Source organism: Providencia sp. UF-224 (assembly GCF_058245955.1).
The window spans coordinates 1-57,671 of sequence record NZ_JBSICC010000018.1 but is presented as its reverse complement, the minus strand read 5'-3'; the positions used below and the strand labels follow the sequence as shown (position 1 = coordinate 57,671).

56 protein-coding genes and 3 tRNA genes (1 of these 59 running past the window's edge) are annotated in these 57,671 nt (G+C 42.0%); 37 read left to right on the top strand and 22 right to left on the bottom strand.

The features are described 5' to 3' along the window. Nucleotides 1–109, bottom strand: the start of a protein-coding gene (argA, locus tag AC4IFO_RS16145) for an amino-acid N-acetyltransferase (protein WP_490735858.1). The gene continues 1,235 nt to the left of window position 1, outside the view; 109 of the gene's 1,344 nt are visible here — the first part of the coding sequence; it begins with the start codon at nucleotides 107–109; the stop codon falls past the left edge of the window. Nucleotides 110–356: 247 nt separating this feature from the next. On the opposite strand from argA, the gene amiC reads away from it, so the two are divergent. Next, nucleotides 357–1,607 (top strand): N-acetylmuramoyl-L-alanine amidase AmiC, encoded by a 1,251-nt coding sequence (gene amiC, locus AC4IFO_RS16140; RefSeq protein WP_490735856.1) that lies wholly within the window; start codon nucleotides 357–359, stop codon nucleotides 1,605–1,607. A 119-nt stretch (nucleotides 1,608–1,726) separates the two neighbouring features. Here amiC and AC4IFO_RS16135 read toward each other — a convergent pair. The 3 genes from AC4IFO_RS16135 to AC4IFO_RS16125 form a co-directional block, all read right to left on the bottom strand. After that, nucleotides 1,727–1,803 (bottom strand) — tRNA-Met (locus tag AC4IFO_RS16135). A gap of 19 nt (nucleotides 1,804–1,822) precedes the next feature. Then, nucleotides 1,823–1,899, bottom strand: a tRNA-Met gene (locus AC4IFO_RS16130). Nucleotides 1,900–1,955: 56 nt separating this feature from the next. Beyond that, nucleotides 1,956–2,032 (bottom strand) — tRNA-Met (locus AC4IFO_RS16125). Between the two features lie 248 nt (nucleotides 2,033–2,280). Here AC4IFO_RS16125 and mltA point away from each other — a divergent pair. After that, on the top strand, nucleotides 2,281–3,405 hold the full coding sequence (mltA, locus tag AC4IFO_RS16120) for a murein transglycosylase A (protein ID WP_490735901.1): 1,125 nt from the start codon (nucleotides 2,281–2,283) through the stop codon (nucleotides 3,403–3,405). Between the two features lie 29 nt (nucleotides 3,406–3,434). Further along, nucleotides 3,435–4,253, top strand: a complete 819-nt coding sequence (gene tcdA / locus AC4IFO_RS16115) for a tRNA cyclic N6-threonylcarbamoyladenosine(37) synthase TcdA (RefSeq protein ID WP_490735854.1) — start codon at nucleotides 3,435–3,437, stop codon at nucleotides 4,251–4,253. A 40-nt stretch (nucleotides 4,254–4,293) separates the two neighbouring features. Here the strand turns inward: tcdA and csdE are convergent, their stop codons facing one another. Both csdE and csdA read right to left on the bottom strand, forming a co-directional pair. Next, complete coding sequence (gene csdE, locus AC4IFO_RS16110; RefSeq protein WP_490735852.1) at nucleotides 4,294–4,752, bottom strand: cysteine desulfurase sulfur acceptor subunit CsdE; 459 nt, start codon at nucleotides 4,750–4,752, stop codon at nucleotides 4,294–4,296. A 29-nt stretch (nucleotides 4,753–4,781) separates the two neighbouring features. Then, a complete protein-coding gene (csdA, locus tag AC4IFO_RS16105) occupies nucleotides 4,782–5,987 on the bottom strand; it encodes a cysteine desulfurase CsdA (RefSeq protein ID WP_490735850.1) in 1,206 nt (401 codons plus the stop codon). Between the two features lie 697 nt (nucleotides 5,988–6,684). Between csdA and AC4IFO_RS16100 the strand changes: the two genes are divergently transcribed. The 3 genes from AC4IFO_RS16100 to rlmM are packed head-to-tail and all read left to right on the top strand — an operon-like array spanning nucleotide 6,685 to nucleotide 9,145. Continuing rightward, the gene (locus AC4IFO_RS16100; RefSeq protein WP_490735848.1) at nucleotides 6,685–7,626 is read left to right on the top strand and encodes a transcriptional regulator GcvA; all 942 of its coding nucleotides are present in this window, start codon (nucleotides 6,685–6,687) and stop codon (nucleotides 7,624–7,626) included. Nucleotides 7,627–7,653: 27 nt separating this feature from the next. Next, nucleotides 7,654–8,049: a DUF423 domain-containing protein gene (locus tag AC4IFO_RS16095; RefSeq protein ID WP_206083735.1), complete on the top strand. Its 396-nt coding sequence runs from the start codon at nucleotides 7,654–7,656 to the stop codon at nucleotides 8,047–8,049. Further along, nucleotides 8,042–9,145 (top strand): 23S rRNA (cytidine(2498)-2'-O)-methyltransferase RlmM, encoded by a 1,104-nt coding sequence (gene rlmM, locus AC4IFO_RS16090; RefSeq protein WP_219244403.1) that lies wholly within the window; start codon nucleotides 8,042–8,044, stop codon nucleotides 9,143–9,145. Before AC4IFO_RS16095 ends, rlmM begins: the two co-directional genes overlap by 8 nt. Nucleotides 9,146–9,200: 55 nt before the next feature. Here rlmM and xni read toward each other — a convergent pair whose 3' ends face one another. From xni to queF, 3 genes are all read right to left on the bottom strand, one after another. Then, nucleotides 9,201–9,956 (bottom strand): flap endonuclease Xni, encoded by a 756-nt coding sequence (gene xni, locus AC4IFO_RS16085; RefSeq protein WP_490735846.1) that lies wholly within the window; start codon nucleotides 9,954–9,956, stop codon nucleotides 9,201–9,203. 18 nt (nucleotides 9,957–9,974) lie between these two features. After that, nucleotides 9,975–11,342, bottom strand: a complete 1,368-nt coding sequence (ppnN, locus tag AC4IFO_RS16080) for a nucleotide 5'-monophosphate nucleosidase PpnN (RefSeq protein ID WP_353244429.1) — start codon at nucleotides 11,340–11,342, stop codon at nucleotides 9,975–9,977. 106 nt (nucleotides 11,343–11,448) lie between these two features. Next, nucleotides 11,449–12,294 (bottom strand): NADPH-dependent 7-cyano-7-deazaguanine reductase QueF, encoded by an 846-nt coding sequence (gene queF, locus AC4IFO_RS16075; protein ID WP_490735843.1) that lies wholly within the window; start codon nucleotides 12,292–12,294, stop codon nucleotides 11,449–11,451. 143 nt (nucleotides 12,295–12,437) lie between these two features. On the opposite strand from queF, the gene syd reads away from it, so the two are divergent. Further along, nucleotides 12,438–12,998, top strand: a complete 561-nt coding sequence (syd, locus tag AC4IFO_RS16070) for a SecY-interacting protein (RefSeq protein WP_490735841.1) — start codon at nucleotides 12,438–12,440, stop codon at nucleotides 12,996–12,998. A gap of 421 nt (nucleotides 12,999–13,419) precedes the next feature. On the opposite strand, the gene AC4IFO_RS16065 is transcribed toward syd, so the two are convergent. Continuing rightward, complete coding sequence (locus AC4IFO_RS16065; RefSeq protein ID WP_490735839.1) at nucleotides 13,420–14,313, bottom strand: DUF535 family protein; 894 nt, start codon at nucleotides 14,311–14,313, stop codon at nucleotides 13,420–13,422. A gap of 238 nt (nucleotides 14,314–14,551) precedes the next feature. Between AC4IFO_RS16065 and AC4IFO_RS16060 the strand changes: the two genes are divergently transcribed. From AC4IFO_RS16060 to AC4IFO_RS16050, 3 genes are read left to right on the top strand one after another with little or no spacing between them, the layout of a single operon-like run. Then, entirely contained in the window at nucleotides 14,552–14,887 is a 336-nt protein-coding gene (locus AC4IFO_RS16060) for a YqcC family protein (RefSeq protein ID WP_490735837.1), read from the top strand. Continuing rightward, nucleotides 14,887–15,645 carry a tRNA pseudouridine(65) synthase TruC gene (gene truC / locus AC4IFO_RS16055; protein WP_490735836.1) on the top strand — a complete coding sequence of 253 codons (759 nt, stop codon included), beginning with the start codon at nucleotides 14,887–14,889 and terminating at the stop codon, nucleotides 15,643–15,645. Before AC4IFO_RS16060 ends, truC begins: the two co-directional genes overlap by 1 nt. Nucleotides 15,646–15,667: 22 nt before the next feature. Beyond that, the gene (locus AC4IFO_RS16050; RefSeq protein WP_490735834.1) at nucleotides 15,668–16,120 is read left to right on the top strand and encodes a flavodoxin; all 453 of its coding nucleotides are present in this window, start codon (nucleotides 15,668–15,670) and stop codon (nucleotides 16,118–16,120) included. Nucleotides 16,121–16,197: 77 nt separating this feature from the next. Here the strand turns inward: AC4IFO_RS16050 and AC4IFO_RS16045 are convergent, their stop codons facing one another. The 5 genes from AC4IFO_RS16045 to map all read right to left on the bottom strand — a co-directional run bounded on the left by AC4IFO_RS16045 (nucleotide 16,198) and on the right by map (nucleotide 21,423). After that, nucleotides 16,198–16,578: a DUF3461 family protein gene (locus AC4IFO_RS16045; protein WP_047755916.1), complete on the bottom strand. Its 381-nt coding sequence runs from the start codon at nucleotides 16,576–16,578 to the stop codon at nucleotides 16,198–16,200. Between the two features lie 171 nt (nucleotides 16,579–16,749). Next, entirely contained in the window at nucleotides 16,750–16,902 is a 153-nt protein-coding gene (locus AC4IFO_RS16040) for a hypothetical protein (RefSeq protein ID WP_490735832.1), read from the bottom strand. A gap of 88 nt (nucleotides 16,903–16,990) precedes the next feature. Continuing rightward, nucleotides 16,991–17,818 (bottom strand): 2,3,4,5-tetrahydropyridine-2,6-dicarboxylate N-succinyltransferase, encoded by an 828-nt coding sequence (gene dapD / locus AC4IFO_RS16035; RefSeq protein ID WP_490735830.1) that lies wholly within the window; start codon nucleotides 17,816–17,818, stop codon nucleotides 16,991–16,993. Nucleotides 17,819–17,880: 62 nt separating this feature from the next. Further along, nucleotides 17,881–20,517 (bottom strand): bifunctional uridylyltransferase/uridylyl-removing protein GlnD, encoded by a 2,637-nt coding sequence (glnD, locus tag AC4IFO_RS16030; protein ID WP_490735828.1) that lies wholly within the window; start codon nucleotides 20,515–20,517, stop codon nucleotides 17,881–17,883. A gap of 108 nt (nucleotides 20,518–20,625) precedes the next feature. Beyond that, the gene (gene map, locus AC4IFO_RS16025) at nucleotides 20,626–21,423 is read right to left on the bottom strand and encodes a type I methionyl aminopeptidase (protein ID WP_353244420.1); all 798 of its coding nucleotides are present in this window, start codon (nucleotides 21,421–21,423) and stop codon (nucleotides 20,626–20,628) included. 660 nt (nucleotides 21,424–22,083) lie between these two features. Between map and rpsB the strand changes: the two genes are divergently transcribed. The 19 genes from rpsB to tilS all read left to right on the top strand — a co-directional run bounded on the left by rpsB (nucleotide 22,084) and on the right by tilS (nucleotide 44,024). Beyond that, nucleotides 22,084–22,809 carry a 30S ribosomal protein S2 gene (gene rpsB, locus AC4IFO_RS16020; protein ID WP_219244390.1) on the top strand — a complete coding sequence of 242 codons (726 nt, stop codon included), beginning with the start codon at nucleotides 22,084–22,086 and terminating at the stop codon, nucleotides 22,807–22,809. Between the two features lie 143 nt (nucleotides 22,810–22,952). Beyond that, entirely contained in the window at nucleotides 22,953–23,804 is an 852-nt protein-coding gene (gene tsf, locus AC4IFO_RS16015; protein ID WP_490735826.1) for a translation elongation factor Ts, read from the top strand. Between the two features lie 215 nt (nucleotides 23,805–24,019). Beyond that, nucleotides 24,020–24,748, top strand: coding sequence for a UMP kinase (gene pyrH / locus AC4IFO_RS16010; RefSeq protein ID WP_206083748.1), 729 nt, complete (start codon nucleotides 24,020–24,022; stop codon nucleotides 24,746–24,748). A 108-nt stretch (nucleotides 24,749–24,856) separates the two neighbouring features. Beyond that, complete coding sequence (gene frr / locus AC4IFO_RS16005; protein ID WP_490735824.1) at nucleotides 24,857–25,414, top strand: ribosome recycling factor; 558 nt, start codon at nucleotides 24,857–24,859, stop codon at nucleotides 25,412–25,414. Between the two features lie 146 nt (nucleotides 25,415–25,560). Then, the gene (gene ispC / locus AC4IFO_RS16000) at nucleotides 25,561–26,754 is read left to right on the top strand and encodes a 1-deoxy-D-xylulose-5-phosphate reductoisomerase (RefSeq protein WP_490735822.1); all 1,194 of its coding nucleotides are present in this window, start codon (nucleotides 25,561–25,563) and stop codon (nucleotides 26,752–26,754) included. 186 nt (nucleotides 26,755–26,940) lie between these two features. Further along, nucleotides 26,941–27,693, top strand: coding sequence for a polyprenyl diphosphate synthase (gene uppS / locus AC4IFO_RS15995; RefSeq protein WP_490735820.1), 753 nt, complete (start codon nucleotides 26,941–26,943; stop codon nucleotides 27,691–27,693). Between the two features lie 12 nt (nucleotides 27,694–27,705). Next, entirely contained in the window at nucleotides 27,706–28,566 is an 861-nt protein-coding gene (gene cdsA / locus AC4IFO_RS15990; RefSeq protein ID WP_490735818.1) for a phosphatidate cytidylyltransferase, read from the top strand. 8 nt (nucleotides 28,567–28,574) lie between these two features. Beyond that, on the top strand, nucleotides 28,575–29,927 hold the full coding sequence (gene rseP / locus AC4IFO_RS15985; protein WP_490735816.1) for a sigma E protease regulator RseP: 1,353 nt from the start codon (nucleotides 28,575–28,577) through the stop codon (nucleotides 29,925–29,927). Nucleotides 29,928–29,968: 41 nt separating this feature from the next. Next, a complete protein-coding gene (gene bamA, locus AC4IFO_RS15980; protein WP_490735814.1) occupies nucleotides 29,969–32,389 on the top strand; it encodes an outer membrane protein assembly factor BamA in 2,421 nt (806 codons plus the stop codon). An 89-nt stretch (nucleotides 32,390–32,478) separates the two neighbouring features. Next, nucleotides 32,479–32,973 (top strand): molecular chaperone Skp, encoded by a 495-nt coding sequence (skp, locus tag AC4IFO_RS15975; RefSeq protein ID WP_206083755.1) that lies wholly within the window; start codon nucleotides 32,479–32,481, stop codon nucleotides 32,971–32,973. Nucleotides 32,974–32,976: 3 nt separating this feature from the next. Next, nucleotides 32,977–34,014, top strand: coding sequence for a UDP-3-O-(3-hydroxymyristoyl)glucosamine N-acyltransferase (gene lpxD, locus AC4IFO_RS15970; protein ID WP_490735812.1), 1,038 nt, complete (start codon nucleotides 32,977–32,979; stop codon nucleotides 34,012–34,014). A 129-nt stretch (nucleotides 34,015–34,143) separates the two neighbouring features. Beyond that, nucleotides 34,144–34,596, top strand: a complete 453-nt coding sequence (gene fabZ / locus AC4IFO_RS15965; RefSeq protein WP_219244380.1) for a 3-hydroxyacyl-ACP dehydratase FabZ — start codon at nucleotides 34,144–34,146, stop codon at nucleotides 34,594–34,596. Between the two features lies 1 nt (nucleotide 34,597). Then, the gene (gene lpxA / locus AC4IFO_RS15960) at nucleotides 34,598–35,395 is read left to right on the top strand and encodes an acyl-ACP--UDP-N-acetylglucosamine O-acyltransferase (protein ID WP_490735809.1); all 798 of its coding nucleotides are present in this window, start codon (nucleotides 34,598–34,600) and stop codon (nucleotides 35,393–35,395) included. A 53-nt stretch (nucleotides 35,396–35,448) separates the two neighbouring features. Further along, on the top strand, nucleotides 35,449–36,600 hold the full coding sequence (gene lpxB / locus AC4IFO_RS15955; protein ID WP_490735807.1) for a lipid-A-disaccharide synthase: 1,152 nt from the start codon (nucleotides 35,449–35,451) through the stop codon (nucleotides 36,598–36,600). After that, nucleotides 36,600–37,193 carry a ribonuclease HII gene (rnhB, locus tag AC4IFO_RS15950; RefSeq protein WP_490735805.1) on the top strand — a complete coding sequence of 198 codons (594 nt, stop codon included), beginning with the start codon at nucleotides 36,600–36,602 and terminating at the stop codon, nucleotides 37,191–37,193. Before lpxB ends, rnhB begins: the two co-directional genes overlap by 1 nt. A gap of 11 nt (nucleotides 37,194–37,204) precedes the next feature. Beyond that, nucleotides 37,205–40,687 (top strand): DNA polymerase III subunit alpha, encoded by a 3,483-nt coding sequence (gene dnaE, locus AC4IFO_RS15945; protein ID WP_490735803.1) that lies wholly within the window; start codon nucleotides 37,205–37,207, stop codon nucleotides 40,685–40,687. 12 nt (nucleotides 40,688–40,699) lie between these two features. After that, the gene (gene accA, locus AC4IFO_RS15940) at nucleotides 40,700–41,659 is read left to right on the top strand and encodes an acetyl-CoA carboxylase carboxyl transferase subunit alpha (protein WP_219244375.1); all 960 of its coding nucleotides are present in this window, start codon (nucleotides 40,700–40,702) and stop codon (nucleotides 41,657–41,659) included. A gap of 110 nt (nucleotides 41,660–41,769) precedes the next feature. Next, complete coding sequence (locus AC4IFO_RS15935) at nucleotides 41,770–42,654, top strand: DMT family transporter (RefSeq protein WP_490735800.1); 885 nt, start codon at nucleotides 41,770–41,772, stop codon at nucleotides 42,652–42,654. Between the two features lie 17 nt (nucleotides 42,655–42,671). Beyond that, a complete protein-coding gene (tilS, locus tag AC4IFO_RS15930) occupies nucleotides 42,672–44,024 on the top strand; it encodes a tRNA lysidine(34) synthetase TilS (protein ID WP_490735798.1) in 1,353 nt (450 codons plus the stop codon). Between the two features lie 62 nt (nucleotides 44,025–44,086). On the opposite strand, the gene rof is transcribed toward tilS, so the two are convergent. Next, nucleotides 44,087–44,350, bottom strand: coding sequence for a Rho-binding antiterminator (rof, locus tag AC4IFO_RS15925; protein WP_490735796.1), 264 nt, complete (start codon nucleotides 44,348–44,350; stop codon nucleotides 44,087–44,089). Nucleotides 44,351–44,623: 273 nt separating this feature from the next. Between rof and nlpE the strand changes: the two genes are divergently transcribed. From nlpE to chbG, 7 genes are all read left to right on the top strand, one after another. After that, nucleotides 44,624–45,280: an envelope stress response activation lipoprotein NlpE gene (gene nlpE, locus AC4IFO_RS15920; RefSeq protein WP_490735794.1), complete on the top strand. Its 657-nt coding sequence runs from the start codon at nucleotides 44,624–44,626 to the stop codon at nucleotides 45,278–45,280. 373 nt (nucleotides 45,281–45,653) lie between these two features. After that, a complete protein-coding gene (locus tag AC4IFO_RS15915; RefSeq protein ID WP_206083764.1) occupies nucleotides 45,654–45,974 on the top strand; it encodes a PTS sugar transporter subunit IIB in 321 nt (106 codons plus the stop codon). A gap of 108 nt (nucleotides 45,975–46,082) precedes the next feature. Continuing rightward, nucleotides 46,083–47,444, top strand: a complete 1,362-nt coding sequence (chbC, locus tag AC4IFO_RS15910) for a PTS N,N'-diacetylchitobiose transporter subunit IIC (protein ID WP_219244371.1) — start codon at nucleotides 46,083–46,085, stop codon at nucleotides 47,442–47,444. Between the two features lie 44 nt (nucleotides 47,445–47,488). Continuing rightward, on the top strand, nucleotides 47,489–47,833 hold the full coding sequence (gene chbA / locus AC4IFO_RS15905; RefSeq protein ID WP_490735792.1) for a PTS N,N'-diacetylchitobiose transporter subunit IIA: 345 nt from the start codon (nucleotides 47,489–47,491) through the stop codon (nucleotides 47,831–47,833). A gap of 9 nt (nucleotides 47,834–47,842) precedes the next feature. Further along, complete coding sequence (gene chbR / locus AC4IFO_RS15900; protein WP_490735790.1) at nucleotides 47,843–48,709, top strand: transcriptional regulator ChbR; 867 nt, start codon at nucleotides 47,843–47,845, stop codon at nucleotides 48,707–48,709. Nucleotides 48,710–48,830: 121 nt separating this feature from the next. Continuing rightward, the gene (locus AC4IFO_RS15895; RefSeq protein ID WP_490735788.1) at nucleotides 48,831–50,183 is read left to right on the top strand and encodes a 6-phospho-beta-glucosidase; all 1,353 of its coding nucleotides are present in this window, start codon (nucleotides 48,831–48,833) and stop codon (nucleotides 50,181–50,183) included. 35 nt (nucleotides 50,184–50,218) lie between these two features. Beyond that, nucleotides 50,219–50,974, top strand: a complete 756-nt coding sequence (chbG, locus tag AC4IFO_RS15890; RefSeq protein ID WP_490735786.1) for a chitin disaccharide deacetylase — start codon at nucleotides 50,219–50,221, stop codon at nucleotides 50,972–50,974. Between the two features lie 63 nt (nucleotides 50,975–51,037). Here the strand turns inward: chbG and proS are convergent, their stop codons facing one another. From proS to metN, 6 genes are all read right to left on the bottom strand, one after another. After that, nucleotides 51,038–52,756 (bottom strand): proline--tRNA ligase, encoded by a 1,719-nt coding sequence (gene proS / locus AC4IFO_RS15885; RefSeq protein WP_490735784.1) that lies wholly within the window; start codon nucleotides 52,754–52,756, stop codon nucleotides 51,038–51,040. 99 nt (nucleotides 52,757–52,855) lie between these two features. Beyond that, nucleotides 52,856–53,575, bottom strand: a complete 720-nt coding sequence (gene tsaA / locus AC4IFO_RS15880) for a tRNA (N6-threonylcarbamoyladenosine(37)-N6)-methyltransferase TrmO (protein ID WP_490735782.1) — start codon at nucleotides 53,573–53,575, stop codon at nucleotides 52,856–52,858. A 7-nt stretch (nucleotides 53,576–53,582) separates the two neighbouring features. Further along, nucleotides 53,583–53,987 carry an Rcs stress response system protein RcsF gene (gene rcsF, locus AC4IFO_RS15875; protein ID WP_490735780.1) on the bottom strand — a complete coding sequence of 135 codons (405 nt, stop codon included), beginning with the start codon at nucleotides 53,985–53,987 and terminating at the stop codon, nucleotides 53,583–53,585. A gap of 125 nt (nucleotides 53,988–54,112) precedes the next feature. Beyond that, nucleotides 54,113–54,934, bottom strand: coding sequence for a MetQ/NlpA family lipoprotein (locus tag AC4IFO_RS15870; RefSeq protein ID WP_219244363.1), 822 nt, complete (start codon nucleotides 54,932–54,934; stop codon nucleotides 54,113–54,115). Nucleotides 54,935–54,994: 60 nt separating this feature from the next. Further along, complete coding sequence (gene metI / locus AC4IFO_RS15865) at nucleotides 54,995–55,648, bottom strand: methionine ABC transporter permease MetI (RefSeq protein ID WP_206083774.1); 654 nt, start codon at nucleotides 55,646–55,648, stop codon at nucleotides 54,995–54,997. Further along, nucleotides 55,641–56,672, bottom strand: coding sequence for a methionine ABC transporter ATP-binding protein MetN (gene metN / locus AC4IFO_RS15860; RefSeq protein WP_219244362.1), 1,032 nt, complete (start codon nucleotides 56,670–56,672; stop codon nucleotides 55,641–55,643). The genes metI and metN overlap by 8 nt, the downstream gene beginning before the upstream one ends. A 170-nt stretch (nucleotides 56,673–56,842) precedes the next feature. Here metN and gmhB point away from each other — a divergent pair, with 170 nt between their 5' ends. Next, nucleotides 56,843–57,409 (top strand): D-glycero-beta-D-manno-heptose 1,7-bisphosphate 7-phosphatase, encoded by a 567-nt coding sequence (gmhB, locus tag AC4IFO_RS15855; protein WP_490735777.1) that lies wholly within the window; start codon nucleotides 56,843–56,845, stop codon nucleotides 57,407–57,409. Nucleotides 57,410–57,671 lie beyond the last annotated feature (262 nt).

Sequence of the window (57,671 nt, the reverse complement as noted above, 5' to 3'; positions counted from 1 at the left end):
CAATCGCTTCACCACCAAGCATAATAATGAAATTTTTGCCGCGGTGGGCGTTTATATAAGGTACCGAATGGCGAAATTCATCAACCAACTCGGTGCTGCGCTCTTTCATAACAACCCTCTTAAGTGAATTTTTATTCGTTAATTATGTATTTTTATTCTTTTTGGCAAAAAATATCAAGTAAAAGATGGAATAAAAAAATAACAAATATATTTTTATGGGTTACATATCTTTAAATATAAATGTGTATTATTAATGACAGGGAGCACATGATTCGTTAGAGTGCTTATTTCTAGCCAAATAATTGGCTTATAGTCTAAAATCATTTTATTTTTCAGTTCTAGGTTCGGAATTATTGATGAGTCAGCAAGATCACAGCCCATCTAAGCGCCGTTTTATCCAAGGCGCCGCCGCAGTTATGTTACTGAGCGTCAGCCCATTCGGTTTTTCTGCGAATAGCAGCGTGATTGCTGTGCGTATTTGGCCAGCGTCGAGTTACACTCGAGTAACGCTTGAATCGAGTGTTCCGCTAAAGTATCGCCAGTTTGTACTAAATAACCCGGAGCGTATCGTTGTTGATCTTGAGGGCGTACAGTTAAATAACGTCCTTAAACAGATGGGAACTCAAATTCAAACGCGTGACCCTTACCTCAAATTGGTTAGGGTGGGGCAATTTGACCCTAAAACCGTACGCCTTGTTTTTGAAGTGAAAAATAAAGTGACCCCGCAATTCTTTACTATGTCGCCTGTTGGGGAGTTTAAACACCGCTTAGTCCTTGATTTCTATCCGGGTAAAGGTGTAGATACCAGTGATGATCCACTGTTAGCATTACTCGAGGACTACAATAAAGGCGACCTCGAAGAAAGTATGCCAGTACAAGCGAAGAAACCAGGTAAGGCTGGGACGGATCGCCCGATTATCATTATGATTGACCCTGGACATGGTGGGGAAGACCCCGGTGCGATAGGGAAATATAAAACACGTGAAAAAGATGTTGTCTTGCAAATTGCACGGCGCTTAAAAGCGTTGATTGATAAAGACCCCAAAATGCGTGCATATATGACGCGTAATGAAGATGTGTTTATTCCACTTAAGGTACGTGTCGCAAAAGCACGTAAAATGCAGGCTGATTTATTTGTGTCTATTCATGCGGATGCATTTACTAACCGTTCAGCACATGGCTCGTCAGTATTTGCATTATCGACTAAAGGGGCAACCAGCAACACGGCTCGTTACCTTGCTCAAACACAGAATGAGGCTGATTTAATCGGTGGGGTTAGCAAGAGCGGGGATGTGTATCTTGATCACACAATGCTAGATTTAGTCCAGACAGCGACAATTAACGATAGCTTAAAATTTGGTGATGAAGTACTCAAGCGTATGGGGAAAGTCAACCGGTTGCATAAAAACAAGGTTGATCAAGCAGGGTTTGCTGTACTCAAAGCCCCTGAAATTCCTTCAATATTAGTTGAAACTGCGTTTATCAGTAACCTAGAAGAAGAGCGTAAGTTGAAGACGGCTAAGTTCCAACAACAGATGGCAGAGTCTATTTTTGAAGGAATAAAAGCGTATTTTCGCAACGGTGGTGAGTTAGCGATCCGCAACTAGTTATTGCAAATAGTGGACAAAGAGGTGATAAGCAAAAGCGAGTCGCCTTTTTTTATGTGCAAAAAACGAAAGAGATAATTGATAAGTTTGAGAGAGAGTGTGGTACTAGAAGAGAAAATTGGTTGCGGGGGCTGGATTTGAACCAACGACCTTCGGGTTATGAGCCCGACGAGCTACCAAGCTGCTCCACCCCGCGACTGAAGAAGTAAAAAAATTGGTTGCGGGAGCTGGATTTGAACCAACGACCTTCGGGTTATGAGCCCGACGAGCTACCAAGCTGCTCCATCCCGCGACTGAATTCTTTACAACGTTTTGATTTTTTTACTGCTTTACTGATTAAATCAGTATTGGTTGCGGGGGCTGGATTTGAACCAACGACCTTCGGGTTATGAGCCCGACGAGCTACCATGCTGCTCCACCCCGCGTCCGATAGCGGGCACTATACTCGGGATGAGATCTGATGCAAGTTTTTTCGTGTTTTTTTTTCACATTTCGCACTCTACAGAACAAAATACGCACGGAATGACTAATTTTTAAACTTTATTGGCGTGGCGGAGAAAAATAATTTAACTAAATATGTTTACACGTTTCATTCCCATTTTGGGTTTGCTATTGTGCATTTCATATTGGATTGTTGGATGCGTTTGGGTGGTGGAGCATGAATTTAGGATTAATGAAGGTAATTAATAAGCTGGCGGAAGCAAAATGGTCGGCAGCCAATAAATGGATAATCACAGGGGTCTTTTTTTCACTGTTGGCAGGATGCCAAACTCATCCAACAGATAAAGGCCAACAATACAAAGATGGTCGTCTCATTGAAGACTTACAAAAAGTTAATCTGGTGAATGTTCAAGGTAAACCAATAAACACACCTGACTTTAACCAACAAGTGGTTGAAATTCAAAAAGCCTCTCCACGTTTATTTCAAAATAACCGTGATACCTATCATGCGATTGAGAATTGGTTAATGGCGGGAGGAAACCCCGCCCAGTTAGCCAGTTTCAATTTATCTGCATTTCAAATGGAAGGTGCGGATAACTACGGAAACGTGCAGTTTACGGGGTATTACACACCAGTTATTGAAGCAAGACGTTCACCTCAGGGGGAATTCCGTCACCCTTTGTATGGTATGCCAGCAAAAGGAAAGACTCGATTACCTAGCCGAGCGGCTATTTATAACGGGGCATTGAGCAATAACCTTATTTTGGCTTACAGCAATTCTGCTGTTGATAACTTTATGATGGAAGTGCAAGGCAGTGGTTATGTTGATTTTGGCGATGGTAGCCCTCTGAATTTCTTTGGTTATGCGGGGAAAAATGGCCATGCCTATAAAAGCATAGGTAAAGTACTTGTTGACCGGGGTGAGGTTCCATTAAGCCAAATGTCTTTGCAAGCTATCCACGATTGGACAAATAGCCACAGTGAGCAAGAAGTTCGCCAATTATTAGAGGAAAATCCATCGTTTGTTTTCTTCAAACCGCAATCTTTTGTACCTGTAAGAGGCGCAAGTGCAGTTCCATTGATAGCAAAAGCATCCGTTGCATCAGATAAAACGTTGATCCCCGCAGGAACCGCTTTGCTAGCAGAAATCCCTGTTTTAGACAGCAATGGTAAATTTACGGGGCAATACGAAATGCGTATGATGGTTGCCTTGGATGTGGGTGGGGCGATTAAAGGTCACCACTTCGATATTTACCACGGAACAGGCCATGATGCAGGTAAAATGGCAGGTTTTTATAACCATTATGGGCGCGTTTGGGTGCTGAAAAAGAGCCAGCCCCTTTTTGGTGCAATGTAATTAGCGTTTAACTAAGGTTGTTTGTCATTATGCAAGCTAAGCTTTCAGATGCTTGGATGCAGCGTTTTGCTGGGATCGGGCGTTTATATGGGCAACAAGCCCTCCATCTTTTTGCGCGTTCCCATGTTTGTGTCGTTGGGGTTGGTGGGGTCGGAGTGTGGGCTGCGGAAGCGCTTGCTCGTTCCGGTATTGGGGCTATCACCTTAATTGATATGGATGATATTTGCGTCACCAATACGAACCGCCAATTACATGCCATTAAATCAACGGTTGGATTGCCAAAGGTTGAGGTGATGAAAGCACGCATTTTGGAGATTAATCCAGAATGCGTGGTGAATGTAATTGATGATTTCATCACTGTCGATAATGTCGCTCAGTACTTCGGTACGGGCTTTGATTACGTTATTGATGCCATTGATAGTGTTAGGCCTAAAGCGGCGCTACTGGCTTATTGTAGGCGCTTTAAAATCCCTGTAGTCACAACGGGCGGGGCGGGTGGTCAAATTGATCCAACCCAAATACAAGTGGCAGATTTGGCAAAAACCATTCAAGACCCTTTAGCGGCAAAGCTTCGTGAGAGGCTAAAGTCAGACTTTAATGTTGTCAAAAATGGTAAAGGTAAACTGGGGATTGATTGCGTGTTTTCCACCGAGCAGCTTGTTTATCCGCAAAGCGATGGCACTGTCTGCGCTGCAAAAAGCACCGCTGATGGTTCTAAGCGAATGGATTGTGCGTCTGGTTTTGGTGCTGTGACCATGGTTACGGCCAGTTTTGGTTTTATTGCTGTGGCACATGCGTTGAAAAAGATGATGGCGAAAGCCCAAAGAGATGCGGAAAAAAGTCATTAGCAGTAAAGAGGCTATTGCGATAGATAGCCTCTTTCATTGATTAGGCGGGTGTCATTTCATTGGCAATATTTTGAATTGCCGTGATTAATGACTGGATCCCATTTTGGCGTGACTCGCTAAGCTGGCTAGGTAAACCTGTTTTTTCGAGTAACTCATTAAAATCAAGCTCCGTGATTTCCTTTGCAGTTTTCTGTTCAATAGCGGCTAATAAAATCGCAAAAAGCCCTTTTACCACTCGCCCTTCACTATCGCCATAGAAGTGAAAGGTCTCATCATCATTAATCAGCGCGCCAATCCATACGCGATTTTCGCAGCCTTTCACTTCTTGAGTTTGTTGTTTCTCATCATCCGTTAATGCAGGTAACTGCCTTGCTAATTGTATTAGCAAACGGTACTTATCTTCCCATGCTTTATGTGTGGAGAACTGTTCAACTATTTCCTGAATTCCAATCTCTGTACCAAAAGGGTGCGGAGCAAGTTCATATTTAGTCGAAGTCATTAGGCTTCCTTTTTATATTTAGTATTAATTTAGTCATTGAGTATTGAAAGAGAGAATGTGACCGCATGAATAAGCTTATCAATATCTTGCAAGTTATTGTATGGCATCACAGAGATGCGTATGCAGCCACTAATATTCAAGGCATCCATTAAAGGTTGAGCACAATGCTGACCATAGCGTAATGCAATGTGCTGTTCAGTCAAGAGCACACCTAAGTCGCTATGGTGAATACCTTCAAAATTAAATGAAAGTAAAGGTGAATTAGGTACACTATAACCAATAAAACCTGGAATGCGTGAGAGTTTTCTATATGTTAGCTCAATAAGTGAGCAGGTATAAGCTTCTGCTTGCACTAAATCGATAGATTGGATCCACTCAAGAACCGCTGAAAAAGCAATCACACCCGCAATATTAGGGGTACCAGCTTCGAAACATTGAGGGATTGGTGCTGGCGTGAAACCATCGAAGGTCACCTCAGTCAACATTTTTCCCCCGCCATGCCAAGGTGCCATCGCATTTAATAATTCTGTTTTCCCATAACAAACACCAAGGCCTGTTGGGCCATACAGTTTGTGGGCAGAAAAAGCGTAAAAATCGATATCCTCTGCACTTACATCAACTGGGCAATGAACAACACCTTGTGCACCATCAACGATAACCAGCGCCCCAATTTGATGAGCAAGAGAAGTAATTACCGCTAAATCAGGCTGGAAGCCTGTGACGTTCGACATTTGCGTAATAGCAATGGCTTTAGTTTTGCTGTTTAGCAGTGATTTTAACGTCTCTAAACTGAGTGAGGCATCTTGCTCGATGGGCCATTTTATAATTTTAGCGCCAGTTTGCTCAGCGACTATCATCCACGGTAATAAATTTGAGTGGTGTTCTATTTCACTGACAATAATTTCATCCCCGTTCTTTAATAAGGGGCGAAAATAGCTCTGAGCGATTAAATTAATCGACTCAGTTGTGCCGCGTGTCCAAATAATATTATTTGCAGAGGGGGCATTGATGAGTTTTGCTGCTCTAACACGGCCTAATTCATAATCACGAGTTAATTTCAATGACTCAGGTGATTGTCCACGGTAAACCGAGCTACCAGATAAGCGATAGTAATCGTTTGAAGCCTCAATCATAGCGAGCGGTTTTAATGAAGTTGCTGCGCTATCAAAAAACAGTGTTGAGGTATTTATCGCAGGGAATGCATGGCGAAATGAGGTAGCACTAAAATGATCCATGGGTTCTTTCTTTTTGGTCAATATTATCTGTGTAATCTGATAGTTGCATGTATTGGCTATAGATATGTACATTTATCGGTACATTATTGACTATTTTTTGATTAATTTAAACTCGTCATTTTTCCATCTAAACATTGAAATATTTTGTTACGTTTGGTATTACTTATTAGCAATATTGAGAGTAGTTATTTATGATGTTTTAGAGTTTTGTATCACAATGTGGCCAATTTTAATTCTTGGTTCTTTTTTCAATATATAAATTGAATCATTTTCAGGAATTATCTTAAATATCTAACTTAACATTTTTTCTGTACACTAGTAACTATCTATAGCTATATGTATTTATTAAGTTAAATTGCTTATTTTCACTAAGTAGATACTAGTAAAAAAACACAAAAAAAAGCACCGCATGTTGGCGGTGCACTATAAAAAATCACTATGGACAGACAGGGTAAATGTACAGGAAGTGAAAAAACAGTAGCAAAAGCTACAAAGTCTGGTTCAACCAGACAACTTGCAAACACAACATCACAACCACAAAGCCAAAAGTTTCAAAGTAACCAAACTCTGTAACTTTTCGTTCCGGCTTAGGAAGTGCGCATACTATAGGTATTTACTGGCAGATCCTCAAGGGACAAATTATAATGCTTCGGATGAAAAAAACTAATGTATAACGAGATGCCGAGTCGACGTAATTATGTCTAAGAGATTACCGCCACTGAATGCCCTGAGAGTATTTGACGCAGCTGCACGTCATTTAAGTTTTACTAAGGCAGCAGAAGAATTATTTGTCACTCAAGCCGCAGTGAGTCACCAAATGAAATCTTTGGAAGATTTCCTTGGCTTGAAGCTATTTCGCCGTCGCAATCGTTCATTATTGTTAACGGAAGAAGGTCAGAGCTATTATCTTGATATTAAAGAAATATTCTCTTCTTTAAACGAAGCGACGCGTAAATTACAAGCACGAAGTGCCAAAGGGGCATTAACGGTGAGTTTATCACCCAGTTTTGCTATCCAATGGCTGGTACCTAGGCTTTCAGGATTTAATCAAGCTTATCCAGGAATTGATGTTCGTATCCAAGCTGTTGATAGAGAAGAAGATAAACTCGCCGATGATGTGGATGTGGCGATTTTTTATGGGAGAGGAAACTGGAGCGGTCTTAGGACAGATAGGCTGTATGCAGAATATTTGATGCCAGTTTGTGCCCCCTCGTTAATGACAGGGGAAAACCAGCTAAAAAATCCAGAAGATTTGGCTAAACATACGTTACTCCATGACTCTTCACGTAAAGACTGGCAATCGTATGTTAAGCAACTAGAGTTACAGAATATCGTTAATGTACAGCAAGGGCCTATTTTTAGTCACAGTGCGATGGTTATCCAAGCTGCTGTGCATGGGCAAGGTGTTGCATTAACCAATAATGTAATGGCAAAGAATGAAATTGACGCAGGGCGTTTAGTTTGTCCCTTTAGCGAGGTGTTAGTTAGCAAAAATGCGTTTTATTTAGTTTGCCAAGAAAGTCAGGCTGACTTAGGCAAAATAGCTGCATTTCGCCAGTGGATCCTTGCGCAAGCAGCGAGTGAACAAGAAAAATTGGGCTTTATTACGGGTGACCAAGATGTGGCGCTTATTCAGTAATCAAGTATTTAAACAAAAGGTGTTACTGTGAATAGTCGTTTGATGTTAATTTTCGCTGGGATTAGTGGCTTTTTTACTGTCGCTTTTGGAGCGATAGGTTCTCATGCGTTATCGTCAATTATGAGTGTCCATCAAATGGACTGGATTGAAACTGGGTTGCGTTATCAGATGTTGCATACTATTGCATTAATGGTATTAGGGGCAATTTTATTACGTAAAGTGATCCTGTGGTTTTATTGGTCAGGTGTTTTTTTCTCTGTTGGGATACTTCTTTTTAGCGGTAGTCTTTATTGTATGGCCCTATTGCAGGTAAAATACTTTTCTTATTTTACGCCAATAGGGGGAGTTTGTTTCCTGATTGGTTGGTTGTTAGTTGTTATTGGCGCTATGCGTCTAAGGAAATCGGCGTCACGCAATGAGTAATAAGATTGCACTTTATTGTCGACCAGGCTTTGAAAAAGAGTGCGCAGCAGAGATTACAGATAAAGCCGGGCAAAAAGAAATTTACGGTTTTGCCCGCGTAAAAGAAAATAGTGGTTATGTCATTTTTGAGTGCTATCAAGCAGAAGATGCGGATACACTCGCGCGTACGTTGCCTTTTCGTGAGTTAATTTTTGCTCGCCAGATGATTGTTGTTGGTGATTTATTAAAAGACTTGCCGCCTGAAGACCGTATTACACCAATAGTCAGCGCGTTAAGCCAGCAAGTGGCGAGAGCGGGTGATATCCGTGTTGAAGTGGCTGATACCAACGAATCAAAAGAGTTGATGAAGTTTTGCCGTAAATTTACGGTGCCTTTACGTAATGCATTGCGTAAAGAGAAAATTTTACTTCCTCTTGAGAACTTTAAGCGCCCAGTTATCCATGTTTTTTTCATCGCTCCAGGTTGTTGCTACACAGGTTATTCGTACACCAACAATAGCTCGAATTTCTATATGGGTATTCCTCGCTTAAAATTCCCGTCTGATGCGCCTAGCCGTTCTACTTTGAAGTTAGAAGAAGCATTTCATGTCTTTATCCCTTACGAAGAGTGGGATGAACGCCTTGCTAGCGGAATGAAAGCTGTCGATTTAGGGGCATGCCCGGGTGGTTGGACTTACCAACTTGTGAAACGCAGCATGATGGTTCACGCGGTGGATAATGGCCCGATGGCAGAAAGTTTGATGGATACAGGGCAAGTTACTCATCATCGAGTGGATGGCTTTAAGTTTCAACCGTCATCCCAGAATATTACATGGTTAGTGTGTGATATGGTTGAAAAACCTGCCAAAGTGGCTGCATTGATGACAGATTGGTTAGCCCAGGGTTGGTGCCGTGAGGCGATATTTAACCTAAAACTGCCAATGAAAAAGCGCTATGAAGAAGTTTCACACATCTTAGAAAAGATGCAGGTGCAACTGAAGGAACGAGGCATAAATGTGCTCATTCAGGCTAAGCAGCTTTATCATGACCGCGAAGAAGTGACCGTGCATGTGATGCGTGTTTGGTCAGCAAACCCAATGGCGCGTGAATTTTATTAATTCATCAAACCAATAAGAAAGGCCACTCATTAACTAAGTGGCCTTTTTGTTTTCATTAGTTGGTTATATAACGTAGCTGATTGAGATTACCTTGTAGCGCAATATCCGTTTTTAACGTCGCTATATCGCGGCAAGTCAGAGCAATTTCTTGCTGATTAGCTAGCTTTTTCTGCCATTTATCTTCAAGTTTATCTAAATTCGCAAACAAATTTTCGATAGAGTGATATTGCTGCAATAGTGTTGTTGCGCTTTTTGGACCAATGCCTGCAACGCCGGGAACCTTACTGCTGCTAATACCTGCAAGTCCCCAATAATCAGGAAGTTGCTCTGGTGAAACACCAAATTCTTTTTCAATAAAAGGGATATCTAACCAGCGCTTTTGAAAATAATCGCGAATTCGCAGATTAGGTGAAAGCAGTTGGCAATAACCTTTATCTGTAGAAACGATGGTCACGGTATGCCCTGATCCCGCGATGCGAGTTGCCAAGGTAGCCGCTAAATCATCTGCTTCATCCCCTTCAGATTGCCAGCAGTGGATGCCTTTTTCCGTAAATAAAGCCATTAATGCGGGGAGCTCAGCATGCAAATCTTCAGGCATCGGTGACCGGCCAGCTTTGTAATCAGGCAACTTTTCATGACGCCAGCTTTGGTGGCGGCCTTCTTCGTCAAACACTGCCACAATGTGCGTGGCATCTGTATGGGCAATCAACTGAGATATTGCAGATAAACAGGTTTCTCCACACGGGCTTCCTTGCACCGCGTGGATACGGCGTATCAAATTTAATGCATCAATAATTAATAAATGGATCATAAATACGCCATCACTGATTTATTTCACGATTTCGTAGCAAGGCTCATATGCAGTACCACCGGGTAATTTCATACGATGTTGCTCAACAAAGCCTTGTAATAACACATCCATACGTTTCATGAGCTCGCTATCACCGTGAATTTTGAATGGACCGTGTTTTTCAATCGCTTTCATACCAAACTCTTTCACGTTACCTGCGACGATACCAGAGAAGGCACGGCGTAAATCTGAAGCCAGCTTCTCAGGCGCTTGCCCCGGATGAAGATTCAGCGAAGCCATATTTTCATGAGTCGGTTCAAACGGGTGCTGTAAGTCGTGGGCAATTTTGATTGACCAGTTGAAGCTATATGCATCGCCTGTGCTGCGGCGATTTTCTTTCACTTGTGGCATGCTTCTTTTCATTACGCGGGCGACTTCTTGAGCATCATCAATAATGATTTGGTAGTGCTTGCTCGCGTCATCCCCTAAAGTGTGTCGGATGAAGTCATCTAATACTTCAAAGTATTCTGCACTTTCTTTCGGACCCGTTAAAATAAGTGGCAAAACTTGCTCTTTATTGGCAGGATCCATCAAGATCCCCAGTAAATACAGCAATTCTTCAGCAGTACCAACGCCGCCCGGGAAAATAATAATGCCATGGCCCAAACGAACAAACGCTTCTAAACGTTTTTCGATGTCAGGCATAATAATGAGTTCGTTAACTAATGGGTTAGGTGGCTCAGCCGCAATGATAGAAGGTTCGGTTAATCCAATGAAGCGGCTATCTTTATACTGTTGTTGTGCGTGACCAACCGCAGCGCCTTTCATTGGGGCTTCCATTGCACCCGGCCCACAACCTGTACAGATATTTAATTCACGCAAGCCCAGCTCATTACCAACTTTACGCCCATATTGATACTCAATTTCGTTAATTGAGTGACCGCCCCAGCAGACTATCATGCTTGGGTCATCATCAATATGTAATGCGCGAGCATTGCGCAGGATGGAGAAAATCATATTGGTGATGTGCGTTCCATTTTCGGTATCAAAATGGAATTGCTCTTTAGCTTGGTTAATTTGCGCGTGGACGAACAAAATATCGCGTAAGACGGCAAATAGGTTTGCTTGCAAAGTGCGAATAATTTTACCATCAACAAACGCTTTTTCTGGTGGCTCTATAAGCTCAAGTTTTACACCACGTTCACGGCGTAATACATTGATATCAAAGTCTTTACTTTTTTCGAGTAATTCTTTACTGCTATCAGTAAGGCTTCCTGAATGTAAAACCGCTAATGAGCAGTTTCTAAATAACTGGTATAAATCGCTACTTGCGGTGCGTTTAAGCATGTCAACTTCAAGTTGCGAGAGTAGATCCATAGATCCTAATGGACTGATATGCGTAATCAAGTAGTACTCCTTTACCCCATGGGTTCTTGATAGGTGAATTGTACAGCAAATACGTTAACGGATTTACTTTTCAACTGTTTTCAAGCATTTATCAACTACATGCGTACTATTGGCGTGCTAAGCGGCCAAGTTCAGGTTCAAAATTTTCATTGCTACGCCATGGGTTAATGTCCAGTCCCCCACGGCGGGTGTATCGAGCATAGACACTCAGTTTTTCTGGTTTACACAACTGCATAATATCGTTAAAGATACGTTCAACACATTGCTCATGAAACTCATTATGGTGACGGAATGAAACTAAATATCGTAAAAGTGCTTCATGGCTGATTTTAGGGCCAGAGTAATGAATTTGTACAGAGCCCCAGTCAGGTTGATTTGTAATCAAGCAATTCGACTTTAACAAGTGACTGACTAATGTTTCTTCTACAATCTCTTCTTGAGTGCAACCCGCTAGATAGTCACGGTTAAACTCATACTGTTCGATAGTGATATCTTGCTCATCAATACACTGCCCTTTAAATGGCAGGATGGGCTGATGAGAAAAAGCCTCTAGCTTATGAAGTGTAACGTCAACTTTGCCATTAGCACAGCGGCTTAAATCATTTTGCAAAACGCTTCGCACATTTTCCCAAGTTTCAAAGCGAGTTTGATTAAAACTGTTGAGATACAACTTAAAACTTTTAGACTCAATGAGGTTATCACTTGTTGCGTTTACACTGATTGAGCCAATGGCGACTTGAGGCACGCCACGTTGATTTAGCCACGAAATTTCATATAAGGTCCAAATATCCGCACCGTGGAATGGCAATGCATTTGCGTAAATCCCTAATGGATCACGATTTAGGCTCCGTGGGACGGGTTGCAGCAGTGAAGCATCATATTGGTCATGATAAGCCGTTTTTTTCCCAAGCGTTAAATTGTCTAATGCAGGATTGTTCTGGTAGTGTGACATAGTGATCCTTATACTTCATAAACACAATGAGGCTAAAAGGCAGAATGTGTACATTTTATTCGCCTACAAACATCTGTCATAATACCATTTATCCATCATATTGACGTCTAGCAATTTAGGCTAGCCGTAAAAAATACGTAATTATGAATACAATACTCTCTCAAGCACTACAGCGTTTTACTCAAAACTACATGTCAGCGTGGGAACAACAAACGGGGTTACCACCCGCATCCACTGATTTATATGGTATTCCATCCCCTTGCATTGTACGAACAGGGGAAAACTGGGTTTATTGGGAGCCTCAGGCATTCCCAATCAAAGATGCGCATTTAAATAAAGTCGCAACTGCCTTGGATATCAGTTTGCAAAGTGATATCCATGACTTTTACACAACTCAGCTTGCTGGGGATATGAAAGCCACATTTCGTGATATTACGGTAAGTTTGGTACAAGTTTGGAATGAAGAGGATTTTATTCGCTTACAAGAAAATTTAATTGGTCATTTAGTGACACAAAAGCGCTTAAAATTATCACCAACCTTATTTATCGCAACAATAGACTCTGAAATTGAAATGATCTCACTTTGCAATTTGACTGGGGAAGTGATTTTAGAAAAATTTGGTAGCCAAGAACGGCGCGTCCTTTCGCCAAATTTAGCGAGTTTTATTGAGGAGTTAGTTCCTGTTGTCGAACCGCAGGGGTAAGTATTTTAGGATAAATGGTGTAAGTAAAAGCTTACAATTGGGTTGAGCTATTTCTTAAAATTATTTCATTTTATTGAAATGATAATTATTTCACTTTTAATTTCATGACGTTACTACCGAAAAAGATAATGCTGTTTTTTCAACCCCATTTTTGTTTGCTCTGCTAGGTTGTTTCATTAATAGATTTAATACATTCTTATGCCGCTGGACAGGGTAAGTTCGTTTAGCTTTTATACAGCACGATGTATAAAAAAATCAAAACCAAGCGATGGAGCGCTAAATAGGCAGGAACGACCTATTAAAGTGTTTTTATTCAACAGGACGTTGAGCGACAGGAAGTCGTTTTGCAGGATGCATAAGCGTATAAAATGTGAAGTTAAGCCAGTCGACCTTATTTAGGCCGGCTGGCTTTTTTGTGAGTTTAGCTCAAATGAGTTGAATTCGCGCTGAGCGAGGTAATAATCTCTTGGCTCATTGCATCACGAAGTGCTTCACGTCGGCGAAACTCAGCTCGGCGCTGGCTTTTTACTGACTCGATATCGCGAACAGGTTCTTGCAATGGGAGCTGGTACCAACCATCAGAGGTCAATGTTGCACTGCATTCTTGCCAAAAGGTATCGTAACTTGATTTTAAGTGCTGGCTCTTAATGTGGCTATTGTTTGCAATGCCTTGGATGGACGTCACTTTGAAATAAGCAGCGACCGCATATACCGCAGACATTAATAAGTTTTTTGGTCTCATTCCATGCATTTGTTTGGTAATTAGGCGAACTTGCTCAACACTTTGATCCGTTGATGGCCCTTGCAGTGAACACACATAGAGTTGCCCTTCAGGCCCAAATGAAAAACTCATTAAATAGATATCATCACCTGTTTCATTGCGCAGATGTAAAGTGAGATCACCTTCCCTTGGATATTGGGAATAAATTAAGGTAAGTTGGGCAAAATCGCCGGATTTTAGCTCAATATTTGCAACGGTTAACCCCTCACGTTTCGCCGAAAACATCTTTTCAATGGCTTCTGAGGTAAAGGTTTTTTCAATTAAATTCAGCGTGTAGCTTGCTGTAAGCAATTTTTGCTTTCCACTCCAAGCTTTATGTAGATATTTATTGATTGGGCGCTCAATAAATTGAGGAACTCCATCAATTGCAGAGGCGAGCTGAGCACTTTGGAATGTCTGGCACATGCTTTGGTATTGTTGATACTGCCTTGAAGGGAGCTTCCCAATACGAACTTTTCTTTTGAGCTCGGTAAGTTTATGACTGAATGCTTTCCAAGCTTTGTTTTCCTTACGCCACTGCTTTAGTAATCCCATAGATAAACCATTTTATTGTTAATTATTTCGCTAAAATTAAATTAAAAAAACATTTAATTATATGTGTATGTACCCTAACAAAGTATCAACGAAATTTATTGAATTGCATTTTTTTGAATAAATAAATGCAATAGAAATAAATAAGCTTGTATATAAGGTCGACCAACCCCATTTATCCGACAGAATCGTTGGCAAAATTACAGTATATTTCGCAGCATAAAGGCTAAAAGGTTTAAATATGAATACTGAACAACGCATTGTTGAAAAGCTTCGTCATCTCGAAGACGAAATGAAATTAAAATTATTGTGGCGTGAGCATCCTCCAGAACAAGATGCGTTTAAAAGCGTAGAGCCATTTTGCATCGATACGATGGAGGCTTTGGAGTGGCTACAGTGGATTTTAATTCCACGTTTACAAGCGATTATTGACCAAGGTGGTACGTTACCTGCAAATTTTGCGCTCGCACCGTATTTTGAAGAAGCGTATAAGCATGACGAAGAAGAACAATACGTGGTTATTATCCAGCATTTGCGTGAGCTAGACAGCATTTTTTCGACTAATCAGGGTGATTGATGTTAGAAATCATTTATCAAGATGAATATATGATTGCGGTGAATAAGCCCGCAGGAATGTTGGTTCATCGCAGTTGGTTAGATAGCAAAGAAACCGTTTTTGTGATGCAAACTTTGCGCGACCAAATTGGCCAATATGTTTATCCCATTCATCGGCTAGATAGGCCAACATCGGGTATTTTACTATTTGCTTTATCAAGTGAAGTAGCAAGGTTGCTTGCTGCTCAGTTTGAAAACCATCAGTTAGAGAAAACCTATCATGCGATTGTGCGGGGGTATCTAACTGATGAGCAAACTATTGATTACCCGTTGCTGGAAGAGCTAGATAAAATCGCAGACAAACATGCTACTCGGGAACCGGTGCTGCAAGAGTGCATTACCCATTGTCGGCCAATTGCGACGGTGGAATGCCCTGTGGCGATTGGCCGCTATGAAACCGCACGGTTTAGTTTGGTAGAGTTAATGCCAGAAACAGGCCGAAAACATCAGCTCAGGCGACATATGTCCCACTTACGCCACCCTATTATTGGTGATAGCAAGCATGGCGACTTACGACAAAACAGAGGCGTATCTGAGCATTTTTCAGTTTCTCGTTTGATGTTGCACGCAAGCCAATTAAATTTAAGTCACCCTATAACAGAAGAAAATATATCACTGGTTGCACCTTGGGATGCACAATGGATCTCATTGACTGAGCAGTTTGGGTGGTCAGCGCAAGTCGCTAATCTAGCTATAAAAGTTATTAATCCGTCAGTTTAAATTAAATTTAGAGGGAGGCGTTATGTCAAAAGTAGGTATTTTTGTCGGTACTGTCTATGGCAACTCTTTAGCTGTGGCAGAAATCGCACAAGAAATCTTAGAGGAAAGAGGGCATGAAGTGGTTGTCTTTGATGAGCCCACTCTGAATGATTGGCAATTGTATAATTCAGGAAATGAAATTGCGTTGATTGTAACCTCATCGACAGGGCAAGGGGACCTTCCTGATACCATCGCACCACTTTTTAATGAAATCAATGATGTTGTTGGTTATCAGCCCGATTTACGTTATGGCTTAATTGCATTAGGTGATAGCAGTTATGAAAGCTTTTGTGGCGCAGGTCTACGGTTTGATGAAGTGTTAACTGAGCAATCCGCCACACGTATCGGTGATATTCTTTTTATTGATGCGATAGAAGTGGATACCCCCGAAGAGTTTGCAAAACCGTGGGTTGAAGCGTGGAGTGAATTACTGTAAGTGCCTGCACCGTGAAATAGCCCTTTTCGATACAAATTTAGGTGATTTCACGGCGCAGTAAATCTCTGACAAGTTGGCTATTTACGAGTCAGTTTTTCCAAGTCAGCTTCAATTTCTGCAATTTTGTTTGAAACCACATGTTCTAAATGACGTAAGTCATCAAGAATCTTGTGTTTTAAATCGATATCAGTTTTATCTGTTTGGCAAATTTGGTCGAGTTCTTCAATAGCATAACGAAGGTTAGTATTGATTTCGTGAATTTCTTTGAAATTATTACCCCCATCCGCAATGGTTTTACGCTGGCGTGGGTATTTAAATTTGACGCTTTTTGCAAAAAACTCCCCTTTGTCTTTACGGAAGTAAATTTTCAAAATATCGTTATTTGCTTCTTGGCGCAGGGTATAACGGTCAATATCCTGAGGGTTACTAATGCCTAAACTTTTCAAATTATCGTACATGTTAGCTCGCTTAACTGTAGAGACAGAGTCGGTGAACAAAATAATTGTGTGAGCAGGCCGTAACAATACCGGTCTATTTCTCTTTTATTGTGCTATTGACCTAAAGACGTAAATAACATTAAGCCATTACGTAAATAGCATCATGATAATGAAAAATAAAATAATACAGTTTTATTGATGGTAAACGGCAAAAGCCACGAACATATTATGCGCGATTTCTTGAAATTGACCAACTTCTCTTTGCAATAAACCGATAAAAAGGGAAAGGCGAGATAGGGGAAGATAAGGGAACTTGGCCACCCGAGCTGCATACAGAGTATGCATTTCGGGATAGCTTCGTTTTACCAGATTACTGCTAACTAATTCAAAAACAGCAGTAAAAGGTTAAGGGGGTAAACTGTTAGAAAATTAGTTATTCATCAATAGTTCTTAATAATTCATTGATGCCAACTTTTCCGCGAGTTTTTTCATCCACTTTTTTGACAATCACGGCGCAATATAAGCTGTAGCGGCCATCTTTCGATGGTAAATTACCCGACACAACGACAGATCCCGCTGGAACGCGCCCATAAAAAATTTCACCTGTTTCTCGGTCGTAAATTTTGGTGCTTTGCCCCAGATAAACGCCCATAGAAATCACCGAGCCTTCCTCGACAATCACACCTTCAACAACCTCAGAGCGTGCGCCAATAAAACAATTATCTTCGATAATGGTTGGGTTAGCTTGTAATGGCTCTAATACGCCACCAATACCGACACCGCCAGATAAATGCACGTTTTTACCGATTTGCGCGCAAGAGCCCACGGTTGCCCACGTATCGACCATTGTCCCTTCATCGACATACGCCCCAATGTTCACATAAGATGGCATAAGTACGCTATTTTTAGCGATATAAGCACCTTTACGAACTGCTGCTGGTGGTACAACGCGAAAACCTTCTTTTTCGAAGCGTGCTTGATCGTAATCAGCGAATTTCATTGGTACTTTATCGAAATAACGACTTTCGGCACCGTCAATCACTTGATTGTCTTGGATACGAAATGACAGTAAGACGGCCTTTTTTAACCATTGGTGAGTAACCCATACACCCGCGATTTTTTCGGCAACGCGAAGTTTACCACTGTCTAATAGCGCGATAGTGTCTAAAACGGCCTGTTTAACGGGTGCTGAAACCGTGTTTGGTGTGATGCTAGCACGGTCTTCAAATGCGTTTTCAATGATCGCTTGTAAATGCTGCATTGATAGTATTTCCCTCTTGAATAACATAAAAGTGAGCGTTCACCAGAAAAATGTGATGAACGTTATATTTTATCCTTCGATTTTAGGGCTTCTGTCAACCTTTCTGATAACTCTTGCTGCATATTTTTATCGAGCGCTTTGTGTTCTTTATCTGCTAACACAAAGAAATCCTCAACTTTTTCGCCAATTGTGGTGATCCTCGCGCCGTATAAAGAAATATCTAGCTGTGCAAAAACATGGCCAATTCGTGCCAGTAAACCCGGTTGATCTAATGCGAATAATTCCATATAGGTACGGCGCTCATTGGTGGAGTGCAAGAAATTGACCTTAGTGGGAACGGTAAAATGACGTAGCTTTGCGGGTAATGTACGTTGTTTCGGTAGGGAAATTTCAGGTTGCTGTACCGCGAGTAACAACATTTTCCGAATGTGGTCATAGCGGTCTTTTGCGAGTGGCGAGCCATTTGGTTCGAGTACTACAAATGTATCCATCGCCATGTTGTCTTTGTTGGTGAATATTTGAGCGCTGTGAATACTTAAGTTGCGGCGATCGAGCTCACTGGCCACTGCGGCAAATAAATGCGATTTATCATGGCACCAAATAAAAATTTCTGTTCCACCGTGTTTTGGTTGTGTGCTGATTAACACTAATGGTTTAGTTAGGTCATGATTTAACAGGTTTTTTGCATGCCAAGCGAGTTGTGATGGGGTGTGGCGTAAAAAATAGTCTGCGTGACAGCGTGACCACAGTTTTTGCAGTTTCTCTTCATCAATAGCAAGAGGGCGAAGCAGAGATAACGCTTGATTTCGGTGATGACGAATGCGCTCTCGTAAATCTGGCGTGCTTTGCATACCTTGGTTGAGTTGGTGTTCTGTTGACAAAAATAGCTCACGAATTAAGCTCTGCTTCCAACTATTCCACAAGGTGCTATTGGTGGCGCAAATGTCAGCAACGGTTAAACACATCAAATAGTTAAGTCGAGAAACCGATTTCACCTCACTCGCAAACTGCTTGATAACATCAGGGTCTTGAATGTCTCGGCGTTGTGCGGTAACCGACATCAATAAGTGGTTTTTGACAAGCCATGCAGCAAGGTCAGCTTCTTTTGTTGATAAATCATGCTGTAGCGCAAAGTCATACACAAAATCAGCGCCTAAGTCTGAGTGATCTCCTGAACGGCCTTTGGCGATATCATGGAAGATAGCTGCAAGGCGTAAAATTTCAGGTTGCAGCAGTTTAGGGTAAACGCTGACACACAAAGGGTGTTCTCGGCGATTCTCTTCAAGTGTAAAACTGTCGATTTTTTGTAAGACACGGATGGTATGTTCGTCAACGGTATAGGCGTGGAATAAGTCAAACTGCATTTGCCCAACAATGTTGCTCCAAAGCGGCGTATAGGCACTCAGTACACTGTGCAGGTGCATGGGGACAAATGCGCCTTTAATTGCTCGCGGGTGGCGCAGAATTTTTAGGAATAACTTGCGTGCTTCAGGAATTTCACATAGCGGCACGCTCAAGTTTCGCCGTGCAAAGCGCAGTAAGCGCAATGTTGTGGAATAGATACCTGTGATGTTTGGGTAGCGCGCCATTTGGTAGAACATTTTTAAGATAGCGGCGGGCTGGTTGATAAACAGGTTTTCATCAATTACATCAATTAGTGTGCCGCGCAATTGAAACTGTGAATCAATTGCGCGCGGTTTTTCATTGGGTTTAAGGGTTAAAATGGCTTCATCAAATAACTGCAATAGCATTTGATTCAGCTCTCTCACGCGGCGAGTTACACGATAAAAGTCTTTCATCATGCGCTCTACGGGTTGGTTTTTCTCACCCTCGTAGCCTAATAAACGCGCGACGCTAAATTGGCGGTCGAACAGTAAACGGTTATCGTGGCGTTTCACCACCAAGTGGAGCGCAAAACGAATTTTCCATAAGAAAGTGAGGCATTCTTTCAGCTCTTGGCGCTCTTCTTCAGTTAAAAAACCAAAACCGACCATTTCATCGACGGTTGTCGCACCAAAATGGCGCCTTCCTACCCAAAGTAGGGTATGAATATCCCGTAGACCCCCAGGGCTGCTTTTAATGTCTGGCTCTAAATTATAACTGGTACTGTGATAGCGCTGGTGGCGCTCTTGCTGTTCAGCAATTTTTGCGGCAAAAAAGGTCGCTGACGGCCAAAAATCGTCACTAAAAATGGTTTTTTGTAGTGACAAGAAAAGGGTTATATCACCGCAAATAAGCCGTGACTCAATTAAATTAGTTGCTGTTGTTAAATCAGCATTGCCAGCTTCGATACATTCAGCAAGAGAGCGAACGCTGTGCCCAATATCAAAACGTAAATCCCACAGTAACGTGATAAATTGGCCGATTTTTGCAGCGATATCCTCGGAAACGGGGTGTTTACTTAGAATTAAAATATCAATATCAGAAAGCGGGTGGAGCTCATGTCGCCCATAACCCCCGACAGCAACAAGGGACATATTCGTCTGTTTGTCGAATTCGAAAGCCTGCCACAACCTTGTCAGCAATGCATCAAGGTAGTCACTGCGAATGTGAATCAAATCAACCACATCTTTACCTTGATTAAAGCTGTCCTCAAGCCAACTGTCAAAATCATCAACATGTTGCCTTAAAGCAGCGAGGTCAAGGTCGTGGGCAGTGAAGTGGTTTGGAGCGAGATACGTTGCAGAGGATGCCGTCATCTTTATCTTTCCGTATTGATAGCCATAAAGAAACTACAACCAGCTTACGGTTTTTTGTGAAAGATGAACAGAGAAAGAACCCCCTTAATTGAGGGTTCTTGGGGAAATTTATTCGTTGACTAAAACGGCAGAAATAAAAGGTTCTTCTTCTTTACGCAGAGTGAGAATTTCACAGCCGTTATCTGTAACCACTAATGTGTGCTCATATTGCGCAGACCAGCCGCGGTCTTTGGTTTTCACCGTCCAACCATCTTTCATGGTGCGAATACGGTGGTCGCCAGTGTTTACCATCGGTTCGATGGTAAACGCCATACCTTTTTGCAGAACAACACCGCTGTCATCGGCATCATAGTGCAACACTTGTGGCTCTTCATGGAAACCTTCACCAATGCCGTGTCCGCAATACTCACGAACGACTGAAAAACTTTGTTTTTCAACAAATTCTTGAATAGCTTTACCGATAGTACGCAGGCGAATACCTGGCTTAACCATACGGATCGCTAAATACAGGCTTTCTTGAGTGACTTGACACAGGCGTTCGCCTTGAATTGTCGGTTTTCCAACGATAAACATCATGGATGTATCGCCGTGGAAGCCTTCTTTAATCACAGTGACATCGATATTGACGATATCACCGTCTTTTAGGATTTTGTCATCACTTGGAATACCGTGGCAGATAACATCATTGACGGAAATACAAACGGATTTTGGGAAACCATGGTAGTTCAGGCAAGCCGGGATAGCTTGTTGTGCGTCAACAATGTGTTGATGGCAAAGTCTGTCAAGTTCACCCGTGCTCACACCCGGTACCACATGCGGTGCGATCATTTCTAATACTTCGGCTGCTAAGCGGCCAGCAACGCGCATTTTCTGAATATCTTCTTCAGTTTTGATAATAATAGCCATGAGTTCAGTCCATTCATGCCAGCAATGATTGATGACATGTTAAAAAATGAGAGGTTGAAAATGGGTTTTTGAGACCATTTTTTAGCATTAATGACACTTATGGTAACAGCCACCGCATTTTCTGCCAACCTGCTATCGAAAGGTTCGAGAGTTGAAGTTGCTATTAGGATAGAAGAACAGAGGAGAGAGCCTTGTTCATTTTGAGCTTTTCACCGCACAAATTGCAAAAAATTGGCGCTAAGTGGATGAATGCCCATCATAAAAATAGGGCTTTTTCATCTTATCAAAAAAGGTCTATAATTAATGGGATGCAAATCCTGTATCAGATAGGCGATATGCGACCCATAAAATCTGTTTTTTTGTCACTTTTGTGAGCGAAAAAATCAACAAAAGTTGGCTTCTAAGTTGGTTTTATGGTATAAAGCGCGCCGGCAATCCATATTATTTCTTCTCATCTTCATTGAAATGTCAATTTATGGCAGCAAAATGAGGTTTCCTGAAAAGGAAATTGGATTTGCGAAACTTAAACTCAATTGTGTATAACACACACGAATCGACACGTACGCCGGGGTGCTCTTATGCGTTTAGACGCAGCTTTAGAGTCGGTAGTATGGGATTCGTGGAGGCATAACCCCAATTACTTAAATACAGAGGTATTAAATGGCAACTGTTTCCATGCGCGATATGTTACAAGCGGGCGTTCACTTTGGTCACCAGACTCGTTACTGGAACCCAAAAATGAAACCTTTCATTTTCGGCGCGCGTAACAAAGTTCATATCATCAACCTGGAAAAGACTGTTCCAATGTTCAACGAAGCTTTGGCTGAGTTGACTAAAATTGCTTCTCGTAAAGGCAAAATTCTGTTTGTTGGTACTAAGCGTGCTGCAAGCGAAGCCGTTCAAGAAGCTGCTAACAGCTGTGACCAATATTTCGTTAACCACCGTTGGTTAGGCGGAATGTTGACTAACTGGAAAACTGTTCGTCAGTCAATCAAACGTCTGAAAGATTTAGAAGTTCAATCACAAGACGGTACTTTTGACAAACTGACCAAGAAAGAAGCGCTGATGCGTACTCGTGAACTGGTTAAGTTAGAAAACAGCTTAGGCGGTATCAAAGATATGGGCGGTTTACCTGACGCTCTGTTCGTTATCGATGCAGACCACGAACACATTGCTATCAAAGAAGCAAACAACCTGGGTATCCCAGTATTTGCTATCGTTGATACTAACTCTGATCCAGATGGTATTGATTTCATTATCCCTGGTAACGACGATGCAATCCGTGCAATCAAACTGTATCTGGGCGCTGTAGCAAGCACCGTTCGTGAAGGTCGTTCGCAAGATCTGGCTGTTCAAGCAGAAGAAAGCTTAGTAGAAGCTGAATAATAAGGTTTTATCCTTATTAACAGGTATTGCTATACAGGTACTGCTATATGTTAGAAGGGGCCTGATTTAGGCCCCTTTTATATATGAATCAGAACTATCCACGTGGGGAAGACTCCCACGGGGAATATCGAGGAATAAATCACATGTCTGGAATTACCGCTGCATTGGTAAAAGAACTGCGCGAACGTACTGGCGCAGGTATGATGGAATGTAAAAAAGCACTTGTTGAAGCTAACGGCGACATCGAATTAGCGATTGATAACATGCGTAAATCAGGTCAAGCAAAAGCGGCTAAAAAAGCAGGCCGTGTTGCAGCTGAAGGTGTTATCCTGACTGAAGTTTTCAACGGTGGTAAAACAGGTGCTCTGGTTGAGCTGAACTGTGAAACTGACTTCGTTGCTAAAGACGCAGGTTTCTTAGCATTCGGTAAAGAAGTTTTAGCTTCTGTTGTTGCTGACAAAAATGCTGACATCGATGCGCTGAAAGCAAAATTCGAAGAAGCTCGTACAAATTTAGTTGCGAAAATTGGTGAAAATATCAATATTCGTCGCGTTGCTATTCTGGAAGGCGCACAAGTAGGTAGCTACCTGCACGGTGCTCGTATTGGTGTTTTAGTTGCTGCAGAAGGCGCAGACGAAGAATTACTGAAACACATCGCTATGCACATCGCTGCAAGCAAACCTGAATATGTGACTCCAGACAACGTTCCAGCTGATGTTGTTGCTCACGAGCACCAAATTCAGTTAGACATCGCAATGCAATCTGGTAAACCACGCGAAATCGCTGAAAAAATGGTTATCGGTCGCATGAACAAATTCACTGGCGAAATCTCTCTGACTGGCCAGCCTTTCGTAATGGACCCAAGCAAATCTGTTGGTGACTTACTGAAAGAGAAAGGTGCTACTGTTTCTGGTTTCCTTCGTTTCGAAGTAGGTGAAGGTATCGAGAAAGTTGAAACTGACTTTGCAGCAGAAGTTGCTGCGATGAGCAAGTAATCAACTAAGGGCCGCCAATTGGCGGCTCTGTTTTATTCACGTTTCTTTCGAGTAGCAAACATCAGTTAACGGGCATGAGAGACCACAACGTTACCTTTTGACTTGAAAAATATCGTGGGTAATCAAGCTGTAAAACTCTATTCAAATTTAGGTATGTAGAACCTGCGTGTTCTGCGTATGTTACCCCAATAAATAATCTGTTAGGACAGAACACCATGGCTACCAATGCAAAACCCGTTTATCAGCGTATTCTGCTTAAATTAAGTGGCGAAGCCTTACAAGGCGCAGAAGGTTTTGGTATCGATGCTAGCGTTTTAGATCGTATGGCTCAGGAAATCAAAGAACTCATAGAACTGGGTATACAGGTCGGTGTGGTTATTGGCGGTGGTAACCTGTTTCGTGGTGCTGGTTTGGCACAAGCTGGTATGAACCGTGTTGTCGGTGACCACATGGGTATGCTAGCCACGGTGATGAATGGACTCGCGATGCGCGATGCTTTGCACCGTGCTTATGTGAATGCACGACTGATGTCTGCAATTCCATTAAACGGCGTCTGTGATAATTACAGCTGGGCGGAAGCCATTAGCTTATTACGTCACGGCCGTGTTGTTATTTTTTCTGCGGGAACAGGTAATCCATTCTTTACAACAGACTCTGCGGCGTGTTTACGCGGTATTGAAATTGAAGCAGATGTCGTGTTAAAAGCCACAAAAGTAGATGGCGTCTATTCCGCTGATCCAGCAAAAGACCCAGATGCGGTATTGTATGAAAACCTGAATTATCAAGAAGTTTTGGAGCGTGAGTTAAAAGTGATGGACTTAGCAGCCTTCACATTAGCCCGTGACCATAACTTACCAATCCGTGTTTTCAATATGAATAAACCGGGTGCATTACGCCGTGTTGTCATGGGCGAAAACGAAGGTACTCTGATTTCTCACAACTAATACTCAGAGACACAGCCTGAGTTTAAATGTATTATCTAAGATAAATTCAGACAATTTAAGCGAGGTCGCATTGCGGCCTTTAATAATCAGTTCTTAAGGGTTGAAAACGTGATTAACGAAATCCAAAAAGATGCTCAAGACCGTATGGAAAAGAGCCTTGAAGCATTCAAAAACCAAATCAGTAAAGTTCGTACAGGCCGCGCATCTCCAAGCCTATTAGATGGTATTACTGTTGAATATTATGGCTCAGCGACACCTCTGCGCCAGTTGGCTAACGTGACGGTTGAAGATTCACGTACATTAGCTATTTCTGTTTTTGACCGTAGCATGTCACCTGCGATTGAAAAAGCGATCATGGCGTCTGATTTAGGTCTGAACCCCTCTTCTGCGGGCACCGTTATCCGTGTTCCACTTCCTCCGTTAACGGAAGAGCGTCGTAAAGACTTAATTAAAGTGGTTCGTGGTGAAGCTGAACAAGGTCGTATCGCGGTTCGTAACGTACGCCGTGACGCTAACGATAAAGTTAAAGCGCTGCTAAAAGATAAAGAAATCAGTGAAGATGATGAGCGTCGTTCACAAGATGACATTCAAAAGCTGACTGATAACTACATCAAGAAAGTTGATGAATCATTAGCGCAAAAAGAAACAGAGTTGATGGAGTTTTAATCCATCATAATGGTAAAGCCACCAATGCATACTCAAAAAGTGTGCGTTAGCGTGGCTTTATTATTTTTGTACCCATTAAAAAATCCTTTCTTATCACTAAGCTGATATAATCTCAGTATTGAATTAATACAGAGCATCCGATCACTATGAAACGTCTGACAGTCCTGGGTTCAACAGGTTCAATAGGTACCAATACACTTTCTGTTGTTCGTCAAAATCCTGAAAAATTTCAAGTTCTTGCCCTAGTTGCAGGTAAAAATGTTGCCGAAATGGCAAAGCAATGCCTTGAGTTTAATCCGAAATATGCCGCCATGGCGGATGAGTCATCGGCGAAGGCATTACGGACGATTTTGTCTGAAAATAATAACAAAACAGAAGTGTTATCAGGTAAACAAGCAGCGATTGACCTTGCAGGCCTTGATGATGCAGACCAAGTAATGTCAGCAATTACGGGTGTGGCTGGGTTATTACCCACCTTGGCAGCGATCCGCAAAGGCAAAAGAATATTATTAGCGAATAAAGAGTCTTTGATTACCAGTGGCCGTTTATTCTTTAATGAGATTCGTCAGCATAATGCATCAGTATTTCCAATTGATAGTGAACATAATGCAATTTTCCAAAGTTTGCCTGAAATTATTCAGCTCAATTTAGGTTTTGCCGATCTAACTGCTTCAGGTATTTCCAGTATTGTTTTAACAGGCTCAGGTGGCCCGTTCAGAGAAACGCCATTATCGCACTTTGATAATGTCACTCCAGATGAAGCGTGCAATCACCCAAATTGGTCGATGGGGCGTAAAATCTCTGTTGATTCAGCGACAATGATGAATAAAGGGCTAGAATATATTGAAGCTTGCTATTTCTTCAATGCCAATGCTGACCAAATGGAAGTGATTATTCACCCTCAATCGGTGATCCACTCGATGGTAAGATACCGCGATGGTAGTGTCATCGCACAGCTTGGTACGCCCGATATGCGCACGCCGATTTCATATAGCATGGCTTACCCGCAGCGTATTATGTCAGGTGCAAAACCGCTTGATTTTGCTAGCCTTTCATCATTAACATTTGTGCAACCAGATTACCAGCGTTACCCTTGTTTGAAACTGGCGATTGATGCTTGCCATCAAGGTCAAGCAGCAACAACGGCGCTGAATGGGGCAAATGAAATGACGGTTGCGGCGTTCCTTGAAGGAAAAATTCGCTTTACTGATATCGCGAAAATTAATCACAAAATATTAGAAAGCCAAGTTTTTTCTGAACCTGTTTCTATTGAAGAGGTCTTAGAAATCGACGAATGTGCGCGCCGCGATGCGGCAAAAATAATCGCTCAGACAGTTTAAGCTTGGTATGTGATTTATTTAGTTGCTGATAACCATAATTTATCTTTAATATGTGATGCGTTTAAAAAAAGAAAGATAACCTAGTATTTAGCAGAGAATTAAGGATGTGTCTTATCAGCAAACTTAATAATAGTGGTTATTATTGAGTGGAATTCTCAAAGCGGTACTCACAAGGATTAACATTTAATGAACTCTAGTGGTGAAAATCTCTCTGAATCGATGATGCCGAAGCATGTCGCTATCATTATGGATGGTAATGGGCGATGGGCAAAGCAGAGAGGAAAACTCAGAATAACAGGCCATAAGGCAGGTGTTGAATCTGTACGTAATTCTGTGCGTTTTGCGGTAAAAAATAAAATTAGTTCGCTCACGCTTTATGCATTTAGTAGTGAAAACTGGAGACGTCCTGAAAAAGAAGTGAGTTCTTTGATGGAATTATTCGTTTTTGCACTCGATAATGAAGTCAAAAACCTACACAAGAACAATGTTAAATTAAAAGTGATAGGGGATATTGACCGTTTTAGCGAGCGCCTGAGAAAACGCATTGATAAAGCAGAGGCATTAACGCAAAACAATACAGGCTTAAAACTCAATATTGCGGCGAACTATGGTGGGCGCTGGGATATCGCTAATAGCGTGAAGCAAGTCTTTGCGAAAGTACAAAGTGGTGAGCTTTCCATTGATGATATCAATGAAGACTCCATTAATAACTCAATCTGTATGCATGACCAAGAGTGTGTCGACTTAGTCATCAGAACAGGGGGAGAACATCGAATTAGCAACTTCCTATTATGGCAAGTCGCTTATGCGGAATTTTATTTCACCAACGTTTTGTGGCCAGATTTTGATGAAATGGTGTTTCAGGATGCGGTTGATGCATTTAGTAAGCGCGAGCGTCGTTATGGTGGGGCTGAATCAGATGACGAACTTGTCAAATAATAGGGGATAGATGTGCTGAAATATCGTTTGCTTACTGCGATAGTATTAATACCAATTGTTATTGCGGCGTTGTTTTTACTTTCTCCAGCGAATTTTGGTTTAGTAGTGGTTGCTGTTTCTGCTCTCGGTGCTTGGGAATGGGCTCAATTTGCAGGGTGGCACTCACAGGTTAAGCGTGTTGGCTTAGCCATTGTTTTTGCAGTAATCTTGCTGGCAATGCAATTTTCGATTCCTGACATCACATCATTATCCAATTCGCCAATAATTCTTTATGGGTTATGGGCAGGGCTAGTTTGGTGGATTGTCGCTATTGTGCTCGTTGTGACTTACCCTGCGTCTGCATCGTGGGGTAAATCTGTTATTATTCGCTTATTATTTGGCGTATTAACTATAATCCCTTTCTACTGCGGAATGATGGCACTGCGTACTGTGGGCTACCAGAATGATACCGCTATTGGTGCATGGTGGTTGCTGTATGTCATGTTACTGGTGTGGGGAGCTGACTCTGGTGCTTATGCCTTTGGGCGTACAATCGGCCGTAATAAAATGGCACCGAAAGTGTCGCCGGGTAAAACGTGGGAAGGCCTCGTGGGTGGTCTAATCACTGCTGGGATTATTTCTTGGGTATTTAGTGCATACGCACCAATCCCTGTTATGCCAGATTATTTGCTAGTGACTTCAATTATTGTTGTTGTAGTATCTGTGTTTGGTGATTTAACTGAAAGTATGTTTAAGCGCCAATCTGGCATTAAAGACAGTAGTCATTTAATCCCTGGTCATGGTGGTATTCTTGACCGTATTGATAGCCTAACTGCGGCAATTCCAGTATTTGCTGGGCTGAATTTGTTAATTTTTAACGGCTTTGGTCTGTAGGAAGATAAATGGGATTTATTTGGAGCTTAGCGGCATTTATTATTGCAATTGGTGTGCTGATTACCGTACACGAATTTGGTCATTATTGGGTTGCACGCCGCTGTGGTGTTTATGTTGAGCGTTTCTCCATTGGTTTTGGTAAAACGCTGTGGCGCAAAGTAGACAAACACGGTACTGAGTTTGTCCTCGCACTAATTCCACTGGGCGGTTATGTCAAAATGCTGGATGAACGTGTTGGTGAGGTTTCACCTGAACGCCGGCATGAAGCGTTTAATAATAAAACCGTGGGGCAGCGTGCCGCAATTATTAGCGCGGGTCCAATTGCGAACTTTTTACTGGCTATTGTTGTCTACTGGATAGTCTTTATGATTGGCGTTCCATCAGTGAAGCCAATTATTGCGGATATAAAACCAGATTCGATTGCCGCGGCTGCAAATTTTGAACCTAAAATGGAACTAAAATCCATTGATGGTATCGAAACACCTGATTGGAATTCAGCGCGTTTAGCATTAGTGGCTAAAATTGGCGATCGCGAGTTAACCGCTGAAGTGGTGCCAGAAGGGTATAGTGAGCCCATGACCAAAACAGTTGATTTAACTGATTGGAAATTTGACCCTGAAAAACAAGACCCGATTTTGTCAATTGGCATCATGCCTGTTTCAGCCAGAATCGATCCGGTGATTCAGAAAGTCACAGCGGGTCAGGCTGGTGAACGCGCAGGGTTAATTCCGGGCGATAGAATTGTAAGTGTTAACGGTGAGGAACTTGGGTATTGGAACCCTGTGACTCGAATCATTCGTATGAATCCGGGAACGCCGTTAAAGTTAGAAATTGAACGTTCTTCACAACGTGTTTCACTCACCTTAACGCCAGATAGCCAAGATGGGCAGCGTGGTGAGAAAATTGGATTTGCGGGTGTGGAACTTTCAGTGTTACCGTTAGCAGATGAATATAAAATGGTGCAACAATATGGGCCATTTTCTGCGTTTTACCAAGCAAGTGATAAAACGTGGCAGTTGATGAAGCTAACGGTCAACATGATGGGTAAATTAGTTGTTGGGGATGTCAAACTCAATAACTTAAGCGGTCCGATATCTATCGCGAAAGGAGCGGGGGTATCCGCCGAATCAGGCTTGGTATATTATTTGATGTTTATTGCGCTTATTAGCGTGAATTTAGGTATCATCAATCTGTTTCCATTGCCTGTTTTAGATGGGGGGCATTTGCTCTTCTTATTAATTGAAAAAATTAAGGGAAGTCCAGTGTCTGAGCGAGTACAAGACTTTAGTTTTCGGATAGGTGCAATGGCATTGATTCTGTTAATGGGACTTGCACTTTTTAATGATTTCTCTCGCTTCTAATTTTGTAAGCCGGGGACCAGTAAGGAATACGCATAACAACGATGGCGATGAAAAAGTTGCTCATAGCGTCGCTGCTTCTAGGCAGCGCCACTGCATACGGTTCAGACGGATTCGTAGTTAAAGACATTCGTTTCGAAGGTCTACAACGCGTCGCCGTTGGTGCAGCATTATTGAACATGCCTGTTAGGGTGGGCGATTCAATTGATAACGACGATATCAGTCGTTCAATTCGTTCCCTATTCTCAACCGGTAACTTCGAAGATGTTAGGGTCCTGCGTGATGGAAACACGCTGATCGTTCAAGTTAAAGAGCGGCCAACCATCGCAAGCATCACGTTTACAGGTAATAAATCTGTTAAAGACGATATGCTCAAGCAGAACTTGGAGGCTTCAAATATTCGTGTGGGTGAGGCACTTGACCGCACAACAATCGCGAATATTGAAAAAGGCTTAGAAGACTTTTACTACAGTGTGGGTAAATACAACGCGACAGTTAAAGCCGTTGTAACGCCATTACCGCGCAACCGTGTCGATTTAAAATTTGTGTTCTCCGAAGGTGTGTCTGCGCAAATTCAGCAGATTAACATCGTGGGTAACAAAAACTACACGACCGCTGAATTGGTTAACAAGCTGCAATTACGTGATGATGTACCATGGTGGAACCTTGCGGCTGACCAAAAATATCAGAAGCAAAAACTGGCGGGTGACTTAGAAACGCTGCGCAGTTTCTACCTTGATCGCGGTTATGCACGCTTTAATATTGACTCTACCCAAGTCAGTCTGACTCCAGACAAAAAAGGCATTTATATCACGATTAACATTACTGAAGGCGACCAGTACAAAATTTCTGGCGTTGAAATTAATGGTAATACGGCTGAACATTTAAATGAAATCAAAGAGTTGATCACAATCACACCGGGTGAGTTATACAACGGTGCGCAAGTGACTCGAATGGAAAACCAGATCAAAGAATTGTTTGGTCGTTACGGTTACGCCTATCCTCGAGTGATGACTCAGCCTGAAATTAACGACGCAGATAAAACCGTTAAATTGCATCTGAATATCGATGCAGGTAACCGTTTCTACGTTCGTGAAATTCGTTTCCAAGGTAATGACACCAGTAAAGATACCGTCCTACGTCGCGAAATGCGTCAGATGGAAGGGGCATGGCTGGGGAACGACCTTGTTGAGCTCGGAAAAGAGCGTCTGAACCGTACTGGTTTCTTTGAAACCGTTGATGTTGAAACTCAGCGTGTGCCGGGCAGCCCTGACCAAGTTGATGTTATCTATAAAGTTAAAGAACGTAATACAGGTTCGATGAACTTCGGTATCGGTTTTGGTACAGAAAGTGGCGTGAGCTTCCAAGTTGGTGTTACGCAAGATAACTGGTTAGGTACAGGTAACGCGGTTGGTATCAACGCAAGTAAAAATGATTATTCAACCAACGTTGAGTTCTCCTTTACTGACCCTTACTTCACCGTTAATGGTGTGAGCTTGGGTGGTCGTATTTTCTATAACGACTTTAGTGCGAAAGATGCTGACCTGTCTGGCTATAACAACAAAACATATGGCTTAGATAGTTTCTTAAGTTTCCCATTCAATGAAAATAACTCTTTCCGCGTAGGTGCGGGTTATGTTCATAACAAACTGTCTGATATGCGTGCGCAAGCTGCGATGTGGGATTACCTTGATTCTATGGGTAAAAATCCACCAATCACAGAGAATGGCCGTAATAAAGAAAGCTTTGATGCGGATGACTTCACGCTTAACTTAGGTTGGACTTACAACTCGTTAAACCGTGGTTTCTTCCCAACGTCGGGTAACAAAACGAACGTCTCTGGTAAAGTGACTGTTCCAGGCTCTGATAACGAATACTATAAACTGCGTTTTGATACTGCGCAGTACTACCCATTAGATGAAGATGAAACATGGGTTGTGCTGGGTCGTGCTCAAGCGGGTTACGGTGACGGTATTGGCAGCAAACAAATGCCATTCTATGAAAACTTCTATGCGGGTGGTTCTAGCACCATTCGTGGTTTCCGCTCGAACAATATCGGTCCGAAAGCGGTTTATTTGAAGCGTGATAAAACGACAGGTGTGGCTGGTCCAGAGCCAGGTAGCCCATCAAGTGATGCAGTCGGTGGTAACGCCATGTATGCAGCATCATTTGAGTTAATTACGCCTACGCCATTTATCGACGAGAAATATTCGAACTCTGTTCGTACCTCTCTCTTCGTTGATGCGGGTACGGTATGGGACACTAACTGGAACAGTATTCCATCTGATTGGCGTGCGGGTATGCCTGACTACGGTAAGGCGTCTAATATCCGTGCTTCAGCGGGTGTAGCTTTACAATGGATGTCCCCACTTGGACCACTGGTCTTCTCTTATGCGCAGCCGATTAAGGACTACGATGGGGATAAATCAGAACAGTTCCAATTTAATATTGGTAGAACGTGGTAATCTACACTAGTTTCTATCTATGAAGGCTCCCATAATTTTATGGGAGCAACCAAAATTTCCAGCCATACATATGGGTTAAGGAGTTTAGTGTGAAAAAATTGTTGTGTGCAGCGGGTGTGAGTATTGCTTTAGCAATGTCTGCGGGTGCTTATGCTGAAAAAATCGCTATCGTAAATGTTGGCGAAATTTTCCAAAATATGCCTGCGCGTGAAGCCGTTGCTAAACAGCTTGAAAGCGAATTCAAAAGCCGTGCTACTGAATTGCAGAATCTGGAAAAAGACCTGCAATCACGCGTAGAAAAACTGCGTCGTGATGGTGCTACCATGAAGCAAAGTGAGCGCGAAAAGCTTGAATCCGAACTCATGACTAAACGTGATACTTTTGCTGAAAAAGCGCAGAAATTTGAAGAAGACAACCGTCGTCGTCAAGGTGAAGAGCGTAATAAAATTTTAACTCGTATTCAGGACTCTATTAAGTCTGTTGCTGCTAAAGAAGGCTACGATGTTGTTATCGATGCAAACGCAGTTGCGTATGCAAAAGATAGTATCGACATCACTAGTCAGGTTCAAAAACAGGTTAAATAATAGATGTCTTCAATTCGATTGGCTGACCTTGCTCAGCAGTTGAATGCACAATTACATGGTGATGGCGATATCGTCATCACCAGTATTGCTCCCATGCATTCAGCGAATAATCAACAGATAACTTTTTTATCTGACAGCCGTTACAGTGATAAATTGGCCGAATGCCAAGCTGCTGCGGTGGTTCTTACAGCAAAAGATCTCGAATCCTGCAAAGTGGCGGCACTGGTTGTTGATAACCCGTACCTCGCCTATGCACGGATGGCGCAAATCATGGATACCACGCCAAGTCCGGCTGAAGATATTCATGCATCCGCAGTGATTGCCGATGATGCAACACTCGGTAAAAATGTTGCAATTGGCGCAAATGCCGTTATCGAAAGTGGTGTTGTACTGGGCGATAACGTCGTAATTGGCGCAGGTTGCTTTGTGGGTAAAAACACGCGTATTGGTGCAGGAACCCGCTTATGGGCGAATGTCAGCGTTTACCACAATATTGAAATTGGCGAGCACTGCTTAGTGCAATCAGGTACCGTGATCGGCTCTGATGGCTTCGGCTACGCGAATGATCGTGGCAATTGGATCAAAATTCCTCAATTAGGCACTGTGATCATCGGGGATCGTGTCGAGATCGGCGCAAGTACAACAATTGACCGCGGCGCACTAGATAACACCGTGATTGGCAATGGGGTTATTATCGATAACCAGTGCCAAATTGCACATAACGTCATTATTGGTGATAATACCGCAGTTGCTGGCGGCGTAATCATGGCTGGCAGCTTAAAAATCGGCCGTTACTGTATGATTGGTGGCGCGAGCGTGATCAACGGTCATATGGAAATTTGCGATAAGGTCACAGTAACGGGAATGGGAATGGTCATGCGGCCTATCACTGAACCAGGAGTTTACTCTTCAGGTATTCCTTTACAACCTAATAAAGTTTGGCGTAAAACAGCTGCTTTAGTCTTAAGTATCAATGAGATGAATAAGCGCCTGAAAAACGTTGAACGCGAATTAGATAGCCAAAATCAAAAAAATCAGTAATCATTTTGTAATTCAGGCTAAAATAGTTATCTGAGTTACGTTTTCCGGCCTGCCAGTTAACCTAATTTAAGGTTGAAGCAGGCCGATTCGTTAATAATAACCGTATTAATAGACAGGAAGAGTATTTCGATGAGTGATAATCATACTCTGAATATTGAAGAAATTTTAGAGCTCCTTCCACACCGTTACCCGTTCCTTTTGGTTGACCGTGTATTGGATTTTGAAGAAGGCAAATCTTTGCGTGCAGTTAAAAATGTTTCCTTCAACGAGCCATTTTTCCAAGGGCATTTCCCTGGTAAACCGATTTTCCCGGGTGTTTTAATTTTAGAAGCAATGGCGCAAGCAACGGGTATCCTTGCATTTAAAAGCGTTGGAAAATTAGAGCCGGGTGAACTGTATTATTTTGCAGCGGTAGATAACGCCCGTTTTAAACGTCCTGTTCAGCCTGGAGATCAAATGATCTTAGAAGTTGAATTTATTAAAGAACGTCGCGGAGTCGCACGTTTTAAAGGCGTTGCAAAAGTTGATGGAGAAGTGGCCTGCGAAGCAGAAATGATGTGCGCCCGTCGCCGTGAGGTCTGATATGATTGACAATACTGCCTATATCCATCCTTCATCCATCGTCGAAGATGGCGCAATTATTGGCGCCAATGTGCGTATTGGCCCTTTTTGTTATGTTGGCGCGAATGTTGAAATTGGCGAAGGCACAGAGCTGAAATCCCACGTTGTCGTTAACGGTCACACAAAAATTGGCCGCGATAATGTGATTTTCCAGTTTGCGTCTATTGGTGAAGCTAACCAAGACCTGAAATACCAAGGTGAACCAACTCGCGTTGAAATTGGTGATAGAAACCGTATTAGAGAAAGTGTGACTATTCACCGTGGTACCGTCCAAGATGCTGGCTTAACAAAAGTGGGTGATGATAACCTGCTGATGGTTAACGTGCATATTGCTCACGATTGTATCATTGGAAATCGTTGCATTATTGCAAATAACGGGACGTTAGGCGGTCATGTCACATTAGGCGATTACGCGATTATTGGTGGTATGACAGCGGTGCATCAATTCTGTAAAATTGGTGCTCACGTTATGGTGGGTGGTTGCTCTGGCGTGGCGCAAGATGTGCCGCCATATGTCATTGCGCAAGGTAACCATGCAACGCCATTTGGTCTAAACCTTGAAGGTTTAAAACGTCGTGGTTTTGAAAAAGAATCACTGCATGCTATTCGTAATGCATACAAGACGTTATATCGTTCAGGTAAATCATTAGAAGAAGCGCGTGAAGAAATCGCAGAAGCAGGGAAAGTCAACGAACACGTTAAAGTGTTTAGTGATTTCTTAGAAGATTCTGCACAATCTAAGCGTGGTATTATCCGTTAATCACAAAGTGCTGTGGTTAACGTGACTAGGCCTTTATTAAGGAGCGAATTTCGGTGATTGATAACCGTCCACTTACTATTGGCCTTGTTGCCGGAGAAACATCTGGCGATATCCTCGGTGCAGGGCTTATTCGTGCACTGAAAGAGCAAGTGCCTAATGCTCGCTTTGTTGGTGTTGCAGGCCCGTTGATGCAAGCGGAAGGCTGTGAAGCTTGGTACGAAATGGAAGAGTTAGCCGTGATGGGAATTGTTGAAGTTCTCGGTCGGTTACCTCGTTTATTATCTATTCGTAAAGATTTAACCCAGCGTTTTACACAGTTACAACCCGATATTTTTGTCGGAATTGATGCCCCTGATTTTAACATCACCCTTGAAGGGCGCTTAAAAGCAAAAGGCATCAAAACTATTCATTACGTCAGCCCTTCAGTTTGGGCTTGGCGCCAAAAGCGTGTATTTAAAATCGGTCGTTCTACAAACTTAGTCTTAGCGTTTTTACCATTTGAAAAAGCGTTTTATGACCGTTTTGATGTACCTTGTCGTTTTATCGGCCATACGATGGCGGATGCTATTCCCTTACATCCAGATAAACTTGCTGCGCGAGCGCGCCTCGGTATTCCCGAAAATGTAAAATGTCTCGCATTATTACCAGGAAGCCGCCATTCAGAAGTGGAAATGTTGAGTGCTGATTTTTTACAAACAGCTAAAATACTCCAACAACGCTTCCCTGATTTGCATATCGTAGTGCCCCTGGTGAATGAAAAGCGCCGTCTGCAATTTGATACAATCAAAGCCACTGTTGCGCCTGAGTTATCCGTGCATATCCTTGATGGACAAGCCCGTGATGCGATGATTGCTGCAGATGCGACACTGTTAGCCTCAGGAACCGCTGCTCTAGAATGTATGTTGACTAAATGCCCGATGGTGGTTGGTTACCGTATGAAGCCGTTCACTTTTTGGCTGGCTAAACGCTTAGTTAAAACCCCGTATGTCTCCTTGCCGAATTTGCTGGCTGAAAAAGAAATTGTCAAAGAATTACTGCAAGAAGAGTGCCAGCCAGAAAAACTGGCACAAGAGATTCTTCCATTATTGGAAGGTGGCGAACGAGTTAATCAACTAAAAGACACTTTTTTACATCTGCATCAGTTGATCCGTTGTGATGCAGATAAACAAGCTGCAGAAGCAGTACTCGATTTGGTTAAAAATTAATGGAATTTATCTATCCCAAAGCCAATTTAATAGCTGGCGTTGATGAAGTCGGGCGTGGGCCATTAGTGGGCGCAGTTGTGACTGCCGCTGTGATCCTTGATCCCAATAACCCGATTGCAGGGCTCGCAGACTCGAAAAAACTCAGTGAAAAAAAGCGCGAGAAACTGTTCGACGAAATCAAAGAAAAAGCCTTATGTTGGTGCATTGGTCGTGCAGAACCTGAAGAAATTGATAAAATAAATATATTACACGCGACGATGTTAGCCATGCAGCGTGCTGTTGCAGGGTTATCTATCGCCCCTGAATTTGTTTTAATTGATGGCAATCGCTGCCCTGAACTGCCAATGCCGTCAAAGGCCGTGGTTAAAGGCGATAGCCTTGTACAAGAAATTAGCGCAGCATCCATTTTAGCGAAAGTCGTGCGGGATAGGGAAATGGTCGAGCTGGACAAAGCATTCCCAGAATATGGCTTTGCAAAGCATAAAGGCTACCCAACCGCATACCACTTAGAAAAATTGGCGCAGTATGGTGCAACCGAATTCCATCGTAAAAGCTTTGCTCCCGTGAGGCGAGCTTTAGACAGTCAAAAATAGGTACTTAATCGATGGCATCACCTCGTTTTATTCATTTGCGTGTGCACAGTGACTACTCGATGATTGACGGGCTCGCGAAAACGGGTCCATTGGTCAAAAAAGTGGCAGCAATGGGCATGCCTGCGTTCGCAATCACCGATTTTACTAACTTGTGTGGGTTAGTGAGATTCTACGGTGCTGCACATGGGGCAGGGATCAAGCCGATCATCGGCGCGGATTTTTATGTAGAAAGCGAATTATTAGGCGATGAAATTTCTCATCTCACCGTTCTTGCTCGCAATAATGAAGGGTATCAAAACCTTACTCTCTTGATTTCAGAAGCCTACCAAAAGGGCTATGGCGCTGTAGGGCCAACAATTAAGCGTGATTGGCTAGCAAAGCACAAAGAGGGGCTTATTTTGCTCTCTGGTGGGCGCAAAGGGGATATTGGGCAATTTCTATTACGAGGCAACCAAGCGCTTGTCGATGAGTGCCTTGAGTTTTATGAAGCGCATTTCCCCGGTTGTTATTATCTCGAACTCGTCAGAACGGGTCGCCCAGACGAAGAAAGCTATCTTCATGCTGCCGTCGAATTGGCCACGAAGAAAGGTTTGCCTGTTGTCGCGACGAACGAAGTCTGCTTTATTGAAAGTAGCGACTTTGATGCCCATGAAATTCGCGTTGCCATCCACGATGGTTTCACCCTAGCTGACCCCAAAAGACCGAAAAACTATAGCCCTCAGCAATACTTACGTACTGAAGAGGAAATGTGTGAGCTTTTTGCCGACATTCCTGAAGCGTTAGAAAACAGTGTAGAGATTGCTAAGCGTTGTAACGTCACGATTCGTCTTGGTGAATACTTCTTACCGCAATTCCCAACTGGGGATATGAAAACTGAAGACTTTTTGGTGATGCGGTCAAAAGAAGGGCTCGAAGAACGTCTTGAGTTTTTATTCCCTGACGAAAAAGTTCGTGCAGAAAAACGCCCTGCATATGATGAGCGTTTAGACATTGAACTGAACGTGATTAACCAAATGGGGTTCCCCGGTTACTTCTTGATCGTGATGGAGTTTATCCAATGGTCAAAAGATAATGGTGTACCCGTTGGGCCGGGAAGGGGGTCTGGTGCAGGGTCATTAGTGGCTTATGCACTCAAAATTACAGACCTCGACCCATTAGAATTTGACCTTCTGTTTGAGCGTTTCTTAAACCCTGAGCGGGTCTCGATGCCTGACTTTGACGTCGACTTCTGCATGGAAAAACGTGACCAAGTAATTGATCACGTAGCGCAGATGTACGGCCGTGATGCGGTATCACAAATTATTACCTTCGGTACGATGGCGGCAAAAGCAGTTATTCGTGACGTAGGGCGTGTCCTTGGCCACCCTTATGGTTTTGTGGATAGGATTTCCAAACTGGTTCCCCCTGATCCGGGAATGACATTAGAAAAAGCCTTTGAAGCGGAGCCACAGCTTCCTGAAATTTACGAAGCGGATGAAGAAGTGAAAGCGCTGATTGATATGGCGCGTAAACTTGAAGGGGTGACACGAAACGCGGGTAAACACGCAGGTGGTGTGGTTATCGCACCAACCAAAATTACCGATTTTGCCCCACTGTATTGCGATGCAGAAGGGAACAACCCCGTTACGCAATTCGATAAAAACGACGTTGAATATGCAGGGTTAGTGAAGTTTGACTTCCTAGGTTTACGGACGTTAACGATCATTAACTGGGCGTTGGAGATGATCAACGCGCGTCGGGCTAAGAAAAACCAAGAACCGATTGATATTGCAGCCATTCCATTACACGATCAAAAAAGTTTTGATATGCTGCAACGCTCTGAAACCACGGCGGTGTTCCAGTTAGAATCCCGTGGAATGAAGGACTTAATTAAGCGATTACGTCCTGACTGCTTTGAGGATATGATCGCTCTGGTGGCGTTATTCCGTCCAGGCCCGCTGCAATCAGGCATGGTTGATAACTTTATCGACCGTAAACATGGTCGTGAAGAGATTTCATATCCTGATGTAGAATGGCAACATGAATCGTTAAAACCTGTTCTTGAGCCAACTTATGGTATTATTTTATACCAAGAACAGGTTATGCAGATTGCACAGGTTCTTGCGGGATATACCCTTGGTGGTGCGGATATGCTGCGCCGTGCAATGGGTAAAAAGAAACCGGAAGAGATGGCGAAGCAGCGTTCTGTTTTTGAGGAAGGTTCAATCAAAAACGGCGTTGATGGCGAATTGTCGATGAAAATCTTTGACTTGGTAGAGAAATTTGCCGGTTATGGGTTTAACAAATCGCACTCTGCAGCGTATGCACTGGTTTCTTACCAAACACTGTGGCTAAAAGCGCATTACCCTGCTGAATTTATGGCGGCAGTAATGACCGCGGATATGGATAATACCGAAAAAGTCGTTGGTTTAGTTGACGAATGCTGGCGAATGGGCTTAAAAGTATTGCCTCCAGATATCAATAGCGGGCTTTATCACTTTCATGTGAATGATGAAGGTGAGATAGTTTACGGTATTGGTGCGATTAAAGGGGTCGGAGAAGGCCCCATTGAAGCCATTGTTGAAGCACGCCAGCAAGGCGGAATTTTCAAAGAGATTTTTGACCTTTGCGCTCGCGTTGATATTAAAAAAATTAACCGCCGCGTGATGGAAAAACTGATCATGGCGGGGGCATTTGATCGCCTAGGTCCTCACCGTGCAGCGTTGATGTCATCCCTTGAGGATGCATTAAAAGCCGCTGATCAACATGCGAAAGCCGAAGCCATAGGCCAAGCCGATATGTTTGGTGTGTTAGCTGAAGCCCCTGAGCAAGTGGAAAGCTCGTATGCAAGTGTGCCAAAATGGCCAGAACAAGTGGTATTGGATGGGGAAAGGGAAACCCTTGGCTTATATTTAACGGGTCATCCAATAACGCGATACTTGAGTGAAATAGAACGCTATACTAATGGCCTTAGATTAAAAGATGTGAACCCAACCCCTCGTGGTCAAGTGACAACTGTGGTAGGTTTAGTACTTTCAGCTAAAGTCATTACAACCAAGCGTGGGAATAGAATTGGTATCTGTACGCTTGATGATCGTTCCGGTCGTCTGGATATTATGCTATTTTCAGATGCACTCGATAAATACCAACATATGTTGGAAAAAGACAATATCCTGATAGCCACCGGTCAGGTCAGCTTTGATGATTTCAATGGTGGTAATAAAATGACAGTGCGTGAGTTAATGGATATTAGTGAAGCAAGGGAGAAATATGCACGTGGACTTGCGATTTCACTGTCAGATAAACAAATTAACGATCAATTACTGAACCGGCTGCGCAGTACGCTTGAACCTCATCGTTCAGGCACTATCCCGGTTCATCTGTATTACCAGAAGGACGATGCCAGAGCCAAGCTTAAATTTGGCGTTGTTTGGCGTGTGACACCCGTGGATCCCCTTCTGAACGATCTTCGAACTCTGCTGGGTAGTGAGCAGGTAGAATTAGAATTTGACTAAAATAGGAATATTATGAGTCTGGATTTTCTTGATTTTGAACAGCCAATTGCGGAATTAGAGGCAAAAATTGACTCTTTAAAAGCCGTCAGCCGTCAAGATAACAATTTAGAGGTCAACCTCGATGAAGAGGTTGCTCGTTTACGTGAAAAAAGTGTTGAACTGACACGTAAAATCTTCTCTGATCTGGGTGCTTGGCAAATTGCTAAACTCGCTCGTCATCCACGCCGCCCGTATACATTGGACTACATCTCTCGCATTTTCACGGACTTCCAAGAATTAGCGGGTGATCGTGCTTATGCTGATGACAAAGCCATAGTCGGTGGCTTGGCGCGTTTAGATGGTCGCCCTGTGATGATTATTGGGCACCAAAAAGGGCGCGAAACGAAAGAAAAAATCCGTCGTAATTTTGGTATGCCAGCCCCTGAAGGTTACCGTAAGGCACTGCGCCTGATGGAACTGGCTGAGCGTTTTAATCTGCCTATTATCACTTTCATCGATACCCCGGGCGCATACCCAGGTGTTGGTGCAGAAGAGCGTGGTCAATCAGAAGCGATCGCGCGTAACCTACGTGAAATGTCACGTTTATCTGTTCCCGTGATTTGTACAGTCATTGGTGAGGGCGGTTCTGGTGGCGCGTTAGCCATTGGTGTGGGTGATAAAGTGAATATGCTGCAATACAGCACTTATTCGGTTATTTCCCCGGAAGGCTGTGCATCCATTTTGTGGAAAAGTGCAGACAAAGCCCCATTAGCGGCTGAAGCGATGGGCATTACAGCGCCGCGCCTGAAAGAGCTAAAACTGATTGATAACGTGGTCTCTGAGCCTTTAGGTGGTGCGCATCGTAACTATGATGAAATCGCAGCTCACCTAAAAGCACGTATCACTGAAGATCTTAACGAATTGGAAGTATTAGATGCAGAAGCATTGAAAAACCGTCGTTATCAGCGCTTGATGGAATACGGTTATTGCTAATTTTTAGCGATTCATAGATTAAATAAAACGGGAGTTTGCTTTTGCCAACTCCCGTTTTTTATTGAATGTTATTAATATTCACCCGCAAATAATAAAAAATAGGTATTAAAGTGCGACAATATAATTATTTAATTTATGCCTTTTCTTGCGTGCTGATTTGGAGTTTTATCCCTATCGTTTCACGCTTTGGGCAAGATGGGATGGATAGTTTTCAATTTTTATTTTGGTCAAACCTTATTTCGGTCATTGCTGTTATTAGCGTGGCATTAGTATCAGGCTATACGCCTGCTAAATTGTTTATTTTGCCGCGTGACATTGTAGCCAAAGTTTTTGTTCTTGGGTTTCTGGATTGCCTTTTCTATTTGCTGTTGTACTACGGTTATTCCATTGAAAATGGGATTGCTGTTTTGGTGATCCAATATAGCTGGCCACTGATTATTATTCTTTTATCGGTAGTGCTATTGAAGGACAGATTGTCGGGGCGGCAAATTATCGGGGTTATGGTTGGTTTTATTGCTGTTATCATCACCTTCACGAAAGGGCAAATAACCCAGTTGTACGTGGATAACCCAACGGCGTTATTATTGGTCTTTAGCGGAGCATTTTGCTTTGCTTTAATGTCAGTATTTTCACGCCAATATTCTATTGATCCGTATATTAGTACGGTTTGGTTATTTATCTTCTCGACATTAACTTCCTTGGTTCTCCTGTTGTCTTTGAGTGAAATGCAGTTACCATCTCAAGGCGCATTTTGGCCGACGTTGATTAATGGGGTACTCATTAATGGCGTGTCGTATATCCTGTGGTTTAAAGCGATGAATACGGGGAACTCGACAAAAATTGCCTCAGTAGTATTTTTATCACCGGTATTATCGGTATTGTGGTTAGTGTTACTTTTAAGTGAGCCATTTGAAATTGCATATATTATTGGGGTCATGTTAGTTATTATTTCAGGTGTTTTATGTGTTGGTGCAAAACGTCGCAATCAACAATAGTCAAAAAGGGTAAACGTATGGTGCAGCAATCATCCATGATCATCGAGCGAGTACGCGAAAAAATCGGTGATTATACAAAAATACTTGTTGGGTTTAGTGGCGGGATTGATTCGACAGTATTGCTGCATGCGCTTTATCAACTCAAGAAAAATCATAATTCGCGATTAATTATCCGAGCAATCCATATTCATCATGGTTTAAACAAGAGAGCAGATGCTTGGGAACAACATTGTGCGCAGTTATGCCAACAATGGCAGATCCCTTTTGTCTGCCACCATGTATCTGTTGACCCAAGCGAGAAAGGTATTGAGGCAGCAGCACGGGATGCCCGTTATCAAGCTTATCGTGAAGAACTTGAAATCAACGAAGTATTGGTAACCGCTCAACATCTTGATGACCAAGCGGAAACATTTTTATTAGCGTTAAAGCGTGGAAGTGGCCCTGCGGGGTTATCATCGATGCCTGAATCCTTGCCTTTTATCGGGAAATGCGGGCAAACTCAGTTGCTGCGCCCATTATTAACGGTCTCTCGTGTTGATTTAGAAGCTTACATGCAAGCGCAGCAATTGCCATGGGTGGAAGACGATAGCAACCAAGATGACCGCTATGATAGAAACTTCCTTCGGTTGCATATTTTACCGCGTTTAACGACACGTTGGCCGTATATTTCCAATGCCATTGCGCGCAGTGCATCGCTATGTGCTGAGCAAGAATCGTTACTGGATGAATTATTGCAGGAAACCCTTGAAGGGATGATGGATTACCGTGGTGGTTTGTTTATTGATGAACTGCAAAATTGTTCTGTCGCAAAGCGTAACGCGTTGATCCGCCGTTGGATTGGGTTACATCAGCTTCCGATGCCACCTTTTAACCAATTAGAGCGCATCTGGCAAGAAGTGGCGCTTGCGCGGCAAGATGCCGAGCCTGTTTGTCGCTTAGGGTTGGTTGAAGTTCGCCGTTACCAAGGCGCCTTGTGGGTGGTTTCTCGTATTGAAAACTTAGCAGGGCAGCAATATACGTGGTCATATCCCGCCACATTTGAACTGCCTGAATCCCTTGGTCGATTACAGGTTATGGAGGGGCAAGGGCAAATTCGCCCCCCAGAGCCTGATGAAAAAGTGACTGTGCGTTTTGGTTTACAAGGCACGCTCAATATTGTGGGGCGGCATCGTTCAAGAAGCAGCAAAAAAATATGGCAGGAACTAGGGGTTGCACCGTGGATGCGAGAACGTATTCCACTGGTTTATTATAACGATCAATTGATTACAGCGGTGGGGTGTTTTATCACACCAGAAGGTTTTATTGGCGATGAACTAGTTGGGATAGCGATAGATTGGCAGCAAGAGTCGAGGTTTCAGAGCGATTTCTAAAACAAGAAACCCCTTATGACTGTGACCATCATAAGGGGTAAGAAGGACTCAAATCGTGAGCATTAGTGAGAGTGGTCGACAACGATTGTGCCGATTTCTGGATGACTGAAGGAGTTAATGCAATCCAACCGTAGCTCCTTTGTGCCCTCTTGTGTTTCAACAATCAGGTACTCGACTTTTTTTCGTAGAAGCAAATCACTGGCCTGCCCTTCAATATTCTCGCCGTCATTAAGTTTTATTTGCAACTTCAACTGACGTTGGCATGCGATTTCTAGATATTCGTAATCATCACAATTGATAGGTTGATATTCAGTATCTGTAGACATATTCCCTCACCACTGTGTTAGTGGCGGTTATTGCCGCCTTGAACATGTTGTATCAAGCAAAAAAATGCTTAGTACGATAATAGCACAGTAATTTTAATAACTATAATCGCTACTGGATGAAAAAGACAATTCTTATTCATCAAATTAATGCGTGGCATTTTTTATCAGTTATGTCCGAATTATCTTACTGTTTCCATTTTTTTATGACTTGAGATGCTATGATGTTTCATATTGGTAAACGAGTTAAAAACGAATAATTTCAAGGGAAGTCTCATGAAAAAATCACTATTGTTAGTCTTAATGGCGGTTGGCGCGGTGACGTTAGCAGGCTGCCAAAGTGGTGCGAAAAATACCAGTGCAGTTCCTGTTGATCAAGTTTACACTGGTGTATTGCCTTGTGCAGATTGCTCAGGCATTGAAGCAACATTGTTAGTGGATCAAGATGGCAGTTATGTCGAACAATTGATTTACTTGGGAACAAAAGACGGCAACACAGGCTTCCATGAAGCGGGTAAATGGAGCATTGAAGGCAATAAATTGCGTACAACAAATCCAAAAGGCGAAAGCACCTTTTTTGCTAAAGCTGACAATGGCGAGTCCGTGACTTTACTGGATTTAGACGGTAACCCGATTGAAACAGAACTGAATTATACGTTAAACCGTGTTCAACCGAGTAAAAAAGTGGGCCAATATCGTTATATGGCGGATGCCGCTGTCTTTACTGAGTGCGAAACTGGGCGCCAATACGCTGCATCGGGTATTGAATTAGAAAAAGCCTATGGGGAAACGGGGGTTGACGGCGGAACGCCTGTTTATGTTGAGGTTGAAGGTTATTATACCGTTCGTCCGTCAATGGAAGATGGTCAATTTGACTCAGCATTCGTTCAAACAGGGCAGATTAAATTCGATAAAACGGCGTCTTGTAAATAATTTAGACTGTATTTTTCCTCTAAAAAGCTCAATAGAAATATTGGGCTTTTTTATTTAACATCTTAAAATCTCAACAGAAAACCACTTCCTCTATTTCTTTGCGCCTCTCATACTCTTTTTTTTGATATCAGTATAACTTTTTTGTTGTCGCAAAATATTTGCTTGTTTTGTGAAGACTGTCATAGCGGTTGGTCAATCAGAGACAATTAATGATAACAATGAAATATCGTAAACTAAGGGAAGTCCGTATACTTCATTCAACTAGAAATAATTTTAATTTTTAGTTTATTGATTTAAAAAAAGCCGCAGCCTGTAAAAAAAATTTATAAATCTAAGCGGTAACTAAAAAATAGAACGAATCAAAGGATAAGGAATGAAGAAGAAAAATATCTATTTATTTTGTTCTGCTGGCATGTCGACTTCATTGTTAGTCAACAAAATGAGGCAACAGGCAGAAAAGTACGATGTACCCGTCAATATAGAAGCTTTTCCAGAAAGTTTAGCAAGTGAAAAAGGTGTTGATGCAGATTTGGTTTTACTCGGCCCACAAATTGCTTGGATGTTAACGGATATTCAAAAAATACTGCCAAATAAACCCGTTGAAGTGATTGATTCATTGTTATACGGCAAAGTTGATGGGCTTGGGGTATTAAAAGCAGCCGTTGCCAGCATAAAAAAACAAACAGCAAATTAAAATTAGAGAGCTACTTCTACTCAATAATAACTCCATCAACATTGGCGCTATTCATTGCAGATTAGCCTAATCAGAATGGAGCACACTCAAAAAATCGAGGGTATTTTTATGAGTCTTGTTATTACTTCGCTTGAAAAGGTACTTCTGCCCTTCGCAGTTAGATTGGGAAAGCAACCTCATGTTAATGCAATAAAGAATGGTTTTATTCGAATTATGCCACTGACGTTAGTCGGGGCAATGTTTGTACTGATTAATAATGTATTTTTAAGCTTTGATGCAGGGTCGTTCTTTTACTCATTGGGCGTGAGATTAGAACCATCAACAATAGAAACATTAAATGGATTTAAAGCGATTGGGGGAAATGTTTACAACGGGACGCTCGGTATTATGTCCCTCATGGCGCCTTTTTTTATCTCCATGGCATTAGCGGAAGAGCGAAAAGTTGACCCATTAGCCGCAGGGTTACTGGCAGTCGCTGCTTTTATGACAGTAACACCTTATGAAGTTAATGGCGCTTATGCTGTTGGTGCAAATTGGTTAGGCGGCGCAAATATCATTTCGGGTATTATTTTAGGGTTAGTTGTTGCCGAAATGTTTGCATTCATTGTTCGTCGTAATTGGGTAATTAAATTACCTGATAGCGTCCCTCCTTCTGTTTCCCGTTCATTCTCTGCACTTATTCCGGGTTTTATTATCTTATCGATAATGGGGATTGTGTCATGGGCGCTTTCGAGTGGTATCAGTACTAACTTCCACCAAATCATTATGGATACCGTGTCGACACCGCTCGCATCAATGGGGAATGTCGTTGGCTGGGCTTATGTAGTCTTTACATCGTTACTGTGGTTCTTTGGTATTCACGGTTCATTAGCCCTGACAGCCTTAGATAGCGGGATCATGACTCCATGGGCACTGGAAAACGTCTCGTTATATGCGCAATATGGTTCTGTGGATGCGGCGATTGCTGCGGGTAAATCTTTCCATATGTGGGCAAAACCGATGCTTGATTCCTATGTCTTCCTAGGGGGAACAGGGGCGACATTAGGGTTAATCATTGCCATCTTTATTGCTTCACGCCGTGCAGATCACCGCCAAGTTGCAAAACTAGCATTACCAGCGGGTATATTCCAAATTAATGAACCGATTATTTTTGGATTACCTATCATCATGAACCCTGTCATGTTTATCCCATTTATTCTGATCCAACCTTTATTGGCGGGAATAATGGTAGCAGCGTATTCTTTAGGGATTATCCCACCGGTGACCAATATTGCACCGTGGACAATGCCGACAGGCTTGGCGGCTTTCTTCAACACTAACGGAAGTATTGCAGCACTATTACTTGCTTTATTTAACCTTGGTGTTGCTGTACTGGTTTATCTGCCATTTGTGGTGATTTCGAATAAAGCCCAAAACACGATAGACGAAGAAGAAAGTGAAGAAGATATTGCCAATGCACTGAAGTTTTAAAAAACGGAGGAGCTTGCTCCTCCCATCTAAGTAGAGATAAAAATATGTTTGAACTCGATGATATTCAAGAAGATGAAACTAACGAATTAGAAGAAGTTGTCATGGGCTTAATTATTAATGCAGGTCAGGCGAGAAGCTTAGCTTATACCGCATTAAGAAAGGCTAAAGAGGGTGACTTCGTCACAGCAAAAAGTTTAATGGAGCAATCTCACTCTTCTTTGAATGAAGCACATAAAGTACAAACTCAGCTCATTGAAAGCGACATGGGGGAGGGGCGAATTAAAGTCAGTTTAGTCCTCGTCCATGCTCAAGATCATTTAATGAATGCCATGCTAGCGCGCGAATTGATTACTGAATTAATTGAGCTACATGAAAAATTAAACCATTAAAAGGGGATAATGATGCAGACACAGATGAATAGAACCGACACTAATGCTGAAATTAAATTAGTTCAAGAAAGCGAACTGTTTAACAATAAAACCTTTCATGTCTTTATTTATAATAAAGTTGAGAGCGCAAGTGGACTGCATCAACACGATTATTATGAATACACGATTGTATTAACAGGTCGCTGTTATCAAATTATTAATGGGAAAAAAATATTATTAGAGCGTGGGGATTTTGTTTTTTTGCCTATTGGTTCATATCACGAAAGTGCTTATGACTTTGGTCCAACACGGATATTAAATGTTGGAATTAGTAAATCATTTTTTGATAAACATTATTTGCCATTATTACCAAGCTGTTTTGTTGCATCACAAAGCTACCCATTAAAAAATGAATTTATGGCTTATATTGAGTCCGTTATTGCCTCATTAAATTTTAGAGACAGCGAGTTTAATGAGTTTATTGAGCTAGTCACATTTAATGTCGTCAACCGTTTACGCCATTTTCGCGAAAAGAGTTTACAGGATGATGCCCCTCAATGGCTTAAGAGCACACTTGAAGATATGCATGATATTGCGATGTTCAGTGAAAGCGCACTACAAAATATGATCACCATGACGGGAAAATCTCAAGAGTATTTAACGCGAGCGACAAAACGTTTTTATGGCAAAACACCCATGCAAATTATCAACGACATCCGAATTAATTTTGCTAAAAAGCAATTAGAAATTACCAATTATTCGATCACCGATATTGCATTTGAATCCGGTTACAGTAGCCCAAGTTTATTTGTGAAAAAATTTAAAGAATCAACTTCACTAACACCAAGTGATTACCGGAAAAATTTATACAGTGTTGAGCAAAAAATGGTGGGTTAATTAGCATTAGGTAAACTGAATTTCAAAACGTTCTTAATTAAACAATTCAAGCATAACCATCTTTTTTAATAAAGATGGTGTGCCTTTCTATGTCTATTGTATAAGGTTCTATGAGGTTAATATGACTCAGAAGTTAAAAGTTGTCACCATTGGTGGTGGTAGTAGCTATACACCTGAATTACTCGAAGGTTTTATTAAACGTTACCATGAACTTCCGATAACTGAGTTATGGTTGGTGGATGTTGAGGAAGGCAAAGAAAAATTAGATATTATTTTTGATTTATGTGAACGCATGGTTAAGCATGCAAACATCCCATTAAAAATAGTGAAAACACTGGATAGAAGAGAAGCACTTAAAGATGCTGATTTTGTGACTACACAGTTGAGGGTTGGCCAGTTAAAGGCTCGCGAAATTGATGAGTCTATTCCATTAAAACATGGCTATTTAGGCCAAGAAACCAACGGTGCTGGTGGGTTATTTAAAGGTTTGCGTACCATTCCTGTTATTTTTGACATTATTAAGGATGTGGAAGAAATCTGCCCTAATGCTTGGGTGATTAATTTTACTAACCCAGCAGGGATGGTGACCGAAGCTGTTTACCGACATACTAATTTTAAGCGTTTTATTGGTGTGTGTAATATTCCGATTGGCATGAAAATGTTTATTACAGATGTTCTTAATCTGTCAGACAAAGATGAGTTATCCATCGACTTATTCGGTTTAAACCACATGGTTTTTATCAAGGATGTGATAGTTAATGGCATCTCTCGTTTTGATGAGCTATTAGATGGTATTGCTTCAGGTACATTAAGTGCTAACTCAGTAAAAAACATCACTGACCTTGCGTTTGAAGAAGGGTTAATTCGCAGCTTAAATCTAATCCCTTGCTCTTATTTACTGTATTACTTTAAGCCAAAAGAAATGTTAGCTATTGAGCTGGGGGAATATTATAAAGGTGGTGCTCGAGCTCAAATCGTGCAAAAAGTTGAACATCGGTTGTTCGAGCTTTATAAGGACCCATCACTCGATGTGAAACCTAAAGAACTTGAATTACGTGGCGGTGCCTATTATTCAGATGCGGCTTGTGAAGTCATTAACGCTATTTATAACAATAAAAATACAGAACATTACGTTAATATCCCACATCAGGGACATATTGATAATATTCCCGAAGATTGGACGGTGGAGATGACTTGCTTACTGGGACGCGATGGTGCAAAACCACATCCACGAGTAACGCATTTTGATGACAAAGTACTTGGATTAATTTATACCTTAAAAAACTTTGAAATTGCCACTAGCCAAGCGGCTGTAAATGGTCAGTTTAATGATGTATTACTGGCAATGAATTTAAACCCATTAATTCATTCAGATAAAGATGCGCGTTTAATTTCGAAAGAATTACTTATCGCCCATAAAAAACACCTGCCGAACTTTGCGAAAGCAATACAGCAACTTGAGCTGGAAGGTTAATGAGTTAAATCATTTATAGCACTAAGGGAGAACAAATGGCTTCATTACTTATTGTGAATGCCGATGATTTTGGATTATGCGAAGCGGTTAATTACGGCATTATCGAATCTCATCGTAATGGGGTTGTTAATTCAACGAGCGCAATGATGAATATGCCTGCCATATCCCATGCGGCTAAATTAAGTCATGAAAATCCGAATTTAGCGGTGGGAATGCATTTTGTTTTAACGGCAGGTAAGCCTTTTTCATCAATGCCAACGCTCACTCGAGATGGAATGTTAGGTAAATGGCTATGGGATATCGATATTCATGATTTACCTTTGTCTGAGATTGAACAAGAGCTGAATCTACAATATCAAAAATTTATCGACATTTTTGGCAAAAAGCCCAGCCATATTGATAGCCATCATCACGTGCATATGATTGAAGGTATTTTTCCAATTGTCGTGGGTTTTGCACAAGAACAAGGTGTTGCAATGCGTGTTGATCGTCAATTAGAGAAAAATTGGCCGCCATTATCATACCAAGTGGCGAGCACTGATTGCTTTAGTAGTGAGTTTTATGGCGATAAAATATCAGAAACGTTATTTTTGAAGATTATCGATGAAGCCAAAGCACAAGGGCATCGCTCTATTGAAGTCATGAGCCATCCTGCTTTTATTGATAATGCATTATTAAAAAGCAACTACGCTTATCCACGTTTAAATGAATTGGAAGTATTAACATCGGAAAATTTAAAATCACAAATCGCTGCACGTGGTTTTAAAATCGGTTCGTACCGAGATATTTAAAGAAAAAAGCCCAAATTCAATATGACTAGAATTTGGGCTCTATTTTTTGGCTTTTAACCTAACTTATTTGCCGAGCTTACCTTTAAGGAAGCTAACGACATTTTCTAAACCAACCAATTCTTTATCATCACTGCGGCGTGATTTATATTCAATCTGGTTATTATCTAAGTTACGGTCACCAATAACGATGGTGTATGGAACGCCAATCAGTTCCATATCAGCAAACATTACACCAGGGCGTTCTTTACGGTCATCGAAAATTACATCAATACCGTTTGCTTTTAAGTCAGCATACAGTTTCTCAGCAACTTCTTTTACGCGATAAGATTTGTGCATATTCATTGGTAAAATAGCGACTTGGAACGGTGCAATCGCATCCGGCCAAATAATTCCACGATCATCATGGCTTTGCTCAATAGCAGCTGCAACGATACGCGTCACACCAATACCATAACAACCCATGGTGACGATTTGGTTGTGGCCTTCTTCATTTTGGACAGACGCTTTCATGGCTTCTGAATATTTGGTGCCTAATTGGAAAATATGACCAACTTCGATACCGCGTTTAATTTGCAGCACGCCTTTACCATCTGGGCTTGGGTCACCTTCGACCACATTGCGCAGGTCATAAGTCTCAGGTAAGGCTAAGTCGCGCTCCCAGTTGATGCCAAAGTAGTGTTTTCCATCAATATTTGCACCCGCGCCGAAGTCACTCATCACAGCAACGCTACGGTCGATAACAATTGGTAATGGCATATTGATAGGGCCTAATGAACCTGGGCCTGCATTCACAGCATTTCTAATTTCAGCTTCTGTTGCAAACTCTAGTGGGCTAGCGACTAAAGGATGTTTTTCCGCTTTAACTTCATTTAATTCATGATCGCCACGGATCAATAATGCCACTAATGTATGGCCTGAATCTTTTTCAGCATGAACGATAAGTGTCTTAACTGTTTTTTCAACAGGTAAGTTAAATTGCTCTACCAATTCAGCGATTGTTTTTGCGTTTGGTGTATCCACTAAACGCAGTTCTTCGGTTGGCGCTCCACGTGGTGTGGTTGGCGCTAACGCTTCTGCAAACTCGATATTCGCCGCATAGTCAGACTCAGTGGAGAAAATAACGTCGTCTTCACCATTTTGTGCTAGTACTTGGAATTCGTGAGATGCACTACCACCAATTGAGCCGGTATCCGCTTGAACTGCACGGAAATCAAAGCCAATACGTGTGAAAATTTTGCTATACGCTTCGTACATTGCATCATAGGTTTCTTGCAATGATTCTTGGCTAATATGGAAAGAGTAAGCATCTTTCATAATAAATTCGCGTGAACGCATGACGCCAAAACGCGGGCGAACTTCATCACGGAACTTGGTTTGAATTTGGAATAAATTCAATGGCAGTTGTTTATAAGAGGTGATTTCGTTACGCACTAAATCAGTGATCACTTCTTCATGGGTTGGGCCAAGAACAAATGGGCGCTCACCACGGTCAACAAAACGCAGCAATTCAGGGCCATACTGTTCCCAACGTCCACTTTCTTGCCATAAATCTGCGGGCTGAACGACGGGTAAAGATACCTCGATAGCGCCTGCATTTTCCATTTCCTCACGGACGATGTTTTCGACTTTACGCAGAACACGCACGCCTGTGGGTAACCAGTCATACAGACCAGAAGCAAGTTTACGGATCATTCCTGCACGCAGCATCAGCTGGTGGCTGATAACTTCTGCATCCGCAGGGGTCTCTTTTAGAGTTGAGAGCAGATATTTGCTAGTACGCATTGTATAGGTTCCATTAGAACAACAAATTATGGCAAGCCGCTTGCTTACCAAAGTATATAGAGAGCTAGTCTACCAGCGACTGAGATTCGCCAAAAGGGGTTAACACGTTTTTTCGTAAGGTTCGATAGCGAATACTTCAGTCACACCATTAATCACTCGCCAACGAATATTAAAATCTAATAAATGAACTGCATAGTCACGAATTTCAGTCGATTGTTTTTTATACGCTGGACGAGGGTCTTGCATTAAAACTTGTTCAATAAATTGCTTTAGCGCAGGGTATTGATGTTGATAAGACACTAATTGATTTTCAACGGCTGGCGTGAATATAACCTGCATATTATCTGAAGGCGCATCTTGAGCATATCCCGCGGTGGCCTTTGGTATTGCTTCAGCAAAAGGCAAATAAGGTTTTATATCAATCACAGGTGTGCCATCAACCAAATCCAGGCTACCAAGCTCGAGTATAGCTTGGTTATTTTTTATAGAAACCCCTCTTAATTCAACAAGGGACATACCAATTGGATTTGGTCTAAATGTTGAGCGTGTTGCAAATACACCCATTTTGTCATTACCGCCAAGCCGAGGTGGACGAACTAAAGGTTTCCAGCCACCTTTCATCGTTTGATGAAAAACAAAAATTACCCAGATATGGCTAAATTGCGTTAAGCCACGAACAGTATTAGCATCATTAAAAGGGGAGTGGAGATGTAGGCGTCCTGCACCACCTGGAACAAGCCCAGGTTGGCGCGGGATGGCAAACTTTTCTTTATATGGCGATTCGATATACCCAATAGTCTCAAATTGAAAAGATTGCATATGGCGGTTATTCAACAATTTTTAATGCGCTACCTTCACAAATCGTTGCTTGATAACAACCTGGAGAGGTCATTGTCTGGCACTGGTGTAAAAGGACGGCATCAGCAGCAATAAAAGCAGCTTGAGATAACATACTGTTTTTCGCTGTATTTAGATTTGCAGGAGGGCTTTGAACGCTTTCTCTGCATGACTCACCAGAAACAATACCTAAATCTTTGAAAGGCATTCCCAAGAGTTCTTCTGGGCTATTCATTAATTTAACATTTGCTGTTTCAGGTTCTTCAGTCACACTTGGCACAGGTTTAGACAATTTCATACTGGTGAAACCTTTGTTTGCCCCTGGACTCGTGTATTGGTTAATCCCACACCCAGCTAACGTCAACGCCGCTAAGGTGAGCAATAACAGTCTCATAAGTTATTACCTTTCTTATATGATTCAATAAAATATCGTTATTTTTATAGTCTATAAATTGCAAAAAATACTAGGTGGCATAGAGCCACCTAGTATTTTAATCGTTTTTTTAATAATAAAAAAGATTACCAGCCTTTAACTGCACCACCATCGAAGACTTCGTTAGCTTTGTTAGCAACTTCATCTGATTGATAAGCTTGGATAAATTTCTTCACATTTTCGCTATCTTTATTATCTTCACGAGCAACAATAATATTTACATATGGAGAATCTTTATCTTCAACAAATAAACCGTCTTTTGCTGGCGTCAGTTTAGGTGTTGCGCTGCTTGCCCAAGTGGTGTTGATGATAGCTAAAGCAATTTTTTGGTCATCAAGAGCACGTGGTAATTGTGGCGCTTCTAATTCAACAAATTTCAGATTTTTTGGATTCTCAACAACATCCAGAACGGTTGGCATTAAACCTGTGCCATCTTTTAACTTAATTAAATTTTGTTGTTGTAGCAGCAGTAAAGAACGACCTAAGTTGGTTGGGTCATTTGGTAATGCGATTTGTGAACCGTCAGCTAATTCGTCAACAGATTTGATTTTTTTAGAGTAAGCAGCAATTGGGTAAATAAAAGTATTGCCCACTGGTACTAACTTATAGTTACGATCTTTAATTTGTTGGTCAAGGTATGGCTTGTGTTGGAAGGCGTTTAAATCGATATCACCTTTGCTTAATGCTTCGTTTGGTAATACGAAATCATTAAATGAAACCAGCTCAACATCTAAACCGTATTTTTCTTTAGCAACTTTCTGTGCGACTTCAGCAACTTCTAACTCTTTGCCCATGATCACACCAACTTTAATGCTGTTAGCATCTTTTTCTTTTTCGCCACAACCCGCTAAAACGAGTGTGCCTAATAGCGCGCCGACAACAGCGATAGATTTTAACTTAATAGACATTGGTAGTACCCCTTTCATTCGGACTTTATAAGCACCCTAACGGCGCCGCTATTTTACTGACTATCGATGTGAAACTTTTTTCATTAAGTATTCGCCACCAAACTGGATTGCGTTTACTAAAATGACAAGAAGAACAATAACGGTATTCATCACAACAGGGTTATAGGTTTGGTAACCATATTGCAGTGCGATTTGACCTAAACCACCGGCGCCGACTGCACCGCCCATTGCGGAATATCCAACTAACATAATTAAAGTAATGGTTGCTGCGTTAATCAGGCTAGGCATTGCTTCAGGGATCAAAATTTTACGGATGATCTGAAGCGGAGTTGCCCCCATTGCTCGTGCTGATTCAATTAAACCACTTGGAATTTCTAATAGCGCATTTTCGACCATACGTGCAATAAATGGTGCTGCACCAATGGTTAACGGTACGATTGCAGCTTTTAAACCAATGGTTGTACCCACTAAAAATGACGTTAATGGAATAATCCAAACGAGTAAAATAATAAATGGTACTGAACGGAAAATATTAATTATAACGGCAAGCGCACGATATAAACCGACATTTTCCATCACTTGGTCTTTACGCGTAATATAAAGTAAAACACCTAGTGGTAAGCCTAAAACAAAGCCCAAAAAGCCAGAAACAAAGGTCATTGTGATAGTGTCGATGGTGCCGTTAATCAGCAAATAAATCATTCTCTCAGACATAACCCAAAACCTCTACTTTCACGTGGTGCTCTTTCAAAAATTCAATTGTGGACTCAACACCACCATTAATGCCATGCAGCTCCGCTAGCATCACACCAAATTTCACGCCGCCTGCGTAATCAATCTGAGAGCTTAAAATATTAATATCAATATCAAACTTACGTACAGCCATCGAAATTAGCGGCGCATCAACGGATTGGCCTGTAAATTCTAATTTCACTAATGGCGATAAATCTTTACCTGCTTCAGTGCTCATGCGCTCTTTATAGTCATCTGGAATATCAATAACTAATGTTGACTGAATAAAAGCCTGCGCAACTGGTGTTTTCGGGTGAGAGAACACTTCGCTCACTTTATCTTGCTCGATTAATTGACCGCCACTAATTACTGCGACTTGGTCACAAATACGTTTTACGACATCCATTTCGTGAGTGATTAATAAGATGGTCAACCCTAAACGGCGGTTAATATCTTTTAATAACTCTAAAATTGAGCGTGTGGTCGCAGGGTCTAATGCACTCGTCGCTTCATCACACAGTAAAACTTTTGGCGAATTAGCTAAAGCACGTGCGATTGCAACACGTTGTTTTTGTCCGCCTGATAAATTAGCAGGATAAGCATCTTTCTTTTCGCTTAAGCCGACTAAATCTAGTAGCTCATCAACGCGTTCTTTAATTTTTTCTTTAGGCGTATTGTCCAGTTCCAGTGGCAGTGCCACGTTATCAAACACAGTACGCGAAGATAATAAGTTAAAATGTTGGAAAATCATGCCAATACCGCGACGTGCTCTCGTCAACGCTTTTTCTGTCATTGAGGTTAAATCTTGTCCATCAACAACAACTTGGCCTGATGTTGGGCGCTCTAGCATGTTTACGCAACGAATTAAGGTGCTTTTACCTGCACCTGAAGCACCAATAACGCCATATATCTGACCAGCAGGCACATGCAAGCTAATATCAGTCAATGCTTGAATGCTACGGCTTCCTTGCTGGAAAACTTTATTTATATTTGAGAGCTTTATCATTTATGTTTTCTAACTTTTATCTGAATTGTTCTTTAGATAGTGTATCTAATATGGTTGGATGTTAAGGCGTCTAGACGTCTAAGTCAACAAGGATTGTGCGATTTATTCTATTCTCATTTCATTTCTTTTCGTGAGATACTAAAAAGATATTCAGTTTGAGGAGTAAACAGGTGAGTAACGGGATACCAGCAGTCTTTTTAGACAGAGACGGAACAATTAATATCGACCATGGCTACGTACATAAAATAGATGACTTTGAATTTATTGAAGGCGCTATTGAAGCCATGTTGGAATTAAAGAAGATGGGTTATGCATTAGTGGTTGTCACAAACCAATCAGGTATTGGTCGTGGCATTTATACCGAAGACCAATTTATGCAGTTAACTGAATGGATGGACTGGTCACTTGCGGATCGTGGTGTTGACCTAGACGGTATTTACTTCTGCCCACATCACGCAGAGTCTGATGTAGAAGAATATCGCCAAGACTGCAATTGCCGTAAACCAAAACCGGGTATGTTATTAGATGCACAGTCTTTCTTAAATATAGATATGGCTGCTTCTATAATGGTAGGCGATAAACTTGCTGATATTTTAGCGGGTAAAGCCGCAAATGTCGGAACAACAGTGCTGGTTAAAAGTGGCGAACCTGTGACAGAAGAAGCAATGAATAGTGCTGACTTTGTGGTTAATAGCATTGCAGACCTGCCAGAAACGCTAAAAAGAATTAAAAAATAGCCATTTTGAGTGATAAGCGAGCAGTCGGAAAAAAAGTTTTAAAAAACACTTGCCAGATTTTTCTGACTCCCTATAATGCGCATCCACTGACCGGGAACAAGACAACGCAAAGCGCGATGAACACTGAAACGGCAGCGAGAGATTCTGAAAAGAAAAAGCAAAAAATCGCTTGACTCTCCATGAGGAAAACGTATTATACGTCACCTCGCAGCAACGACCCAGAAGGTCAAATTTCAATACGAAATGCTGCAACGCTCTTTAA

What these genes read in the sequence shown, in the direction of transcription:
- amiC (WP_490735856.1), top strand. Translation starts at nt 357, where the DNA reads ATGAGTCAGCAAGATCACAGCCCATCTAAGCGCCGTTTTATCCAAGGC.
- mltA (WP_490735901.1), top strand. Translation starts at nt 2,281, where the DNA reads ATGAAGGTAATTAATAAGCTGGCGGAAGCAAAATGGTCGGCAGCCAAT.
- tcdA (WP_490735854.1), top strand. Translation starts at nt 3,435, where the DNA reads ATGCAAGCTAAGCTTTCAGATGCTTGGATGCAGCGTTTTGCTGGGATC.
- csdE (WP_490735852.1), bottom strand. Translation starts at nt 4,752, where the DNA reads ATGACTTCGACTAAATATGAACTTGCTCCGCACCCTTTTGGTACAGAG.
- csdA (WP_490735850.1), bottom strand. Translation starts at nt 5,987, where the DNA reads ATGGATCATTTTAGTGCTACCTCATTTCGCCATGCATTCCCTGCGATA.
- AC4IFO_RS16100 (WP_490735848.1), top strand. Translation starts at nt 6,685, where the DNA reads ATGTCTAAGAGATTACCGCCACTGAATGCCCTGAGAGTATTTGACGCA.
- rlmM (WP_219244403.1), top strand. Translation starts at nt 8,042, where the DNA reads ATGAGTAATAAGATTGCACTTTATTGTCGACCAGGCTTTGAAAAAGAG.
- xni (WP_490735846.1), bottom strand. Translation starts at nt 9,956, where the DNA reads ATGATCCATTTATTAATTATTGATGCATTAAATTTGATACGCCGTATC.
- queF (WP_490735843.1), bottom strand. Translation starts at nt 12,294, where the DNA reads ATGTCACACTACCAGAACAATCCTGCATTAGACAATTTAACGCTTGGG.
- syd (WP_490735841.1), top strand. Translation starts at nt 12,438, where the DNA reads ATGAATACAATACTCTCTCAAGCACTACAGCGTTTTACTCAAAACTAC.
- AC4IFO_RS16065 (WP_490735839.1), bottom strand. Translation starts at nt 14,313, where the DNA reads ATGGGATTACTAAAGCAGTGGCGTAAGGAAAACAAAGCTTGGAAAGCA.
- AC4IFO_RS16060 (WP_490735837.1), top strand. Translation starts at nt 14,552, where the DNA reads ATGAATACTGAACAACGCATTGTTGAAAAGCTTCGTCATCTCGAAGAC.
- truC (WP_490735836.1), top strand. Translation starts at nt 14,887, where the DNA reads ATGTTAGAAATCATTTATCAAGATGAATATATGATTGCGGTGAATAAG.
- AC4IFO_RS16050 (WP_490735834.1), top strand. Translation starts at nt 15,668, where the DNA reads ATGTCAAAAGTAGGTATTTTTGTCGGTACTGTCTATGGCAACTCTTTA.
- AC4IFO_RS16045 (WP_047755916.1), bottom strand. Translation starts at nt 16,578, where the DNA reads ATGTACGATAATTTGAAAAGTTTAGGCATTAGTAACCCTCAGGATATT.
- AC4IFO_RS16040 (WP_490735832.1), bottom strand. Translation starts at nt 16,902, where the DNA reads ATGCATACTCTGTATGCAGCTCGGGTGGCCAAGTTCCCTTATCTTCCC.
- dapD (WP_490735830.1), bottom strand. Translation starts at nt 17,818, where the DNA reads ATGCAGCATTTACAAGCGATCATTGAAAACGCATTTGAAGACCGTGCT.
- glnD (WP_490735828.1), bottom strand. Translation starts at nt 20,517, where the DNA reads ATGACGGCATCCTCTGCAACGTATCTCGCTCCAAACCACTTCACTGCC.
- map (WP_353244420.1), bottom strand. Translation starts at nt 21,423, where the DNA reads ATGGCTATTATTATCAAAACTGAAGAAGATATTCAGAAAATGCGCGTT.
- rpsB (WP_219244390.1), top strand. Translation starts at nt 22,084, where the DNA reads ATGGCAACTGTTTCCATGCGCGATATGTTACAAGCGGGCGTTCACTTT.
- tsf (WP_490735826.1), top strand. Translation starts at nt 22,953, where the DNA reads ATGTCTGGAATTACCGCTGCATTGGTAAAAGAACTGCGCGAACGTACT.
- pyrH (WP_206083748.1), top strand. Translation starts at nt 24,020, where the DNA reads ATGGCTACCAATGCAAAACCCGTTTATCAGCGTATTCTGCTTAAATTA.
- ispC (WP_490735822.1), top strand. Translation starts at nt 25,561, where the DNA reads ATGAAACGTCTGACAGTCCTGGGTTCAACAGGTTCAATAGGTACCAAT.
- uppS (WP_490735820.1), top strand. Translation starts at nt 26,941, where the DNA reads ATGAACTCTAGTGGTGAAAATCTCTCTGAATCGATGATGCCGAAGCAT.
- rseP (WP_490735816.1), top strand. Translation starts at nt 28,575, where the DNA reads ATGGGATTTATTTGGAGCTTAGCGGCATTTATTATTGCAATTGGTGTG.
- bamA (WP_490735814.1), top strand. Translation starts at nt 29,969, where the DNA reads ATGGCGATGAAAAAGTTGCTCATAGCGTCGCTGCTTCTAGGCAGCGCC.
- lpxD (WP_490735812.1), top strand. Translation starts at nt 32,977, where the DNA reads ATGTCTTCAATTCGATTGGCTGACCTTGCTCAGCAGTTGAATGCACAA.
- fabZ (WP_219244380.1), top strand. Translation starts at nt 34,144, where the DNA reads ATGAGTGATAATCATACTCTGAATATTGAAGAAATTTTAGAGCTCCTT.
- lpxA (WP_490735809.1), top strand. Translation starts at nt 34,598, where the DNA reads ATGATTGACAATACTGCCTATATCCATCCTTCATCCATCGTCGAAGAT.
- rnhB (WP_490735805.1), top strand. Translation starts at nt 36,600, where the DNA reads ATGGAATTTATCTATCCCAAAGCCAATTTAATAGCTGGCGTTGATGAA.
- dnaE (WP_490735803.1), top strand. Translation starts at nt 37,205, where the DNA reads ATGGCATCACCTCGTTTTATTCATTTGCGTGTGCACAGTGACTACTCG.
- accA (WP_219244375.1), top strand. Translation starts at nt 40,700, where the DNA reads ATGAGTCTGGATTTTCTTGATTTTGAACAGCCAATTGCGGAATTAGAG.
- tilS (WP_490735798.1), top strand. Translation starts at nt 42,672, where the DNA reads ATGGTGCAGCAATCATCCATGATCATCGAGCGAGTACGCGAAAAAATC.
- rof (WP_490735796.1), bottom strand. Translation starts at nt 44,350, where the DNA reads ATGTCTACAGATACTGAATATCAACCTATCAATTGTGATGATTACGAA.
- nlpE (WP_490735794.1), top strand. Translation starts at nt 44,624, where the DNA reads ATGAAAAAATCACTATTGTTAGTCTTAATGGCGGTTGGCGCGGTGACG.
- AC4IFO_RS15915 (WP_206083764.1), top strand. Translation starts at nt 45,654, where the DNA reads ATGAAGAAGAAAAATATCTATTTATTTTGTTCTGCTGGCATGTCGACT.
- chbC (WP_219244371.1), top strand. Translation starts at nt 46,083, where the DNA reads ATGAGTCTTGTTATTACTTCGCTTGAAAAGGTACTTCTGCCCTTCGCA.
- chbA (WP_490735792.1), top strand. Translation starts at nt 47,489, where the DNA reads ATGTTTGAACTCGATGATATTCAAGAAGATGAAACTAACGAATTAGAA.
- chbR (WP_490735790.1), top strand. Translation starts at nt 47,843, where the DNA reads ATGATGCAGACACAGATGAATAGAACCGACACTAATGCTGAAATTAAA.
- AC4IFO_RS15895 (WP_490735788.1), top strand. Translation starts at nt 48,831, where the DNA reads ATGACTCAGAAGTTAAAAGTTGTCACCATTGGTGGTGGTAGTAGCTAT.
- chbG (WP_490735786.1), top strand. Translation starts at nt 50,219, where the DNA reads ATGGCTTCATTACTTATTGTGAATGCCGATGATTTTGGATTATGCGAA.
- proS (WP_490735784.1), bottom strand. Translation starts at nt 52,756, where the DNA reads ATGCGTACTAGCAAATATCTGCTCTCAACTCTAAAAGAGACCCCTGCG.
- tsaA (WP_490735782.1), bottom strand. Translation starts at nt 53,575, where the DNA reads ATGCAATCTTTTCAATTTGAGACTATTGGGTATATCGAATCGCCATAT.
- rcsF (WP_490735780.1), bottom strand. Translation starts at nt 53,987, where the DNA reads ATGAGACTGTTATTGCTCACCTTAGCGGCGTTGACGTTAGCTGGGTGT.
- AC4IFO_RS15870 (WP_219244363.1), bottom strand. Translation starts at nt 54,934, where the DNA reads ATGTCTATTAAGTTAAAATCTATCGCTGTTGTCGGCGCGCTATTAGGC.
- metI (WP_206083774.1), bottom strand. Translation starts at nt 55,648, where the DNA reads ATGTCTGAGAGAATGATTTATTTGCTGATTAACGGCACCATCGACACT.
- metN (WP_219244362.1), bottom strand. Translation starts at nt 56,672, where the DNA reads ATGATAAAGCTCTCAAATATAAATAAAGTTTTCCAGCAAGGAAGCCGT.